This is a genomic window from Shewanella sp. SM69, from assembly GCF_025653985.1.
Lineage (GTDB): Bacteria > Pseudomonadota > Gammaproteobacteria > Enterobacterales > Shewanellaceae > Shewanella > Shewanella oncorhynchi.
In genome coordinates this window covers 1-57,671 of record NZ_JAKKRV010000017.1, presented here as the reverse complement: position 1 = coordinate 57,671, position 57,671 = coordinate 1, and the positions used below count along the sequence as shown (strand labels likewise).

The 57,671-nt window shown below is 45.5% G+C and carries 50 protein-coding genes and 1 pseudogene (1 of these 51 running past the window's edge); 38 read left to right on the top strand and 13 right to left on the bottom strand.

Annotated elements, in window-relative coordinates:
- On the bottom strand, positions 1-1,586 hold the start of the coding sequence (avs3a, locus tag L5M37_RS19265; RefSeq protein ID WP_263201646.1) for an AVAST type 3 anti-phage nuclease/ATPase Avs3a. 4,696 nt of this gene lie to the left of the window's left edge; 1,586 of the gene's 6,282 nt are visible here — the first part of the coding sequence; the start codon lies at positions 1,584-1,586; its stop codon lies beyond the left edge, outside the window.
- A gap of 683 nt (positions 1,587-2,269) precedes the next feature.
- Here avs3a and L5M37_RS19260 point away from each other — a divergent pair.
- Positions 2,270-2,410, top strand: a complete 141-nt coding sequence (locus L5M37_RS19260) for a hypothetical protein (protein WP_258547664.1) — start codon at positions 2,270-2,272, stop codon at positions 2,408-2,410.
- A 456-nt stretch (positions 2,411-2,866) separates the two neighbouring features.
- On the opposite strand, the gene L5M37_RS19255 is transcribed toward L5M37_RS19260, so the two are convergent.
- From L5M37_RS19255 to yjjG, 3 genes are all read right to left on the bottom strand, one after another.
- Positions 2,867-4,174, bottom strand: a complete 1,308-nt coding sequence (locus L5M37_RS19255) for a type II toxin-antitoxin system HipA family toxin (RefSeq protein WP_263197147.1) — start codon at positions 4,172-4,174, stop codon at positions 2,867-2,869.
- The gene (locus L5M37_RS19250; RefSeq protein WP_006079858.1) at positions 4,174-4,455 is read right to left on the bottom strand and encodes a helix-turn-helix domain-containing protein; all 282 of its coding nucleotides are present in this window, start codon (positions 4,453-4,455) and stop codon (positions 4,174-4,176) included. Before L5M37_RS19250 ends, L5M37_RS19255 begins: the two co-directional genes overlap by 1 nt.
- 504 nt (positions 4,456-4,959) lie before the next feature.
- Positions 4,960-5,640 (bottom strand): pyrimidine 5'-nucleotidase, encoded by a 681-nt coding sequence (gene yjjG, locus L5M37_RS19245; protein WP_131523988.1) that lies wholly within the window; start codon positions 5,638-5,640, stop codon positions 4,960-4,962.
- Positions 5,641-5,935: 295 nt separating this feature from the next.
- On the opposite strand from yjjG, the gene L5M37_RS19240 reads away from it, so the two are divergent.
- The 5 genes from L5M37_RS19240 to L5M37_RS19220 all read left to right on the top strand — a co-directional run bounded on the left by L5M37_RS19240 (position 5,936) and on the right by L5M37_RS19220 (position 10,291).
- Positions 5,936-6,832: a LysR family transcriptional regulator gene (locus tag L5M37_RS19240; RefSeq protein WP_263201644.1), complete on the top strand. Its 897-nt coding sequence runs from the start codon at positions 5,936-5,938 to the stop codon at positions 6,830-6,832.
- A gap of 293 nt (positions 6,833-7,125) precedes the next feature.
- A complete protein-coding gene (locus L5M37_RS19235) occupies positions 7,126-7,392 on the top strand; it encodes a helix-turn-helix domain-containing protein (protein WP_168826547.1) in 267 nt (88 codons plus the stop codon).
- 329 nt (positions 7,393-7,721) lie between these two features.
- Entirely contained in the window at positions 7,722-8,078 is a 357-nt protein-coding gene (locus L5M37_RS19230) for a hypothetical protein (RefSeq protein ID WP_263201643.1), read from the top strand.
- Between the two features lie 370 nt (positions 8,079-8,448).
- Positions 8,449-8,679 (top strand): hypothetical protein, encoded by a 231-nt coding sequence (locus L5M37_RS19225; RefSeq protein WP_263201641.1) that lies wholly within the window; start codon positions 8,449-8,451, stop codon positions 8,677-8,679.
- A 73-nt stretch (positions 8,680-8,752) separates the two neighbouring features.
- Positions 8,753-10,291: a DNA cytosine methyltransferase gene (locus L5M37_RS19220; protein ID WP_263201639.1), complete on the top strand. Its 1,539-nt coding sequence runs from the start codon at positions 8,753-8,755 to the stop codon at positions 10,289-10,291.
- A 285-nt stretch (positions 10,292-10,576) separates the two neighbouring features.
- Here the strand turns inward: L5M37_RS19220 and L5M37_RS19215 are convergent, their stop codons facing one another.
- From L5M37_RS19215 to L5M37_RS19195, 6 genes are all read right to left on the bottom strand, one after another.
- On the bottom strand, positions 10,577-12,430 hold the full coding sequence (locus L5M37_RS19215) for an AIPR family protein (protein WP_263201637.1): 1,854 nt from the start codon (positions 12,428-12,430) through the stop codon (positions 10,577-10,579).
- Positions 12,431-13,390: a PD-(D/E)XK motif protein gene (locus L5M37_RS19210; protein WP_263201636.1), complete on the bottom strand. Its 960-nt coding sequence runs from the start codon at positions 13,388-13,390 to the stop codon at positions 12,431-12,433. It abuts the gene before it with no gap.
- The gene (locus L5M37_RS19205) at positions 13,390-16,518 is read right to left on the bottom strand and encodes a Z1 domain-containing protein (protein ID WP_263201634.1); all 3,129 of its coding nucleotides are present in this window, start codon (positions 16,516-16,518) and stop codon (positions 13,390-13,392) included. The genes L5M37_RS19210 and L5M37_RS19205 overlap by 1 nt, the downstream gene beginning before the upstream one ends.
- Positions 16,519-16,523: 5 nt before the next feature.
- Positions 16,524-18,035: an ATP-binding protein gene (locus L5M37_RS19200; RefSeq protein WP_263201632.1), complete on the bottom strand. Its 1,512-nt coding sequence runs from the start codon at positions 18,033-18,035 to the stop codon at positions 16,524-16,526.
- 195 nt (positions 18,036-18,230) lie between these two features.
- Entirely contained in the window at positions 18,231-18,290 is a 60-nt protein-coding gene (locus L5M37_RS24180; RefSeq protein WP_372832173.1) for a hypothetical protein, read from the bottom strand.
- Between the two features lie 617 nt (positions 18,291-18,907).
- Positions 18,908-20,029, bottom strand: a complete 1,122-nt coding sequence (locus L5M37_RS19195) for a Fic family protein (protein ID WP_263201630.1) — start codon at positions 20,027-20,029, stop codon at positions 18,908-18,910.
- Between the two features lie 622 nt (positions 20,030-20,651).
- Here L5M37_RS19195 and L5M37_RS19190 point away from each other — a divergent pair.
- Positions 20,652-21,485 (top strand): sulfotransferase, encoded by an 834-nt coding sequence (locus L5M37_RS19190; protein WP_263201628.1) that lies wholly within the window; start codon positions 20,652-20,654, stop codon positions 21,483-21,485.
- A 53-nt stretch (positions 21,486-21,538) separates the two neighbouring features.
- Here L5M37_RS19190 and L5M37_RS19185 read toward each other — a convergent pair whose 3' ends face one another.
- The 3 genes from L5M37_RS19185 to L5M37_RS19175 all read right to left on the bottom strand — a co-directional run bounded on the left by L5M37_RS19185 (position 21,539) and on the right by L5M37_RS19175 (position 25,346).
- Positions 21,539-22,603, bottom strand: coding sequence for a phosphotransferase enzyme family protein (locus L5M37_RS19185; RefSeq protein WP_168826533.1), 1,065 nt, complete (start codon positions 22,601-22,603; stop codon positions 21,539-21,541).
- A complete protein-coding gene (locus tag L5M37_RS19180; protein ID WP_263201627.1) occupies positions 22,596-23,468 on the bottom strand; it encodes an NDP-sugar synthase in 873 nt (290 codons plus the stop codon). The genes L5M37_RS19185 and L5M37_RS19180 overlap by 8 nt, the downstream gene beginning before the upstream one ends.
- Before the next feature lie 165 nt (positions 23,469-23,633).
- The gene (locus tag L5M37_RS19175; protein WP_263201625.1) at positions 23,634-25,346 is read right to left on the bottom strand and encodes a hypothetical protein; all 1,713 of its coding nucleotides are present in this window, start codon (positions 25,344-25,346) and stop codon (positions 23,634-23,636) included.
- 252 nt (positions 25,347-25,598) lie between these two features.
- Between L5M37_RS19175 and gmk the strand changes: the two genes are divergently transcribed.
- The 31 genes and pseudogenes from gmk to L5M37_RS19020 all read left to right on the top strand — a co-directional run.
- Positions 25,599-26,222: a guanylate kinase gene (gene gmk, locus L5M37_RS19170; RefSeq protein WP_105251162.1), complete on the top strand. Its 624-nt coding sequence runs from the start codon at positions 25,599-25,601 to the stop codon at positions 26,220-26,222.
- 58 nt (positions 26,223-26,280) lie between these two features.
- Positions 26,281-26,559: a DNA-directed RNA polymerase subunit omega gene (gene rpoZ / locus L5M37_RS19165; RefSeq protein ID WP_007651394.1), complete on the top strand. Its 279-nt coding sequence runs from the start codon at positions 26,281-26,283 to the stop codon at positions 26,557-26,559.
- A gap of 42 nt (positions 26,560-26,601) precedes the next feature.
- The gene (gene spoT / locus L5M37_RS19160) at positions 26,602-28,707 is read left to right on the top strand and encodes a bifunctional GTP diphosphokinase/guanosine-3',5'-bis pyrophosphate 3'-pyrophosphohydrolase (RefSeq protein ID WP_105251161.1); all 2,106 of its coding nucleotides are present in this window, start codon (positions 26,602-26,604) and stop codon (positions 28,705-28,707) included.
- Between the two features lie 25 nt (positions 28,708-28,732).
- The gene (locus L5M37_RS19155; protein WP_006079838.1) at positions 28,733-29,116 is read left to right on the top strand and encodes a RidA family protein; all 384 of its coding nucleotides are present in this window, start codon (positions 28,733-28,735) and stop codon (positions 29,114-29,116) included.
- Positions 29,117-29,624: 508 nt separating this feature from the next.
- Entirely contained in the window at positions 29,625-31,289 is a 1,665-nt protein-coding gene (locus L5M37_RS19150; protein ID WP_212600293.1) for an AMP-binding protein, read from the top strand.
- Positions 31,290-31,470: 181 nt separating this feature from the next.
- Positions 31,471-32,415, top strand: coding sequence for a calcium/sodium antiporter (locus L5M37_RS19145; RefSeq protein WP_105251158.1), 945 nt, complete (start codon positions 31,471-31,473; stop codon positions 32,413-32,415).
- A gap of 248 nt (positions 32,416-32,663) precedes the next feature.
- Positions 32,664-33,368, top strand: coding sequence for a hypothetical protein (locus L5M37_RS19140; protein ID WP_263201624.1), 705 nt, complete (start codon positions 32,664-32,666; stop codon positions 33,366-33,368).
- 118 nt (positions 33,369-33,486) lie between these two features.
- Complete coding sequence (locus L5M37_RS19135) at positions 33,487-34,566, top strand: sensor histidine kinase (protein ID WP_168826523.1); 1,080 nt, start codon at positions 33,487-33,489, stop codon at positions 34,564-34,566.
- Positions 34,566-35,162, top strand: a complete 597-nt coding sequence (locus L5M37_RS19130) for a response regulator transcription factor (RefSeq protein WP_198572537.1) — start codon at positions 34,566-34,568, stop codon at positions 35,160-35,162. Before L5M37_RS19135 ends, L5M37_RS19130 begins: the two co-directional genes overlap by 1 nt.
- A gap of 191 nt (positions 35,163-35,353) precedes the next feature.
- Positions 35,354-37,429: an ATP-dependent DNA helicase RecG gene (recG, locus tag L5M37_RS19125; RefSeq protein WP_263201622.1), complete on the top strand. Its 2,076-nt coding sequence runs from the start codon at positions 35,354-35,356 to the stop codon at positions 37,427-37,429.
- A gap of 203 nt (positions 37,430-37,632) precedes the next feature.
- Entirely contained in the window at positions 37,633-38,529 is an 897-nt protein-coding gene (locus L5M37_RS19120) for a DUF3014 domain-containing protein (protein WP_219251363.1), read from the top strand.
- A 337-nt stretch (positions 38,530-38,866) separates the two neighbouring features.
- Positions 38,867-39,604, top strand: coding sequence for a beta-ketoacyl synthase chain length factor (locus L5M37_RS19115; protein WP_219251362.1), 738 nt, complete (start codon positions 38,867-38,869; stop codon positions 39,602-39,604).
- A complete protein-coding gene (locus L5M37_RS19110) occupies positions 39,597-40,472 on the top strand; it encodes a lysophospholipid acyltransferase family protein (RefSeq protein WP_173242769.1) in 876 nt (291 codons plus the stop codon). The genes L5M37_RS19115 and L5M37_RS19110 overlap by 8 nt, the downstream gene beginning before the upstream one ends.
- The gene (locus L5M37_RS19105; RefSeq protein ID WP_011787697.1) at positions 40,456-40,710 is read left to right on the top strand and encodes a phosphopantetheine-binding protein; all 255 of its coding nucleotides are present in this window, start codon (positions 40,456-40,458) and stop codon (positions 40,708-40,710) included. Before L5M37_RS19110 ends, L5M37_RS19105 begins: the two co-directional genes overlap by 17 nt.
- Before the next feature lie 9 nt (positions 40,711-40,719).
- Entirely contained in the window at positions 40,720-40,968 is a 249-nt protein-coding gene (locus tag L5M37_RS19100) for an acyl carrier protein (protein WP_011787696.1), read from the top strand.
- Positions 40,968-41,516 (top strand): hypothetical protein, encoded by a 549-nt coding sequence (locus L5M37_RS19095; protein ID WP_263140735.1) that lies wholly within the window; start codon positions 40,968-40,970, stop codon positions 41,514-41,516. Before L5M37_RS19100 ends, L5M37_RS19095 begins: the two co-directional genes overlap by 1 nt.
- Positions 41,513-42,877 (top strand): AMP-binding protein, encoded by a 1,365-nt coding sequence (locus L5M37_RS19090; protein WP_113941116.1) that lies wholly within the window; start codon positions 41,513-41,515, stop codon positions 42,875-42,877. Before L5M37_RS19095 ends, L5M37_RS19090 begins: the two co-directional genes overlap by 4 nt.
- The gene (locus tag L5M37_RS19085) at positions 42,870-43,277 is read left to right on the top strand and encodes a thioester dehydrase (protein WP_263201621.1); all 408 of its coding nucleotides are present in this window, start codon (positions 42,870-42,872) and stop codon (positions 43,275-43,277) included. The genes L5M37_RS19090 and L5M37_RS19085 overlap by 8 nt, the downstream gene beginning before the upstream one ends.
- The gene (locus L5M37_RS19080) at positions 43,271-45,148 is read left to right on the top strand and encodes a glycosyltransferase family 2 protein (protein ID WP_263201620.1); all 1,878 of its coding nucleotides are present in this window, start codon (positions 43,271-43,273) and stop codon (positions 45,146-45,148) included. Before L5M37_RS19085 ends, L5M37_RS19080 begins: the two co-directional genes overlap by 7 nt.
- The gene (gene hutH, locus L5M37_RS19075; protein ID WP_263201618.1) at positions 45,145-46,719 is read left to right on the top strand and encodes a histidine ammonia-lyase; all 1,575 of its coding nucleotides are present in this window, start codon (positions 45,145-45,147) and stop codon (positions 46,717-46,719) included. The genes L5M37_RS19080 and hutH overlap by 4 nt, the downstream gene beginning before the upstream one ends.
- On the top strand, positions 46,716-47,147 hold the full coding sequence (locus tag L5M37_RS19070; protein WP_263201616.1) for an acyl-CoA thioesterase: 432 nt from the start codon (positions 46,716-46,718) through the stop codon (positions 47,145-47,147). Before hutH ends, L5M37_RS19070 begins: the two co-directional genes overlap by 4 nt.
- Positions 47,147-47,947: an outer membrane lipoprotein carrier protein LolA gene (locus tag L5M37_RS19065; protein ID WP_263201615.1), complete on the top strand. Its 801-nt coding sequence runs from the start codon at positions 47,147-47,149 to the stop codon at positions 47,945-47,947. The genes L5M37_RS19070 and L5M37_RS19065 overlap by 1 nt, the downstream gene beginning before the upstream one ends.
- A gap of 2 nt (positions 47,948-47,949) precedes the next feature.
- Positions 47,950-50,427 carry an MMPL family transporter gene (locus tag L5M37_RS19060; RefSeq protein ID WP_263201614.1) on the top strand — a complete coding sequence of 826 codons (2,478 nt, stop codon included), beginning with the start codon at positions 47,950-47,952 and terminating at the stop codon, positions 50,425-50,427.
- Positions 50,428-50,450: 23 nt separating this feature from the next.
- Positions 50,451-51,740: an NAD(P)/FAD-dependent oxidoreductase gene (locus L5M37_RS19055; RefSeq protein WP_263201613.1), complete on the top strand. Its 1,290-nt coding sequence runs from the start codon at positions 50,451-50,453 to the stop codon at positions 51,738-51,740.
- A 4-nt stretch (positions 51,741-51,744) separates the two neighbouring features.
- A complete protein-coding gene (locus L5M37_RS19050; RefSeq protein WP_263201610.1) occupies positions 51,745-52,509 on the top strand; it encodes a DUF3261 domain-containing protein in 765 nt (254 codons plus the stop codon).
- Positions 52,510-52,555: 46 nt separating this feature from the next.
- Positions 52,556-53,755, top strand: coding sequence for a beta-ketoacyl-[acyl-carrier-protein] synthase family protein (locus tag L5M37_RS19045; RefSeq protein ID WP_263201609.1), 1,200 nt, complete (start codon positions 52,556-52,558; stop codon positions 53,753-53,755).
- A 4-nt stretch (positions 53,756-53,759) separates the two neighbouring features.
- The gene (locus L5M37_RS19040) at positions 53,760-54,293 is read left to right on the top strand and encodes a hotdog family protein (protein ID WP_263201608.1); all 534 of its coding nucleotides are present in this window, start codon (positions 53,760-53,762) and stop codon (positions 54,291-54,293) included.
- A gap of 111 nt (positions 54,294-54,404) precedes the next feature.
- Positions 54,405-55,130 (top strand): 3-ketoacyl-ACP reductase FabG2, encoded by a 726-nt coding sequence (locus L5M37_RS19035; RefSeq protein WP_263201607.1) that lies wholly within the window; start codon positions 54,405-54,407, stop codon positions 55,128-55,130.
- A complete protein-coding gene (locus tag L5M37_RS19030) occupies positions 55,131-56,390 on the top strand; it encodes a beta-ketoacyl-ACP synthase (protein ID WP_263201605.1) in 1,260 nt (419 codons plus the stop codon).
- A 31-nt stretch (positions 56,391-56,421) separates the two neighbouring features.
- Positions 56,422-57,165 carry a hypothetical protein gene (locus L5M37_RS19025; RefSeq protein ID WP_263201604.1) on the top strand — a complete coding sequence of 248 codons (744 nt, stop codon included), beginning with the start codon at positions 56,422-56,424 and terminating at the stop codon, positions 57,163-57,165.
- 355 nt (positions 57,166-57,520) lie between these two features.
- Positions 57,521-57,671, top strand: a pseudogene (locus tag L5M37_RS19020) (IS110 family transposase); the annotation flags it as partial.

The window sequence follows — 57,671 nt, the reverse complement described above, 5'->3', positions numbered from 1 at the left end:
ACACCAGACGAGTCCTTTAGTTTCACAATTGCGCTATCCAATAACGTCGATATTGTGTCTTCTACGCTTGTCGGATTGGGGCCGAGTAATCGTAATATGTCAGGCAATGGCAATGCCCTTGACAATGCTAACGCCTGCACGCGTGGGTTTTGCGAACTCAGACGATGGAACTCATCGATATCACGTTCTTCTGCATCGGGAAATTTTTTGAATAAGAAACCAGCAGTCTCATTTCGGCTAAACGCCTGCAACTCAATTGACAAAACGTCGACGGGAGGATCAAGTAAATCTTGTCGATGAGAGCGGCACAAAAAAATAATACGCAGTCCTTCTGGGAGGCTTATACGAATAAGATCTTGAACGAAAGAACGAGCCTCGCCAATCTCCGCCGCTGCCATCTGAGCATTATCAGCCGCATCCACGACTAAACATAACATGGCTTCAGAATTAGACGATTGTAGGACTTTTACTGCTTGCTTCAAGCGATAGACAAAAGCTCTAACATATGCAGCTGTATCTGCATGAGAGGTTGGAATTAAAGGGTGGCAAAGGCTTTTAGCAGCCAACTCGTTTGCAATCTGAACGAGAGCATCTTTGTGTCTATGACGGTAACCAGTCGCACTTCGATATTGCCCATTCCCGAAGCAATCATAGGTAATACAAACAGATCCGTCTGGAAGACATCTACCTATCTGGGTTGCAAATACTGATTTTCCAACACCACCAGGAGCATGAATGATGACAGGTCCCGTAGCTTTGTGGATTTGGTCGATAATTTCAGATTCTTGCTCCCGTGAAACGGCTTCTCTATTAATGTCAATGAGACATCTAGCAGGAAACAGAAGGCTTTCATCAGTTTTCAGCGCGCGCAATATATCAATCTTTGAGATTGTTGGATGTTGTTCACCTTCAGAAAGTGCTCGCCGAGTAACAAGTTCTTTCAGCTGCATTGGCGCATCAACATCCCCATCAGGTAGATACCCACTGACTTCTTGAAACAGAATATTGCGTTGTTCCCAATAATCATCTTCGCAGTCTTCGAAATGAAGCAGTCCACAAAACTCTGCAAGTTCTCCTCCCTTCAATCCGGTAACTCTTTGTAACTTAGCCAATTCACCCCTATGCCGAGGCTTTGAGCCTCTAGACGCATCGGTAATAGCTTCAACCACTTTCGAGCTAATAGGTCTATTCGTAACGAACCAAAACTCCAGTTTGTTTGCCAAGCCTATATCAGTATGTGCATTTTTCAGTTCGACGTATCGCTGGGCGAAACCCTTAATAGTTTTTTCTAAACCGCTAGCTGTCCAGGGTTCCGTTGCATGCAATGTAGAGTGTTTAAGCTGCATGTATCGCACTAACCGTGAGAGACCAATATCCTCACTACCAAAATATTCGGCAATATCAATCAGCTCTTCACCAGCTCCAAGTGGATCAGCATCAGGAAATTCACCTAATGAGGGACCCTCAATACTGACTGCAACCAAATCGCTGTCAGCTGAGAGTAACTTCAGACAGCGTCGCGCGGCCCATAGGTAATGAAACTGATCGCCATCACGGCTTGGACGGACTAGATTTGTTTTTGTCATAGATACTGTCGAAATTTGGTTAATTGAAATTTTATGTATGGACTATACACTCAATCGAACCCTTTGAATGCCATTCGTTTTCTATATAACTTCCTAGACCTCAGCAATACATTATCTCTTCCTCGCTAACACGATGTGCTTCTATCACGTTACTTGGATAAGGTTAAATATCGATAGGTTTTCATTAACTGAGGGAATAAAAATGAGACAGCAACGACCCTCGATAAGCATGAGTGGAAAAATTATCATGCAGATAAATAATTCAAGTTATGTTTGGTGTTTTCTTAAAGCTATCATTTGGAACTACTCAGCGAAGTGATACCCCACTTTCCCAGCTTTCCCAGCTTTCCCACCTCTGTAAGTCTGGGGTAAGTAAACTGGCAGAATGTTCTTTCAGCACAAACTAAGTAAGCATTTTTATTGTGGGTAGTAAAGTGGGTAGCTGCAGGTTTAATTGTACAATAAATACATCATAAGATTATGATATTAAACACTTAATTAATTTTAACTAATGAGCAGATCCAAAACGTTGAGTAATGATAGTTAACGCGTTTTAGATACCAAAAAGCCCTTAATTTAAGGGCTTTTTGTATTTTATGGCACTGAGAAAAAACCTGTTAAAAGTGCTTTTGAAATGCTCAAAATCGGACGCTATGCAGTGCATTAATACACAAGGATTTGTAATGGAACTAAATACCATACCTACGATTGAATCGCTTTTAGAGCAAAATGCCATCCACTTTATCGGCAATCCTGAATGGACTTACCGTTTTATTGGTTTAGTCATCCCTAACAATGTCGAGTCACTTTTTTGCTATGGTTGACCGCATGTCCCGAGATTCAAACCTTTTGGCTTATTGGACTCTGTAGATCTATGTGCGAATACGCCACTCATCGAGTTGGTGACTGAAAAAACGATTTTTAACACCTGAAGAGCTCAAACAGTATCAATCAGTGAAGAAAATCCATACATTGCAAAAAATGAAGAATATTGGCCACATGTTTAATAGCGATACATGCCATACCTGTGCATCCAACTTATATGGTGTCGTGTATTAATTTAACACCTAGTCCAAGCCACTGTGTTTGCCTCAACAAGATGAAAATGGGTATAGAAAATTAGCATAATTAAGTTGTGGCTGATGTCGATTCAATCGACATGTATTGCAAACATGTTTACAAAGCAGCAATTAATCGACACATACAACTGATTTAAAACTAGAGTAAAAATTGAAACAGCTTGACTCAATACGATTAATGTCACCTAACCATTACCGTTTCTAAGCTATGCGCTTAATTCTGTCAGTTAAACCGTTCAATATTGAATCCTGTATGTGTGGTGGAAAATCATCTGGCAGCTGCGCTTTAACCTTAACAACCACAGCCTCTACCTTGTCAGCAATGTCGCGCATCATCTCCATCATAATCCCAGTATCAAAGCCCACAGCTTTAGCAGTTTGGATAAAGTGCCGTGGAAAAATTTGATTGATTTGATACTTCTTACCCTTAGCCGCCTTGAGGCCCATAGCGAGCTTGGCATCACGAATATTTAAGCCTTTACCACCAATAACAGGGTACATGGATAAAATATCGTAAAAAGGCGTTAGTCGATATCCGCCATCGACCTCAATGAAGAGTGAGAAGTTTTTAGCATGACCATCGGTTGCGGCTAAAAGCCAAAACAAAACCTGAGACTTGATGAAGTTATATCTGTCGCGCTCCGAGTTCATCGAACCCAATAGATAAGGCATAATTTGTTCAATACCCGGGCCACCATGGCTCTCATATTTCTTCGCTGGTGGAATATTTAATGTCTGACAAAAGTCCTCTTGGGGCAGCCGCATAATCCATGTGCCATCTGAAGAGAGCCTGCGATCGAATCGCTCCACAGCAAGCGCTTTAATATCACCCACTTTGATTATTGAGCACCGGGGTGCATCTAAGCCAAACTCTCTGACTATCATCATGCACAGGTATTCATTCTCGACGCTGTCAGACATATCTATACTGTGAGAGTGGCTGTTTATTTCACCTATAGGTAGCTTAATAATATGGGTAGTGGGTGTCGATTTGATAGGTAATCGCCACTCTCCATTGAGTTTAAGTAATGCCGTCTTTTCTTGGGCACCGGCAATAGAAATCCTAAAGTCATCGTCATCGGCTAGCATGCCTAAGGGGATATTGGACTGATAACCCTTGAGTACATTTTCCAACTGCTTATCGGATAGCGGTTTAGACTCAATCTTTTTGGTATCAAAGGGGGGCTGACCATGGGGGACAAGCTGTAATGCACCCACACTGTCTTGACCAATTTTAGCGAGTAAGTCAAACGCTTGTGTCGAATCAGCATTATGACGAGCAACGACCCTGTTTCTCACTTCGAGATTATCAGGTAGCAAATTATCGAAGAAGTTATAAACTTCATCACCTTTATAGGCTTGCTTGCGTAGCGGCATAGACAAAGAAATTGGGCGACTACCGGGTATCGCTAGCCACTGCTGGGCATACGCAAACTGATGAGAGCCTGTGGATGATTTGGTCAATTCACCCACAAGGTAGCCATTCATATAAACATCAAGCACTGCCATTACCACTCCTCCTTCCATTCTTGCTCAGGCACGGTGGCGTTATCATGGCGGCGCTCATCCACCAGCTGTGGATTCCGAACCTTTATATCTAGCTCTAGGTTTAATGCAGAAAGGATCTTAAACAGCGTTTCTAATTTGGTCGAATCCGGGTTCAACTCAAAGCTTGAAACGGTATCCTGGCGAATACCTACCTTGCTAGCCACCTTGCTTTGCGAGAGCTGCGCGTTCAGTCGCGCATCTTTTAGATACGTACTCAACTGTTTTGCGTTGGTCACCTTCATGATAGCTTTACCTTTAAACTGTTCTTAACTCTTACTGTACACGCTAAAGCAGGTAAATCAAGGTTTACACGCTTAAGCCGTTAAAAAACACATTCACACGCTATAGGCGTTAAATATAGTTCAACCCGCTATGGCGGGTAGCCTGGCCATAAAAGACAAAAGAAATGGGGGAGTCATTGCCAAGGAGTGCTGAATTTAATTGAAATGCAGAACCGACACAACTAACCACTTCACACTTAACAAAGTGGGACTAAAGTGGTGACTAATATCACTTAAAAATAAAGAAATTAAATTCAGCACATTGATTTATATAGCAACAATAAGAAACCAACATTCAGTTCCAAAACGTTGAGTAATGATAGTTAACGCGTTTTAGATACCAAAAAGCCCTTAATGTAAGGGCTGTTTGTATTTTATGGCACTGAGGAAATATCAGTTAAAGCACTCACTCTTAGCCAAAAATATCGAGTGCGAAGTGCTGAGCTAGGCTCAGTGAACAATTATTTACGGTAACAGGATTTTTTGCAGCTCTTGGTGCGAGCTCACTTGATAGTGTGGGGCGATACCGGCGGGTACATCGTGGCCGTGGACGTTATACCAACAAGTATGAATACCTGCGTTGATACCGCCTTGGATATCTGAATGCGGGTTATCACCGACCATGAGCACAGCATCGCGCTCAGGATGACCCATGAGTTCGAAGGCATGTTCGAAGATGCCCACATCAGGTTTGGCTATGCCGACTTTTTCTGAAATCACTAAAATATCAAAATGATGCTGTAAGCCTGTACGCTCTAATCGCACGGTTTGTAGCTCAGTGAAACCGTTAGTGATGATGCCTAATTTTGCCTTACCTTGGAGCGCGGCTAATAACTCGCGGGCACCGGGTAGCGGCGAACAAATTTCGGCCATTGCCGATAAAAAGGCACTATTAAGCGTCATCGCCGTGACAGATAATTTGGCTGCCCAAGGCTCGAAACGTATGGTCTGCAACTCAGCAGCAGTTATCTTGCCATCTTGATAATCGACCCAAAGTGGTTTGTTAACTAACTGATACTCATCAAAATCGGCTTGGGTAAAATCGACCCCAAACTCACTAAACATCAATTTAAGCCCTTTTAAGGCATCGAAATAAAATAGGGTTTCATCGGCATCGAACAAAATCCATTGGTAAGGCAAGGACATAGGAACTCTCTTTCTGACAAAATAGCTAAGACCCATCCCATGCCGTTCAGTGGCATAGAGAATGGTACATCGGCGATTGCGGCAACACTGTGGCTAACTACCTAGCAGTAATCAAGATAAGCGATAAACATGAGCGATGAGAGTGAAAATAACTAGGCTTCACAGTCGACACCCGCAATCAGCAAGTGCATTAGTCTACCTTGCATCAAGGGCGATGATAACCACGATAATAAAAACTGACTGTTGAGGTATCATCAACAATAATGGCAGGGGAACGCGATAATCTAAGGACACCATGGAGCACTTTTCAGCACTACCTATCTTTGTCACTGTAGTGGAATGCGGTAGCTTTTCGCTGGCCAGTCAAAAGCTTGGACTAAGTAAATCGGCTGTGAGTAAACACATTACCCTATTAGAACAAAGTCTGGGTATTCAACTTTTGCACCGTACCACTCGCAGCTTAAGTCTTACCGAAGCGGGCGCCCGCTATTTTGACTATGTTCGCCCTGCCGTTAAACTCGCAGAGGAAGGGTTAGACGCCATTTCTGAGCTACAACAAGCGCCTCAGGGCAATTTACGCATCGCCGTCCCTATGGTATTTGGCCGCTTGCATATCGCCCCTTTGATCCCCGAGTTTCTGCGCCGCTATCCAAAAATACAGCTGCAAATGCAGATGGATGATAAGACAACCGATTTAATTGCTGGCGGATTCGATCTGGCGATTCGCATCGGCGATCTACCAGATTCAAGTCTTATTGCCCGTAAAATCGCCCCTTGTTTAAGTGTCATTTGCGCCTCACCCGAGTATCTTGCTCGCCACGCTGTGCCACAAACGCCGCAGCAACTCAGCCAACATAACTGTTTGTTCTACTCATATTTTCGTGATGGTGTTGAATGGACCTTCTTAAGCCCGCAGGGCCCCACTCGTATCCAGCCGAACGGTAACTATCAAGTCAACAATAGTGATGCCATCCACCAAGCCACACTCGATGGTCTAGGCATAGCCAACCTGCCGCGTTTCATGGTCGACGCCGACTTACAAGCTGGCCGCCTACAAGCCTTGCTCGCAGACCATCCCCTCCCCGAACATGGCATTTACGCGGTTTATCCGCAGCGGAAATATTTGCCGACTAAGGTGAGTGTATTGATTGAATTTTTGATGGAGAAGCTGGCGAGTGGCAAGTTAGGGTAAATTTTCACTTGTCAGTAATGAGGAAGGACAACTCTCTTTCACCCCCTATGAAAAATAAACAATAGACCAGAGACCATCAGACTGACTCTCTCGAGCGGCTGAAAGCGGATCATTTGAACAATCCGATTTATGTTTTTAATCAAGACTACACTTGCATTTTTAGCCACTATTTATACGCTACAACGTATATAAACAAATTATACGCTGTAACGTCTTAAACATTAACTATACGCTATAGCGTGTTAAGTTATGTTTATACTTTAAAACGTATTGGGAAATAATGGGAATTCAAGATGAAGATCACCACAACCAAACAGCTTAGCGCTTATATACAAGATGTTCGCCAATCACAGGGACTCTCTCAGGCTAAAATTGGTGAGAAAATTGGCTTACGCCAAGGCACAATTTCCAACTTCGAACAGAATCCCGACAGCACTAAACTTGATACATTTTTCAAACTCTTATCAGCCCTCGAACTCGAAATAGAACTCAAACCTCGCAACGCGAGTGACAGTGATACAGGCCCATCTAACAATAAGCAATGGGCTCAGGAGTGGTAATGGCAGCACTTGACGTTTATATGAATGGCTTTCTAGTCGGTACTTTCTCTAAAGAAGATACTGGCGCTCACAGACTATCCGCAACGAAAATACCTCCCAACCAAAGTGACAGTATTGATTGAATTTTTGATTGAGTTCTTAGCAAAGAGATTAAGCAATTATTAGATAGGGTTAAGGATAAATACGGCTTTACATAATGGTTATAACGAACATAACCACACAGCCAAAACAGACTAATGAAAACACATTTAAACCAGATAAAACAGTTCGTTAAGCAAATACTTTAACTATACTTAACATCACTTAATGCGATGATTAAAGGCAGAAATATGAGCGTTTATCATCAAGCTTTTGGCTATGAGTTTGACCTTGGTTTCGACCTGAGCCAATACCCATTTCTTATCGACAAAAGCTACCAAAATGATATGTGTCCAAGCTTTTATTTCAAACGGAAAAGCGACTACTTTATTCTTTGGGTAGACTATGCCGATCCCATCTGTCGCGAAGAAGATTATCCCCGCTACACCATCATTTCAGCCGTAAATGACGGCGACAACATACACCCAGAAATTCGTACCGCTTCTCAGCCAACACTACAGCTTGAATTTGAACAACCCAGTGAACTGATTGATTATCTAGAGCAGATAAAACAGCAACTGAGCGCCAAGGTCGTTTCAATACGGTAACCATGATATTAAACCGTAGCGATAATGCGGCGATGCACCCAAAGCTGAAAAACCAAGCTTGAAACTAATTAGCCGCCAGTAACAGTGCTACGCAACTGGCCCAGCACACAGACACGCCGTGAACCCATCCATGGGGGCTCCACCGCGCTGTCCCTAGCGCGGAGGGTCTGCTTAGCGGACCCCAGTTGCAGCCGCGCTACCATTCGGAACTGTTACTTAGTTTGCAGCATCTCACATTGATTACCTAATAACCCAAACAACATAAATGCTCAACTAACAAAATAAAACTGTTCGATGTGACTCATAGTCCGTGGAGCATACAACAGCAATGCCTGAGAATATAAGCCCACCAATACACTAGGTTTACATCATGGAATACCAATTCGTTAGCCAGTTTGAAGAGGCTTATTTTGTACCTTATGAAGAAGAATGGTGTGGATACGTAATCTACATCGAACGAAACCCAGATCGGTTCAGGGGAGGCTTTGAATGGTCCGTATGCTTTGATAATGAAGAAATTCAATCAGGGCTAGCGTTTCATTTTGATTTTGCACTGACAGAAGCATTGACTTACATCAAGTGCCTAGAAAGCAACCAATAACTCAATCTATTGATTGCTAGCTTGATCATTCCTGGTATGATTGCTCAAAATTTTTTGACAGTTATTGCAGCGAATGAAATCAGGCGAAGTTCTTGTAATTGATCTTTTCGCAGGCCCAGGCGGCCTTGGCGAGGGTATCTCATCAACTACACATGCAAACGGAAATAAACCATTTCAAATAGGTGTATCGGTTGAAAAAGAGCCTTCTGCACATAAAACTCTTACTACAAGAGCTTTATTCAGAAAACTTGCTAAAGAGCCTACTGCAAAACAGCATTACTACGATTATGTTCAAGGAAAAATCACCCGTGAACAGTTGTTTAAATTTTATCCTAATGAGGCTCTAGCCGCACAAGAAGAAACACTAGAAGCACCTCGAGCACTAGGCAGAGATAACGATTTAATTCACGACCGCATAAAAGAGCTAGTCAATAAGCATCAAGGTCCAAAAATTGTTATTGGAGGTCCACCATGCCAAGCTTATTCGCTAGCAGGTCGTTCTAGAAATGCGGGTAATAAAGACTATAAAGCAGAAAATGATGAGCGCCATTTTCTTTATATGGAGTATTTAAAAGTACTCACTATTGCACAACCTGACGTTTTTATTATGGAAAACGTGCGAGGCATTTTATCAGCAAAATTAAATGGTAAAGTGATGTTTCCACAGATACTTAAAGATCTGAGAAACCCTGGGCGTGTTACAAAAATTAAAGATACAACTAGCTATAGAATTTATTCTTTAGTCATAAATGCCGACAATCTCAATAACCCACAATATTCTGACTCTGCGGATTTTTTAATACGCTCAGAACAATATGGCATTCCACAAGCTAGGCACAGAGTTATTCTGCTTGGGGTACGCGATGACATTAAAAAAACACCACAAATACTAACTCGGGCAGCTGAATCCATAACCGTTAAAGAAACGCTAAGTGACCTACCAGCTTTAAGGAGCGGCTTTTCAAAGCAATCAGATACCACAATAGCTTGGGAAAAAACGATCACAAAACACTCAAAGCAGCTAATCAAGGCATTTAAAAAGATTTACCCTGAAGAAGCTATCAACAATTTAGATTTAACCCCATTATTAGATCTACCGCGTACATCATCCATTCATACAAATCGAGTTAACAACCAAGTCCCCGAGCCTTTAAAGGGTTGGCTACTTGATGATTCATTAGGATGCGTACTGAACCATGAAACACGTGGTCATATTGAAGCAGATTTATTGCGATACGCCTTCTGCGCAGCTTATGCACAGTTGAATGATGGAGTCTCACCAAAGTCCCGCGACTTTCCTGAAGAACTTGCACCTGAACATAAGAATTGGACAACTGGCACGCATGCAGATCGCTTCAGAGTTCAATCAGCTAACAAATATGCCACTACAGTGACGAGCCATATCTCGAAAGATGGCCATTATTTTGTTCACTATGACCCTAGGCAATGTCGAAGTTTGACAGTACGCGAAGCTGCTAGACTGCAAACCTTTCCAGATAATTATTTGTTTGAGGGCAATAGAACTCAACAATATGTGCAAGTGGGCAATGCTGTACCACCATATTTGGCACAGCAGATTGGTCAAGTTGTTTTACAATTGCTATCCATTTGATATTTTTTAATAAATGCAGATATATTTCTTTAAAGCTTACCGTTAATCTTTATTACATCATTGACTTTTAAAAGCTGTAAAACCTTCTACCTGCAACTTTTTAAGAGCATCAATCGCAATTTCACATTGCTTTGTAGGCAGTTTAGGTATTACAGCACAGGTCTCTATAAGATAATTTCCTTTAAAGGTCTGTGACGGCTTGTGCACTATTACAATCAACTAAAGTGCGGAAATATCGACCATATCAAATCAACAAATTTAAATCAGATAGTTAATAAGATAACCCTATAAGCTTAGCGCAAATTTTGAACTAGATGAATCCATGAATTTATTTAATTCTGATGATCTTTTTATTGCTACCCATAATTCTTGATTTTTAGAATACTCTCCATAATCTTCACTTAAAGAATACTTTTTAATAAGTTCATTCATTAGGAATAGTAGCTCTTTAAGATACTCTATGAGTCCATCACTTAAGCTTTCCTGTTTCCATATTTTTTCCAGAATCAATGTGCCATCATTAGTAGTATTAGTCCACTTGTAAATAGCAGAGATAGCATATGGAACGGCCGCTGAACGAAGCTGTCCGATAGCATTCTTTCCTTGCCCATATACTTCTTCCATCGTCCTGAATAATATTATTTTGGCAATAAGTTTTTCATAGAATTCACGATTTATAGCAATACCGTCACCGTTTTCAGGCTCAATATCTTCAATAAACATGCGAAAAACTTTCTCTCCACCTTTTTTTACTAGGTGCGGTGCATCTCCCCAAGCACAATAATATTTGGCTAGTAACTCTTTAGTGAAGCGTTTTTTGGGTGGAAATTCATTCTTTAATTTTTGACCATTTGTACTTTTTCTAACTTGAGTATTGAAGTCACCTTTTGCTCGCTCAAAAAACCACTTATTTCCTGATGGAGGTAGAACACTTTCACTGAGTGATTTTAACTGTACTAATTTAGGACTACGAGATCGAAGATCTACTTTAGATACTCTAGATTGACTATTTGAGAACTCGCTTATTTTAGAAATTAGGTCATCTAAATCCTTAGATTTACTCGTCTTAGCGATGTTAATCTTAGCCACTACTTTTACATTACTAATATCCAACCCTTCTTTACGAGAAAAGTAAATTGAAGCTGTTGTCTGCCCACCATTTACGATTTGAAAGTCGTCTAGGCTTTCTAAGTATAGTGATTTTTTATAGTAAGATGTTTTTGCTTCTGTAGCAGTAATAGTTAAACCATTATTAAAGGCTATGAACTTTTCAGGCTCATCTTTAATAGTTTTTTTTATCCCCTGGTTAACACCTTTGAATTGTAAAAATGAACGAACATTCTTTTCCAATAACTGACTTGAATATCTTTTATAAAGATCGGCTAAAATAGGTGCATCTAAAACACATAAGTAAGATTCAAAATCCTCTTCATCAGCAGCTTTAATAACCTCAATATTCTTGCCAATGACATCTTTAAAAACGACTTTAAGTGGCTCAGCCCTACCTTGTGAGGCATATATATTCGCCAAATAATTTAGATCGACAACTCTTTTGATGAAAAGAAGTTCTTTTGATTGAGTTTTTTCACCTAAAAATTTATGTGAGAAACTTTTAATTTCATCTTTATAATGAATAGTACGTAACTGAGTATCTTCTCCCCTAAAAGAAACGGTAGCAGATAAGGTTACCAAAATAAATTCAATAACATCAAACTGAGTCAATCCGTCTTCACTCCCTAATTTAGCAAGTAGTGGCTTAATAGGCTCAGATTCTTGGACATTTTCGAGTTTATTTTGAATTGCAGAAGAAATGAATCGGATAGCTCTATTAAACTGTTCATCATAGACATTTCGTAGAGACACATAGAATTCATCATTGCTTTCAGATAAGTAATTATCATCAACTATAAATATTTGTAGCCGCTCGCCGGTGCTATTTACAGTATAACCATTGATTTTTATTTTATCGTCGTTAGAAAGATAATAAGTATGATTAATATCCTCTGAGTCAACCACCTTAGTTTCTAATAGCAGTGGCATTACTTCATCAATTAGCAAACTTTGTTGTAAAAAGCCATCATCATTCTTGCTAGAATTTAATAAGTCTTCTCTAGTATTTAAAACTGCACTTATTTCCACCTAATAGCTCTCCTGTGAAACTCTAAACTCTTGTAGTTCTCTAACATCTAAATTGTATTTAACTGTCGAAATTGCCTTATGCAACCCAAAGGCTTTAATTTTGGGAAAGTATTCAATATCACAGTCAAAGGTTTCTGTCATCTTTCTAGAAAACAAAAAGTTTGAATACTTTGACAGACGTTCCTCACTAAGGTTCACCTTCTCTAAAGCAGATAAAAGTATAGTGACATCTCCACTTTTCTTATTTATATGCTCCTTAATTTTCAAGAATAAATCTTTAATCGATAAACCATATTCCGATTCAATAACAGAGATGACTTCTAAATTGAGGGGTTTTTCATCAATATTCTCGAGTTGATATTCACTAGATATTCTTATCATCCAAGAGGTTAATTGTTTGGTCTTTACTTCAATTGAAGAGCTGGAAAGCTCAAAATCATGTGATGCACCAAATGGTCCTACCCACGATTTTAAAATGTTATCGATCGGAACACTTGAACATGTGAATTGAATTAGCTTAAGTAAATAACTCAATTCCCCCCAGATCCCAATTACTTTCTCTTTGCTCAGTTTCTTATCAAAAGTTTTAGTAAAGAATGTACTCCATTTTATATAGATAGTTATAAACTCTTTAGATGCATCTTCTGCATTAGCAATGTTTTTAATTGAATCAATTAACGAAATAATTAGATCATCGAACAATGATGTAAAGTCAGAGTCTAATAGTCTAATTTGGAAGTAATACCCTTGCTTAAAAAAAATAAGTTCTAAATTATCGTTACTTAGAACATCAAATTTCGGGATAAATGTGGAAGGAAGATAAATTAATATTGCATGACTCGATTTTTCGTCAACAGCTAAAAAAAATTCTAGCGGCCCATCAGACTCAAATCTGATTGTGCTTAACCCAGAATCAATTTTTTGAGATTCTAATAGTTTCCATTTATCACTTAATTCCATTATAGCACCGCGTCCGTTGGTAATAATTCATCCGAAGCTTCATCTTCATCTTCATCTAGTATCTCTAGATCATAATCACCTTTAACATACTCTCCATAAGGATCTAACTTTCTTGATATTGGAGGAAAACCCATTGCCATACCAACCAAAGGTTCATTAAGTAATTGGCCTCTTTCTTTTAATAACCTTTGGATAATGGTGTCTACTTTCCCAGGAACTTGATTGAAGACGTAGTAGGGGTCTAACAAATAAAATATAAGCACACCTTGGTTTTGATTTAGCTTTTCTCGATATATTCTTTCCGGTTTGGTTTTTCGTTGAGCTTTTATTAGAGCATCTTCTTCATTGATATTTGGGTCATTGTTTAAAATTTCAGACACTTTTTGACTGATAAATTCTTTTTCTGCTAAAAGTATTTGGTCTTCATCAAGAGCAACTTTCATATCTGTTCCTCCGCTCATTATATTCGCAGATGAACCAGTAGGTTTAAACCTCTGATCTTTTATGAACTCATCATAAAAATGATTTCCTTTCTCTTGAGCTGGCCCACTTCGAACCGCTAATTGAACATCTTTAGGTAAGCCTGTTTCATCAGAGGTGAGTATTCCTAAACCACTCTCTTTAGCCGCTGAGCCTGTCAATTTAATTGCTATAGTCCAAGATGTTAGTAAGTTTTTTTCAACACATTTATTTACATATTGTTTTATTAGATTATTTCTAGTCTCATCAAAATTGTTATTTGATTCAATAATTTTAATGAGTTCTTTAGAAGATACTGTGATAGTAAGTAATGAATCTACTTCCTTGGCCGCAGAAAACAAAGGAGAAACTATACTTTTAAAATCAGCCCATACTTTACTAATTTTTTCTTTAGTAATATCAAGCTCTGTTGTCATTACTAGAGAGTCTTGGTAAGACCATTTTGTGCTTGTTGTATTTTTCAAAATAGTTGGGCGAGTAATTTGTAAAACTCCAGGGTGCTTTCTAACCCTTAGTTCAAAATCTCTTGGTGTTCCCTTTTGCTCCATCTTTTTGAACTCTTCTTTTAGCTCGTCAATACATCTAGATGTTGAATCATATTTAGAAATTAAATCCCTAGATGTAAACAATTTGCAGCAGTCTAAATAGCCTGGTCTATAACCAAACCATCGGCCCATTTGCAGGAGAGAGTCTGAATAGTTTGTCGAACGTACAAAATAGCTAACTGTTAAACCTTCAAGAGTAAAGCCCCTAGATAATCTATTCCCCCCAATAGCGATAACTTTACGTGGTTTTTCATCTTGGTATTTAAGCTCTTTTCCAGTGTCACTGTTCAATGCCAGAACTTCAATATCTGATACCGCATCCACCAATAAAGGACTTATAGAATTAAACGAGACTGGTTGCATGTAGTCATCGACATAATTTTCAGGTAGATGACTATGAATAGAGCCAACAATTTCAGCGCAATAGTCAGACCAAACTTTTTCAAATTTTCGATAGATCGAATTTGCCCCGTTTGGCTTATCCATTTTTAACCTAGTCTCGATATCGCTATAAAATTCATGAATCAACTTACTAGATTTATTTTGCCATGAAGTGAATCTTGAAATATGCACAAGCATAGTATTATGGGGTTGATATACTTTAGAGAGAATAAGATCTTTTCGCCTAGTTTCTCTAACAGCAATGCCCAGAACAAAGCACATCACAGAATTTTTGATACTGTTAGGTAAATCAATTGGGAAATTATCGACAGATTTAGAAGCTCGAGTGCCTTTTTTGTATTCACTAAATGAGGAAAAGTTTAAATAGTAACCAAACTTGCCTACTTTATTTTCCCAGTCTTGTTTATTATCAAACCGTTCAACACCAATTATGTCATCACCATCTTCCATTACTCGACTTGGAAAGTTGGCTGTATAGTCATCAATATCAAATACAATCGGAAGTTTTTTGCAGGGCTGTAATGTTTCAAAAATCCGATGTGCCCCAATATAATTTGTAGGCGTATCTAACAGAAATATAAAGTCATCAGGAAATAGATTATCGACTTGCTCAAATAAAGACTCTGTTATTCCTTTATTTGATTTGTCGGGAATACTCCACATTTCTTCTGATGCTGCATTTCTATCCTGAATGACATTAGCGAATGGAGTGGCTGTGTAACCCAAATAAGACTTTTTATGAAAGATACCTAATATTGCTCTAATATGACCATTAATTTTAGATGCATAGTTTTGACCTTTATAGCCTTCATTGTTTAGAGAAGCATTGTCTGCTTCATCATCAATAATCAATAAAGGTAGGCTGTGTTTAGTTGCACCTTTAGGCAAGTTGTCTTTTAACCAAAGCAAGATGTTTTTCAATATGCTGACGTTTTTTTTACAAACCATGATATTGGTCTGATTTAAGGAGAAGTTAGCATCAGCTAAAGGTCTATTAAAATCAGCGTCTTCAGAAGTAATTGAAACAACTTGGAAAACACTTTCATCACCTTGATGGCCAAAAGCTTGCCTGAGTCCAACACCTTTACCATCACCAATTACGTCTTTGTCTATCCGCGCTTGCGTTTGTGACCTGAGATCATCCATGATTCCAGATAAAACTATAATCAGCTTATAACCAGAATCGAGTGCTCTATTGATTACAGCATTAAAATTACCTGTTTTACCTGACTGCACATCTCCATCGACAAGGCCTTTAATAAAAGTAGAAGATTGACTCTTAGGGTCCGCCAATTTACTTAAAATTTTATAGCTCGAGTTTTTAATTTCTTCTACTACAGATTCTGAACGCCCTTGCCCCCGCAAATACTCTAAGTACCTTTCAGTGTAATTCCATTTGATTTCATTTTCTCTAGAATCATTTAGCCAAGTTGATTTATTCTTTGATAAAAGATTGGGGGCTTTGATTGTTGTTACATGATTTGATTGAACCTCTTTTCTAACAACTTCAAAGTAACTTTCAAAGGTTTCTCTATCTATATTCGGCCAGTTTAAATGCTCTGCAACGATTGCTAAACTAGAAAAGATTCTATCTGCTAACTCTGAACGTACTTCGTCTAAAGATTCAAAACTAGCTGTTTTTAAGTGCTCTTTAATTTTATCTTTGATTGCATCTTGGTATTTAAAGCGATAGTTATCCATATCTATTACTCCAGTATTTCAAGAATATCAGTAGGTAACGTCGTTAAGTCTATACCTAGTTCACTGATGAGATTTTTCTTAATAAAATCATTGCTATAGCCATTTTCCCTAAGGTTCAAGATGGCTTCACCAAAATTAATGTTTTTAGTTTCTTCGCATTTATAAAAAGGTACGTCTTCATGCGTATCTCTAATTTTATTGATAGTGGTATTGATCATTCTAACTAACAAATTTAACTTGGTTTTTTGTTCTGAGTTACATGAACCTACCAAATCATTCAGTAACGGAAATTCGTAATTCATCTCTAGTAACGGGCCTTTGTTAGAATGAATTTTTCGAAGAAACTTGGCTTCTTTATCACTTGGGCTATGATCAAATTTCTTTATCCCCCTATTGTAAAACTCCTTTTCAGCTTCAGCCGTTAGTTCTTCAACATACCCTTTAAAAGCTTTAATTAGGTCATGAGGGATCATGACTTGAGATTTAGCTACATTTAAGTGGAGTAAATGATCAGCTTTATTTCCGATATCGACTCTTAACCTAGCCAGTTGAAGTCTAGGAGCCTTTCTGATTAAGCCATTCCAACCACCATAAATTATCAACCGATTTGCGCGATAGATATATACACCTTCCATATCTAACAGGCTTTTATTAGAGGGTGTCCAAGTGTTACCTGGTTGTTGTGAGTCTTTAATACTGGATGAGGGTAAAATAAACCCTTCTAATTTTATGTTGTCTTTACCGAAGTCTTTTTGCCTAAACTCAAGTTTTCTAAGGCTTTGTTTACTTTCAGGGAATGGGTTGAACGACCTAATATGTGAATTATTAACCCTAATAGTTAATGGGTTTTCAGGGTTTTCTAAAAATCTATGGAAAATAACCCCCAAATGTTCTGTGGTATTTTGAACGATTTCTCTATGTAATGCCTTTTTCCTATTATGCTCTTTAAGATATTTTTCAAACTTATAAAGCCCTGACCAAATAACTATTGTATTTGGAGAAAACTCTGAAACTTGACTGTTAAACTCATTGTTTAACTTATTAAAATCACTTAAAAGTTGATTAATTTCAGCTTGGTTATTAACTACTATCTCCCACGACTTGGTTTTTACTAAGTGATCGACATCCCAAGTTAGGCCATGGTAATCCTCTTCTCCTCGTTTTCTCGACAATACAGTAAATTTCCGAGTCTGAGAGAATGAAGCCGCCTTCATCCCAAGACCAAACCGCCCTAAATCAAACTGAGCTCTCTCCCCCTCTGGATTCGAACTTGGAAATTGCATGTTATGGATCAGCTCATCAATCGACATGCCATCGCCATTGTCAGCTAAAAACAACTGAAATGGCTCGATGTCTGAATCTATCAATACTTGGATTACATTAGAGTTAGCAGTAACTGAGTTATCGATTAAGTCAGCAATTGCAGCTTCAAGGGTATATCCCTGCTCAGCAATAGACTTAATTAGAAAGTCAGCCTTAGGTGTCGCATCAATTACATTCGTACAGTTAGGCAACATAGCTCCAAAATTGCACCATAAATTATAGGGTTACTACGCATTCTTACCATTAAACGACTAAATATCCATACTTTTATTCATCAATTTTTAATTCTTTTCGAATGATTTACTGTTTTTTGGCGATTTGATCGGTAATCCGTTCTAAAAGCCAGTCCTTCAGGCCTCTTTCAACCCATATAAAGGCTGTTACAGCCCTCATTTAGCCAATAACACATAGCTGTAGATAGTTGAACGGTCCAGCCCTATACAATCCATTACTTCTTTCTGTTTAATTAATCTCATAGTGAATACCTCAACTTAAATCACAACATGGGCTTCGCCTAAAAAAATTATTGATCAATTACATACAAACAGGACGCACTAATTCTCACATATATCATCTCTTTGCTGTAACTAATTTATGGCACAGCTAAGCAGCAAGTGGCATTGAGTCCACCAGCTGTTTTTTGAAATAAGGAAGCATTATGCCTATTACATAAACTAATCGATTACTTACGACATAGGCCGTCATTACACACGGGAAAGATGTTCGGCAAGTGATCACGGAGCCCCACCAAGGTAAACATACCTATATTTCCCACTCGGCAATAAGTATCTGGTACTTCGGCCGCTGACGTCGGCTTTAGACCAGTATCTATCTCAAATATTAGTTCTACTGGCTAACAGATATGCGCGAAGGCTAACAGGATCAGGCACTAGCATGGAAGTGACCATCCGTGACAGGACGTAACGGTTGAGCATCCAGGGACTTGAACAACTTCCCTATTTAACTGCCAGTTCGCCTTCCATGGCTCTCGTTCATAAACTTAGAAACCCTAGGTTTCTATTCTCCGAGTCACTGGAATGCAAGTGCTTGATAGCATGCCTAACCCTTATCGTTTCAAACTGAGTGGCAATAAGTATCTCGTACTTCGTCCGCCGGCGTCGGCTTTAACTAAAAAGCCTTGCTCGACCATTTGCGCAAGGTGACGGGTGGCGGTGGCGCGGCTCACCTTAGCGACCTTTTGATACTGGCTACTATTCATCCCTAATTCAAAATCGCCATCTAACATCCGATTGAGCACTTTGGCTTGCTCCTGACTCAATAAAGATTGGTCGACACTTTGCCAATACTGAGTTTTAGACAGCGTTCTGCTCACATCTGCCATCGCATTGAGTAAGCAATCATTGAGGGTTTCAAAAAACCATACTAACCAAGGAGTAATATCTACATCACCCCTTTGAGTGGACTCTAAAATGTCATAGTAGGTTTGGCGACGGGCAAGAATACTGACCGACATAGCGTAAAAACGAATCGAGCGTTTCTCCGCTTGCGCCAGAGCTAAATCAGTCAATAAGCGCGTGATGCGCCCATTACCATCATCAAGTGGATGAAGAGTAACAAACCAAAGATGTGTTATCGCCGCACGGATAAGCGGATCTAAAACCTGTGCTTGCCGTGAAGCATTAAACCATTCGATAAACTGCGAGAGTTCAGCATCCAATGCCGCTCTAGAGGGTGCCTCAAAATGTACTGTTGGTTTATCAATGCGGCCAGAGACAACCTGCATAGGTGTATCGCCACGCAGCGCTCCGCCAATAACAGGGTTAAACAGCGTATAACCCTGGGGAAATAACTGTTTATGCCAACCTAATATCCGCTCAAGGGTTAATTCAGTCTCTAAATTTTTTAAGGCATCGAGCATAATGTCAGCCAAACCATCGGTTTGTGCTGTTGTCGGATACGGTTTATCTTCAGTCACGCCAAGTTTTTTAGCTAAGGATGAGCGTACCGAAGCAGCATTGAGCTTTTCACCTTCGATCGCACTGGAATGGATAATGTTAGCGAGTAAGGTGTCGAGTGCAGCGTCTGAAGTTAATAAGCTATCGTCGTGACTTAGCATTTGCTTGCCAAGCAACTGGCCCTGATTGAAATAGACCTGACGCAGCAAGGCATCAATGCTGCTGGTGTTCCAATGAAACTTAGGCCAATCGGCTTGCTGCCAAATCCACATATCTACCCCATGAGTCGAATAACAAGCCTATTCTACTCACATAATGAGGCGATTAACAAACCTATTCGACTCATTAATACCAACATGGCTATCCAATGCAGAGAAATGAGCCTTGTTGGTAATCCGGGATCTCGTTTCTAAGCCTTGCGGTCATCCACTTACTATTATTGTGCAGCTACAGTGCAGCTATCATACAATTTGGTGGCGCATTGCCGTTGTTCGTGACTTTTATGTATATACCCAAGCTACCTGAATATACGAGTTTCAGAGCGTCTAGGGTGATTCAATTCAAGGCGCATCAATGACAGAATGTCGGCCACCTTTTGAATTGATGCAACACGGAAGTGGAGTACCCTAGGCGCTCCGTCCCGGCGGGTTTTAACGCACTTTATGCTGTGTTGGTTATTTTTAACTTAGCCCGCTAGGTCTGCAAATAACCGCCTTGCCTAAAGTGCGTTAAACTCCCGCTGAATCCTGCATCTTCAGGTTGTTTGGGTATACTACCGACAAAACCTTCGCGCTGAGATATACTGCCGCCGCTGATTTGACACGCCAATATGAAACGCCGAGGTGATAACTTACGGCTTTACCGCACCGCTGACACACATTCTGAGCCTAACCTATGCCTGATAACACCAACAATTCACCAACCTCTACTCACGTACAATGTACTGCTAATACACAGCGTATCGGCAATGTTCAACCTACTGGTCATTCACCGATTGCGACGCAAGATGCAATGCATCCAGTCCAGTCGAATGCGCTCAGTGACGAACAGATAAAGGTGAAAAAGCAGAAGGTCTTTATCATAGGTTTGCCACGCACGGGCACCACGAGTGTGAGTGTTGCGCTATTGGAGCAAGGGCTAAAAGTGGCGCACATGGCCTTTACTAAACAGGCATTTATGCTGGCCGATGCAGTGTCTGACACGCCTTGTTTCAGCGATTATCAGCAGTTAGATTTATTATTTCCCGAGGCTGTGTTTGTCTATCTCGACCGCGATATCAATACTTGGTTGCCTTCAATGCAGATGTTACTTGGTAAAATGGCACCCCATTTGGATGAAAAAACGGGCCGATTCCATCCAATATTAAAGCGCAGTTTTAGGCATACTTTCGCCATAGATAAAGTGGCGGAACCTGCCAGCAGTGAGCACTTAATTGCTTGTTATCAAAAGCATCAGCAAGAAGTGTTCGCTTACTTTAGTGGGCGGGAAGACTTTATTTCAATCGATGTTAGCCATGCGGGAAGCTTGAGTCAGTTACTGCAATTTTTGGGAATGGAAGCAAACGCGGAGAATAGCGATGTCGCATTAAGTTTAAGCGAGCCACTGAGTTTCCCTAAACTTAACGTGGGCCGCAACGTAGCAAGTTGGGGCGAATATAAACACCCCAACAAGGTCAACACCAATAGCGCAGGCCCACAAAGCCGTAAGTTTTTCGACTACACGCTTTAACAATGCATTGGATCAGTACACAGATACCAATGCACAGATATCCAAGCGCTGAATTAGAAATTAGCTTTAAGCACAGCCTCTTGATCGAGCAAGCTTTGGTACAAGGTAAACTGGTTGGCGGCGCGGTCTAAATTATGGCCTTCGCGGTGGATATGGAAATACACATCACCGTTAAGATAATCCGTTAAAAAACGCACACCTATCATCAAACAAATCACCCGAGCACCGAGCCACAGACTGCGCTTTTCGTCTTCCGTTAAAACGTCACCCAACTCGCTCAAGTAGCCACGGCAAATCGCGGCGAAGATGTCTTGGCGCACTTGGACTTTATCCAAGGCCGTAGAGTCTTCCTCTTCTGGCGAGCAGAAAGTGCGTACCATGTCGCCAAAGTCATACATAAGATGACCTTTCATACAGGTATCTAAATCGATAATCGCCATGCTGGACATGTCGCGTTTATCGAAAAGCATGTTATTGATTTTAGTGTCGTTATGACAAATTCGTAGCGGCAGCTTTGGCGATATTTCTGCAAGTTCATCCAGCAAAGCCTGCTGAGATAACGCGTAATCAACCCAATGACGGCAGAGCGCTAAGCGATGTTGACTATCGAGTTCAGCGGCCTGCTTTAGTAAGGCCATGCGTCCCGGTAGATGGTGAAATTGGGGGATCACATCTTCAAGCTCTGTCGCATCAAAATCACTCAAGGCAGAGGCAAAATGCCCAAAGGCCTTGGCCGCCATTTCCGCTTCTTGTTCCGACTTAACCACTTCAATGCTAAGACTATGGGGCAAGTAACTGATCGCACGCCAAAATCCTTGCTCGCCTAAATCGATAGCCAGCTCACCCTCTTGGGTTAAACATGGGCTAACGACTTTAAGGCCGTATTGTTGCTGTAATGACTTAGCGCATAAATGATGGCTAATTTTATCGGCATTGCAGACCAAAGCGTTGGGTGTTTTAAATACCTCAGTGTTAATTCGCTGCAATACCAATTCGCCCGCAGGCCAACGCACTAAAAGGGTGTCATTGATATGGCCATTACCGAGGGCAGAAATTTTCGCCTCGGCAGATTCAATACCAAAATGAGGCAACACTGACTGCCTGATGAGTTTAATCACTCAATAACTCCGTTAATTTTTGTTTTACCCAGACAGTGTCCTGCGGATAAGTCACGCCAAGCCATGGCTCACAGGCAACATCGACATACACAGGCAAACCTTGCACAATTCCCGCTTGTACTATGGCGGGTAAATAGCATTCAGACTTAGGTTGTTGCCCCTGTTGCCCGATAAATTCGGTTAATTCACGTTTAATAACATCAAATATGTTTGGGGAGAAGCCCCAGCATGTCATAGAGACCAAGGACTGCGCCGGCAAATTAGCATGACCCTGCGGGCCATCACCCATTAAGTGGCCAGCTTGCTCGGCGATATTGAGCCATTCGGCGACCGATTTAAGCTGACCATTTTCAACCTGACACAGACCACGGTTAACACCACCGTGTTCCGACAATGTGAGTTCTATGGGATAGGCCACCATCATCCACTCGGTTGGCCTAGTGCTTAAGCCTTTGGCTAAGGAAGCAAAAGCGCTATCACCATAAAAATCATCTGCATTGATAACGGCCATTGGCCCTTTAACGAGATGGCGCGCACTCCAGAGTGCATGGGCCGTACCCCAAGGTTTAAGCCTATGGCTAAGATCCGCCAACTGCGCCGCTTCGGGTAAATCCGTTAAGACTTGATAGCAAAAATGATATTCAAAATCGACTGGCAAAAATCGTGTCAGGATCTCAGTTAATTCACTTTCTAACTCTGGGCGGATCACCAGCACAGCACGCTGAAAACCACTGCGAATGGCCGACATGATTGATAGCACCAACATGGGTTCACCCGCGGGGCCGAGTGCCGCCAATTGCTTATCGCCGCCGAAACGACTACCTAGCCCCGCAGCCATAATGACTAAGGTCAATTCTGTATTCATGCTGGATTGATATATTCAGTTCAAATTTAAAGGTGTTTCCCCAAACCGCAGCGACCTAAACAACCTAAAGTACGGTTTGAGAAAAAGAGGAGCAAAAGTGTAATCTACCCCTCTAATTGTGACTAGCATTTAAGCAGAATTTTTATCGACTTAGCTGCAGACTTTTTAACGAGCAATATAATCGCCAAAGGTGCGATTTTGTTCCAATATCGCTTGGCTGCCCTTAAGACTGAACTTATAACCACACAGGCTAATATTACCTCGGCGGGCGAGGTCAATAATGATGGCCTGAGTATCGAGTGGTGAGAATCGCGCCTCTGAAGCGGAATCCGCTTTCAGATCCACAGTCACAGGACGATAGTCAGTGCCATTGTTAAAGGATAAGACGCTGCAAGTTTTATCTCCCTTTGCCGTCGCTAAGGACCACAGGTTTTGTGCTTTACCTTTCTCACCGAGCCAACGCATGATCAAGATGTCATCCTCCAGCGCCACAGAAAAACCGTCCGGTAACGCGAGTGTCACCCGCTCACCCGCATAGGGCGCAATCGCGTTAACCGTGACAACCTCTGCACCATCACCTGTCTCAGAGTCGCCATTTGGCCAAAGGCCCCACACCAAGGCAATCAAGAGCACCACGCCACAGCCAATTCCTGCTGGGCGCCAATAACGGCGTTCCACTTTCGGCAGTTTAATCTTAGGCAACACAAAGAAACGCTTTAGTGGCGCCAAAAACTCAAATAAACCACGAAATAGCTCGGTCATCGAACCAGAATCTTTTGCTTCGGCGCGGCGCTGACGCACTTCTTCGGCATGATCTCTATCGTTAAAGCTGTCAGGCTCGTCATCTTCTTCGGCGGTAAAACGCCAACCGGGTTCAGCACTTCGCTCGGCAGGATCTAATTGCGCCGCAGTAAAGTCGACATGTTTCAAATCAACATTGTCCACATCGACATCGACCAACTCAATGTGGGTCTGTTCAACGCGGCTAGTATTAGCAGGACGAAAATCCGCATGGCTGTCTGGTATCACAAAATCGGCAGGATTCTGCGTCATTCGAGTTAACGCATCAAAGCGCAGCTCATCTTGACGCAACGCCTCTCGCTCTGCCTCCGCCGCGCTAACACTCGGCTCAACCCTCGGCGATGTTAAAACAGATTCAACATGGGTCGATAAATCGACCTCTGGCTCAGACACAGTCTCAGCGCTAATGGTTTGGGCATGAAGCTGATCAACATGCGGCTCATGCCTTTCAGCTTGAGGTTGTGCTTGAATATGAGAGGTAGATTTTGCCGATTGTCTTACGGCAACGTCTTGAGCAACAATAGGTTTAGGGTCAATGATGTTAGGATCTATGGCAGTTTTAGATGCCATGGCTTTAGGGTCTATAGTTTTAGGATCTACGATTTTAGGATCTATGGTTTTAGGTGCGATGGTTTTAGGAACGATAGTCGGTTCCACACGGCGCCTAGGCATTGCCTGTGATGTTGGTGCATCCAGCTCAGGACCGAAATAACCGTAGCGATAATCCACTATCGTTGGTGCAGGAAAGCGCCAGCCCCAAAATGTCAGTCCCGCGGCTAACACTAAACTCAATCCAATTAAGGCAATATGCACACCGGCCGCTAACAGGCCGATAAAAATTATTAACGGCAATAGAAATACGCCAATCAAGCCTTTTGACTTATCGGCATCGGCCAAACGACGCAAACTGGTGAGCCCTAATAAAGGTAGACCCAACAATGCCAGCAAATACATCAGAAAATTAGCCCCAAAAGCAGCGGCTGCAAATGCAATACAGACGTAAACGCCAACACTGATTGCGACAAAACGGGGACGAGAATCACGCCCGTGAAGGCAGAAAAGAGATTTTAACAGCACGACCCTTCCTTTATTGTTGTAAAAACGAGATACAAAAAGACACTCATTGCCTTATTCGCACGAGCGTAACCAATTTACCCGCAATTGTCAGTGCCTACGACCCAAGTCGGATAAAAATGCACATAATATCGAAGTAAATCTAAAATAGGCTTAAATTGCCAGCCAACAAGCCCTAGTATTTCTATGGTCAAAATCGGTATAATACTCGGCTTTCTGGGCCCTTCTTGCGTTAACCCATTGGATATTTAGCTCATGACCGCACGCGGAAATTTATTTATTGTGTCGGCGCCAAGTGGCGCAGGTAAATCCTCGTTGATTTCAGCCTTGCTTAAAGACAAGCCAGCCGACATGCAGGTTTCGGTATCTCATACCACCCGCGCACCACGCCCAGGTGAAGTTGATGGTCAACACTATCACTTCGTTAATGTTGAGCAATTCAAAGCCTTAATTGCTGAAAATGCCTTTTTTGAATGGGCAGAAGTGTTTGGCAATTACTATGGTACCTCGCGCCATGTGATCGAGCATACGCTCACCCAAGGTATCGATGTTTTCCTCGATATCGACTGGCAAGGTGCCGAACAAGTTAAAGCCGTGATGCCAGAGGCCGTTGGTGTGTTTATTCTACCACCCTCTAAAGCCGAGCTAGAGCGCCGCCTCACAGGTCGCGGACAAGACAGTAGCGATGTTATCGCCAGCCGTATGGCACAAGCCGTATCGGAAATGTCCCACTATAAAGAATATGATTTTATTATCGTCAACGACGATTTTGACACTGCCTTAGCCGATTTGCGTGCCATCATTCGCAGTCAGCGCTTAACAGGTGCTAGTCAGATCCACGCGCAAAATGATATGCTTCACGATCTGTTGGCAGGATAGCTGTCATAGTGTACAATTTTGCGTCATTTTTTCCCTAGATAAACTGGAGTTTCAACACATGGCTCGCGTAACTGTAGAAGACGCCGTAGAACAAATCGGCAACCGTTTTGATATGATCTTGGTTGCGGCGCGTCGTGCTCGCCAAATCGCCGTGCAGGGTAAAGACCCTATGGTTGAAGAGATGAACGACAAACCCACGGTTATCGCCCTGCGTGAAATCGAACTAGGTTTAGTTAATGCTCACACCTTAGATGCCGATGAGCGTCAAACGGTACGTGAACGTGAAGCCGCTGAAATTGCAGCGGTTGCAGCCATTGCTGAAGGTCGTTCATTATAGTTTTTGAGTAAAAACCTATTTAGGTAAAAGGAGAGCTGCCACTTGTATCTGTTTGAAGGTCTAAAGGAGTCTGCTTCCGGTTACTTAGAACCTGAACAGGTAGAATTGCTCAAGCAGGCGTACCAGATTGCGCGCGATGCCCACGAAGGGCAAATGCGCACGAGTGGCGAACCTTATATTACTCATCCGGTTGCGGTTGCCCGCATCCTTGCTGACATGCGTCTTGATCATGAGACGCTGATGGCAGCACTGCTCCATGACACCATCGAAGATACCCATGTCACCAAAGACGATTTAGCCGAACTATTCGGTGTCGCGGTGGCTGAACTCGTCGAAGGCGTATCAAAACTCGATAAGCTTAAATTTCGCGACAAGAAAGAAGCTCAGGCTGAAAACTTCCGTAAAATGATGATGGCGATGACGCAGGATATCCGCGTTATCCTCATCAAGCTTGCCGATAGAACCCACAACATGCGTACCTTAGGTGCACTGCGTCCCGACAAACGTCGCCGTATCGCCCGCGAAACCTTAGAAATCTACGCGCCCATCGCTAACCGTCTTGGTATCCATAACATCAAGACAGAGTTAGAAGACTTAGGTTTCCAAGCTTATTATCCCATGCGATATCGAGTGCTTAAAGAAGTCGTTAAAGCCGCCCGTGGCAATCGCAAAGAATTGATCCAAGGCATCGAAGCCGCTGTGTATACGCGCTTAAACGATGCGGGTATTCCAGGAAAAGTCAAAGGTCGCGAGAAAAACCTCTACTCCATCTATAACAAGATGCAGAGTAAAGAGCTGCAATTCCAAGAAGTGATGGATATCTACGCCTTTAGGGTGATAGTCGATTCCATCGACACTTGTTATCGCGTACTCGGCGCCATGCATGGACTGTACAAGCCTCGTCCCGGTCGTTTCAAAGATTATATCGCTATCCCTAAAGCCAACGGTTATCAGTCACTCCATACCTCTTTATTTGGTCCACACGGCGTGCCCGTTGAGATCCAAATTCGTACCGAAGATATGGATCAGATGGCTGACAAAGGGGTCGCCGCACACTGGGCCTACAAAGGCGGTGCGCAAACAGGCCAAGGCACGACGACTCAAGTGCGTGCCCGTAAGTGGATGCAAAGCTTGTTGGAGTTACAACAAAGCGCTAGCACCTCATTCGAATTCGTTGAAAACGTGAAGACGGAACTCTTCCCTGAAGAGATTTATGTGTTCACCCCTGAAGGTCGCATTCTGGAATTGCCCGTGAATGCCACCGCGGTAGACTTTGCCTACGAAGTGCATACTGATGTGGGTAATACCTGCGTCGGTGCCCGCGTTAACCGCCAAGCGTATCCGCTCAGCCAGCCATTAATTTCAGGCCAAACCGTTGAAATCATTACCGCTAAAGGCGCGCGTCCGAATGCCGCTTGGCTGAACTTTGTGGTAACCGGTAAAGCCCGCGCTAAAATCCGCCAAGTGCTGAAAAGCCTTAAAGGTGATGATGCGATTGCACTCGGTCGCCGCCTGCTCAACCATGCGCTCGGCAAAACTAAACTCGACAGCATTGCGCCTGAGCAGATTGAAAAAGTGATCCGCGATACTAAACATACCACGCTCGATTCGCTGCTCGCCGATATCGGTCTTGGCAATGCCATGAGTATTGTTATCGCCCAGCGTTTGATTGGCGATAATCTTGAGAATCAAGAAAGTCGCGACGGCCACATGATGCCAATTCGTGGCGCCGAAGGCATGCTCGTTACCTTCGCTAACTGTTGCCGCCCCATCCCAGGTGATGCCGTGATAGCGCACGTGAGCCAAGGTAAGGGCTTAGTGGTACACATGGAAAACTGCGCCAATATTCGTGGTTATCAAGGCGAGCCAGACAAGTATATTCCCGTACAATGGGATAATGTTGAAGGCGTTGATTACCAAGCCAATCTGCGGGTGGAAATTGTTAACCACCAAGGTGCACTGGCGAAGATCACCTCGATCATTGCCGCCGAAGGTTCAAACATTCACAACCTCAGTACTGAAGAACGTGATGGTCGCGTGTATTTGATCAACCTGCGGATTTCAGTGAAAGACAGGATCCATTTAGCCAACGTGATGCGCCGAATTAGGGTACTGCCCGAAGTACTGCGCACATCCCGTAATCGTTAATTAACTCAACACTAAAGAGAGCGTCATGGCAGAAAAAATCATCATAGCGACCGAAAACGCCCCAGCGGCCATAGGCACGTATTCACAAGCGGTTAAAGTCGGCAGCACAGTGTATTTATCTGGCCAGATCCCGCTCGTGCCAAGCACAATGCAAATTGTCAGCGATGATTTTGAAGCGCAAGTCGTGCAAGTATTTGAAAACCTGACGGCAGTTTGTACTGCTGCGGGTGGTTCAATCAACGATATCGTTAAGCTCAACATCTTCCTGATTGATTTAAGCCACTTCGCTAAAGTGAATGAAATCATGAGCCGTTACTTCAGCCAGCCATACCCAGCCCGTGCTGCTATCGGCGTGAAGCAATTGCCGAAGGATTCTCAAGTTGAAATGGACGGCGTGATGGAGCTGTAAGCGCTAGCATTTCACCTTCTATAAACGAAAAGGCGCTACGGCGCTTTTTTTGTTGCCAACACGATCCTACACCCCGCTCGCCACTCTCTTCATCTTGCTTTCATACCAATCACATTAAATATCTAATCAGTTCAGAGCCTCACAGGCATTTCAATCCAAGGCGCATTGACGCAGAAATGGTTATTCCCTTTTAAGTCAATGCAACACCGGAGTGGGATGCCTGTGTGGCTCCCGAAGGGCGGCTGATGTTCACTACATGGCAACGTGCTTTATACTGCGTTTAAGGCTTTCGACAGAGCACCACTATGCCTTCAAGCCTTCGCCTTGTCTAAAGCGCGTTGAACTCCCGCTGAATGAACAGATATTTAATACGATTGGTATAACACTCAACTTGTAGGCTTTGCGCTCCATTCTCATATTTTACAATCTTGTAAACTATTTGCGCGAGCTCACAAAACTCGCCATACTGGGTACAGCCAAAAGAACAATAAATAACAGGGAATTGCCAATGGATACAGCGATTAAGACGCCAATTGAAATGCTGGCGCACTGGGCTAATACTCAGGGGGACCAAGTCTATTTACGCCAACCGATCAAGGGTCAATTCCTTGATTTTACTTGGGCTGAAGTTCAAGAAAAAGTTCAACAACTTGCCGGAGCCTTACATCACTTAGGCTTAGAGCGTGGTGATAAAATTGCCGTTCTCTCTAAAAACTGTGCCGAATGGTTTATCACCGACCTCGCGTTGATGCACGGCGGTTATGTCAGCGTACCTATTTATCCTACCGCCAACACAGACACGATTCGCTATGTACTGCAACACAGTGGCGCAAAAGCCATTTTTCTCGGCAAGCTTGACCATTGGGCAGACCAAGAGGCTGGTGTCGGCGGCGAGCTACTACGCCTTGCCATGCCTTATGATACGATGCCAGCACAATATCAATGGGAACAATTGCTTAAGCTAGGCTATCCCTTAGTTAACGCCCCGCTGCCTACTCCAGATCAAGTGATGACACTCATCTATACCTCTGGCTCGACTGGCCAACCTAAGGGCGCGATTCAAACCTTCGCCAGCTATGGCTGGACTTGCCAAGCGGTAGTCCGTGACCTGCGCACCGATGGCGACGATAGACTTTTATCCTATTTACCCTTAGCCCACATCACTGAGCGCGTTGCGATTGAAGGATCATCCTTCTACTCAGGTAGTGTGGTGGCTTTCGTTGAAAGTCTCGACTCCTTCGTTGTCGATGTTCAACGGGCAAAACCAACGGTATTCTTCTCGGTACCACGGTTATGGAGCCTGTTTCAGAAAAACATTATCGACAAAATTGGGGTCAGTAAACTTAATCTATTGCTGAAAATCCCACTGCTTAGCAGCTTTGTGAAATACAAAATCCATAAGGGTTTAGGCTTGAACCATTGTCGTCTACTCGGCTCTGGCTCGGCGCCAATTCCGCCATCACTGATCCACTGGTATCACAGTATTGGTCTTAATATCTGCGAAGCTTGGGGTATGACAGAAAACTGTGCCTATTCGATCATCAACTATCCTTTTGATGCGCGTAAAATTGGTACTGTTGGCCGCCCAGTAGAGGATTGCCAGATCCGCCAAGGCGAGGATGGTGAGCTACTGCTTAAGAGTCCGGGATTAATGACTGCTTATTATCTTCAGCCAGAAGCTACCGCAGCGGCATTCGATGCTGATGGTTTCTTCCACACAGGCGATCTGTGCTCAATTGATGCCGATGGTTGTGTCACTATTACTGGCCGAGTGAAAGACAACTTTAAAACCGCCAAGGGCAAATATGTAGCGCCCGTGCCTATCGAACGTAAACTGGCACAGGATCCCCATGTTGAACTGATCTGCGTGATTGGCTCTGGTCTGCCACATCCCGTCGCACTAGTGCAGTTATCCGAAGGGGCAAATCTACAAGCCCGCGAAGAAGTCCGCACCTCACTCAAAGCGACACTCGATAGCGTTAATCCGCACTTAGAGTCACACGAACATGTCGATGCGATTGTCGTGGTCAGTGATCCTTGGACGATTGAGAATGATGCGCTCACACCTACCCTCAAAATCAAACGCCATGTGCTTGAAAAAGCCTTTAGCGAACGAGTTGACGGCATTCGTGGCGCCCAAGTCCGCTGGGAAGATGAATTAACTCAAAAATAACTAGGCCAAACAATCAGTTGGCGAGTATGGTCATCAGCTAAAACTAAGCACGCCTAGGGTGTGCTTTTTTATGACATATTCTGTCAAAATCCGATAAAACCACGTATCATGTGCGCCAGTCGGCCAAGGGGCAATTCCCTTGTACTTTTCCATTCAATATTAGGTTTAACAGAGTCTAACGATGCTAATTACACTATCGATTATTGGCGGTTTTATTATTTTAACCTTAGGCGCAGAAGCCCTAGTGCGTGGCGCGAGTTCTATCGCTCTACGTTTAGGTATTACGCCACTTATCATAGGCTTAACTATTGTAGCCTTTGGTACTAGCGCACCAGAACTGGCTGTGAGTGTAAAATCTGCTCTAGCAGGAAACAGCGGTATCGCCTTAGGTAACGTTATTGGCTCTAACATTGCTAACATAGGTTTGATTTTAGCCATCACGGCACTTATCCGCCCTATTCAAGTGCAATCTCAAGTCGTAAAGCGTGATATCCCTTTGATGATATTGGCTTCCATGTTGTTCTGGGCACTCTTGTTAGATGGCGAGCTCAGCCTAATTGACGGTGTGATATTGCTGTCACTACTGTTCGGTTATTTAGCCTTTAGTTACATCAGCTCGAAAAATGGTAATGAAGAGGAAGAGATTGAAGCAGGTCCAAATAATCCGCTACTTTCAGCCCTATTTATCTTAGTCGGTATTGGTATGTTAGTCGGTGGCGGTATTTTGTTTGTCAACGGCGCAGTAGATTTAGCCAAGACCTTCGGTATCAGTGAAGTCATTATCGGCTTAACGATCGTGGCGATTGGTACCAGTATGCCAGAGTTAGTAACTTCTGTTCTAGCGGCACTGAAAGGTCAGAGTGACATAGCCATAGGTAACGTTGTCGGTTCTAACATATTCAATATTTTGGGTATTTTAGGTATTACTGCAATAGTACAGCCGGTATCATCACTTGGCTTCCAACCCTTTGATTTCATCGTGATGTTGGCATTTGCCATCATGATTTTACCTTTCGCTTGGACAGGATTTCGTATTGGCCGCCGCGAAGGTTCAGTATTACTACTGTGCTACTTAGGTTACTTGGGCTACCTAATAAACCAAGCGAGCACTCAAGCTGTGGTATAACACTTAGCTGCTCATTTACGATAAAAAACACCGGAGCCTCTCCGGTGTTTTGCTCTCTAGGTATTGCTGTCCTTTATTCATCACGCACTTTCTTTAAAGCACACCTCATAAAAAATATAAGCACACAACTCAGCTGATGACATTTGTCATGCCAAAGCCATGACCTTTGTGTCTGCACTTCTTCTATCGAATTTCTGATAATGAGCCCGTACCCAAACATTGGGAAACTCACTCAATAAGGAAATACCATGAAAACATTACTCCTCGCCTCCAGCTTTATACTTATCAGTACTCACACGTTTGCAGCAACGCCATCAAACACTAACATCACCAACGTAGATGCAGCCTCGAATGCGATTAATCTAAATCAATTACAACAACTTAGCGGAAGCACTCAAGATTATGATAAAGCCTATGCGAACTATCGCTTAGCCATCAGTGCCAATGTAATGGGGCAGAAAACGCTCGCTAGCAGCGCACTGACTACAGCGCAAACCACATTAGAAGCACTCGAAACCAGCCAAGCGAATGCAGAATCCCTCGCGCTGTTATCGTCGGTTTATGGCATGCAAATCGCCTTAGACAATAGCAAAGGTGCAACGCTCGGTATGAAATCCGCCAAGGCGATTGCCAGTGCCGAACAATTAGAACCACAAAATCCACGGGTAGCGCTTGTTAAAGCCATCGCCGCCTATAACACGCCAGCCATATTTGGCGGCAGCATGCAAAATGCTAAGACCTTAGCCACTACAGCAATAGAAAGATTCGCCCAGCCTTGCGACAATATTTGCTGGGGTGAAGCCGAAGCTTACACGTGGCGCGGGCTCGCTAAACAGGAATTAGGCGATAGCCAAGGCGCGATTGAAGATTGGCAACAAGCGATCAAAGTACAAGCAGATTATGGTTGGGCAAAATTTTTGCTTCAACAAAATCAGCAATTAAGTGCAAAATAGACAAAGTTGTTAACGGGGATCTATGGCGCTGACGATAGCGCCAATCCCTAAAAAGAATAAATTAAAACAGATGCCATCGGTGGGCATTCAACAACCAACTCAGTGACACAGAGGCATCATGATAAGCACTCCCCTTCAGCTCGAACGAAAACTTGCTTGGGTGTATTTGATAAACTTAGTGTTTTATCTGATCCCACTTGCCATTAATCCCTATCCAAGCTGGAAAATCGCCCTCAGTTTTGCCGTGTTAATCCCTTTTATTGCCAGTTATTTTTGGACCTATAAGTGCAATAGCCGTAGCGCCTATCTGCCCATTCTCATTATGGTGGCCATAGCAATAGCGATCACACCAATCAACCCAGGCTCTATCTCGCTATTTACCTTTGCCGCTTTCTTCATTGGCTTTTTTTATCCTCTCCGGACCTGTCTGTTGGCTATTGCAGCCCTCATCGGCCTGCTGTTTGCCCTCAATGAGATTTACCACTTTAACAGTTACTACTTTCCGCTTTACGGCTCGGGATTAGTGCTCGGCGTGGGCATGTTTGGTGTCGCCGAACGCAGACGTTATCGGCATAAATTGAAAGAACAGCAAAGTGCCCAAGAAATTACCACCTTGGCCACTATGCTTGAGCGTGAACGTATCGCGCGGGATCTACACGACATTATGGGGCATAGCCTATCTTCCATCGCCCTTAAGGCTGAGCTAGCCGAAAAGCTAATCGCAAAACAAGAATATGAACTCGCATCAACCCAATTGACTGAGCTAGGACAAATTGCGAGGGAAAGTTTAAGCCAGATCCGCCACACAGTGTCAGACTACAAACACAAGGGCCTAGAGAGTTGCGTGACGCAGCTTTGTAAATCCTTAAGGGATAAAGGCTTAAGTGTCGAGCTCAGTGGTGAGCTACCCAAGCTAGGTGCAAGCACAGAAAGCCAACTGAGTTTGATCCTCACCGAACTCATTAATAATATTCTTCGCCATAGCGGTGCAAGTGAATGCTCTATCCACTTTTCTAAGCAATCAGACCGCCTGCTGCTAGAAGTCAAAGACAATGCCGCGGCCAAACCTTTTATAGAAGGTAATGGCCTCACTGGTATACGCGAGCGTCTCGACAGTTTAGGCGGCAGCTTGAGCTATAATCTCGAACAGGGATATACCTTTACCGTCAGTTTACCTTTGCAGGGAGCAACACATTAATGAAGATTTTATTGGCGGAAGATCAAGCTATGGTGCGAGGAGCACTCGCCGCACTCCTTACGCTTGCAGGGGGTTTTAGTATCACCCAAGCGAGTGACGGTGACGAAGCTCTAAGCTTACTCAAACAGCAAAGCTTTGATCTCTTGCTAACGGATATCGAAATGCCCGGCCGCACAGGCTTAGAGCTGGCCACATGGTTAAAGGAGCAACATAGCCAAACTAAGGTTGTGGTCATTACCACCTTCGGCCGTGCGGGCTATATTAAACGTGCCATCGAAGCGGGTGTGGGCGGCTTTCTGCTTAAAGATGCGCCCTCGGAAACCTTAGTCAACGCGATTCAACAAGTGATGGCGGGAAAACGAGTGATCGATCCTGAACTTGCCATGATGGCGATTGGCGATGTCGACCCGCTCAACGACAAAGAACGCCGCGCTCTTCGTCTCGCTAGCGAAGGCAAATCCACCTCCGACATCGCCGAAACTCTTTTTATCGCCGAAGGGACTGTTCGCAACTACCTCTCAGAAGCCATAGCCAAACTCAATGCCAGTAATCGAATCGATGCAGCCCGCATTGCCAAGCAAAAAGGCTGGTTGTAATAACACTCACAGTTAACCACGCTTTCAGCCTAACGATATCTTATCAACAATTTTGTGGTCTTAAGGCCACAGAAGGATATTAGCTATGCTTCCAAACAAAATTTGATAACACCCTAATTCCCCTTGAGATTGCCTTACGCTTATTCTCTGTTAATATATGTATAAATTCACAGTGATTGAGTGCTAACGACTTGCAGCAATTGGATCTTGTTCCGATCACCGACCTCAAAGGCGTCGCCAAAAAGGTCGCGGAGAAACTCGCAAAGCTCGGCATCACAACAGTACAAGATCTGCTGTTTCACTTACCCCTGCGCTACGAAGACAGAACCCAAATCTATCCCATTGCCGCCCTCAGCCTAGGCGGTTACGGCACTATAGAAGCTGAAATCCAATCGACACAAATCATCCAAGGCCGCAAGCGCATGCTGGTCTGCAATGTGCGCGACGATACGGGCAGCTTAAGCCTGCGCTTCTTTAACTTTTCCGTTGCTCAGCGTAATGCCATGCAAAATGGTTTGATGATCCGCGCCTATGGTGAAGTGCGCCGTGGTAGTCATCAAGCTGAGATAGTGCATCCAGAATATAAAGTGGTGTATCCCGGTGAAGATGTTCACCTGAGTGATACCCTAACGCCGATTTATCCCACGACTGAGGGCTTAAAACAGGCGAGTTGGTTAAAGCTGACGGAGCAAGCCTTGGTATTGCTGGAAGAGGGTGGCTTAACTGAGCTGCTGCCACCACAATTGCAACCTAACAACATCAGCCTTAAACAAGCGCTGCAGACGCTACATCGCCCGCCTGCGGGGATCTCTCAGTTCGATTTAGAGCTAGGTCAACACCCTGCCCAGCAACGACTCGTGCAGGAAGAATTACTCGCCCACAATCTCAGCATGTTACGCCTAAGGCAGCGCAGTAATTTAGATGCCGCTGTCACCATGCAGGCCACGGGACAGTTGCTCAATCCCTTCCTCGCGGCTTTGCCCTTTAAGCCGACTGGCGCCCAGCAAAGAGTCGTGGCTGATATAGGCAAAGATTTAGAAAAACCGCACCCTATGATGCGCTTAGTGCAAGGGGATGTTGGCTCGGGCAAAACCTTAGTCGCGGCGATGGCGGCATTACAAGCGATTGAAAACGGTTATCAAGTTGCCATGATGGCACCGACCGAGTTATTGGCCGAGCAACATGCAACTAACTTTGCCGCTTGGTTTGAGCCACTCGGACTTAAGGTAGGTTGGCTGGCGGGAAAACTTAAAGGCAAGGCCAGAACCCAATCCCTTGCGGATATTGAATCTGGCGCAGCCCAGATGGTGATTGGGACCCATGCCATCTTCCAGCAGCATGTGGTCTTTAGCAAACTCGCGTTAATTATTATCGATGAGCAACACAGATTCGGCGTACACCAACGCTTAGGCCTGCGGGAAAAGGGCGTGAGCCAAGGTTTCCACCCGCATCAATTGATCATGACAGCCACACCCATTCCCCGCACGCTGGCGATGACGGCCTATGCAGATCTCGACACGTCCATTATCGATGAGCTGCCGCCGGGGCGAACTCCAGTGACCACTGTGGCGATTGCTGATTTACGCCGTAACGAAGTGCTTGAACGGGTCCGCAACGCTGTCATTAGCGACCAACGTCAGGCCTATTGGGTATGTACTCTGATTGAAGAATCCGAAGTACTCGAATGCCAAGCCGCCGAAGACACAGCCGAAGAACTGCGCCTCGCCCTGCCCGAGCTCAATATTGGCCTAGTGCATGGCAGATTAAAGAGCGCCGAGAAACAGCAAATCATGGCCGACTTTAAGGCAGGCATTATTCATCTACTGGTAGCGACAACCGTGATTGAAGTGGGCGTCGACGTGCCCAATGCCAGCCTGATGATCATTGAAAACCCTGAACGTTTAGGTCTAGCACAACTACATCAACTGCGCGGACGAGTCGGTCGAGGCGCCATCGCAAGCCATTGTGTGTTACTCTACAAGGCGCCGTTGAGCCATACCGCCACCCAAAGACTGAGTGTACTCAGACAAAGCAATGATGGTTTCATCATAGCGCAGAAAGATTTAGAAATTCGTGGTCCGGGTGAAGTGCTTGGCACTAAGCAGACGGGACTGGCTGAGCTCAAAATTGCCGATCTGGTGCGCGATCAAGCTTTGATCCCACACATTCAGAAATTAGCGAGCCATGTAATGGCGCAAGCTCCCGAAAAAGTCGATGCAATTATTTTACGTTGGCTCGGGCACAGACAGCACTATGTGCAGGCTTAAGCCGTAAATATTAAAGGGTAAAGAACGAGGCGTAACATCTGCCTTTACTCGAAATAAATTGTTTATGTTCAGCTAAGCGCTATAGACAAGCGCATGGAAACTTGCAAAATGAACCTGCGGCCTTCAAATAGCCCGCTCTTGCACTTTAATGTTAGCTGCATGTATTCACCAAGTTACCTTGACACTCAAGCGAAGGATGTAAAATGCAAGTTAATCAAGATGATAGAATAACACCTCAAGAGACTTCTTCTAGCAGCAATCGCTTTGCGCTTTTTGCGATAGTGCTCGTCGTGCTACTTTCTGCCGGAGGATATTATTACTACAGCGGTGATTCTGACTCACCTAAACTCATTCCTAACGCCCCTATTGTATTGCCTGAAACACCGCCATCTGAACCTATGACGCTCGAAAGTACGCCAGAGCCTGAAACCACAGAGACGACGCCTGCCGTTACAGAAACGAACACCAATAGCACTGAAACCACTGCAGTGGCAGAGCCTGAAGTTGTCGTAGAACCTGTGCCTGTGCTGGCTGAAAGTGATGCATTTGTGCAACAAAAAGCCCTCGCCATGATCAATAACAATGTGCTGAGTTCTTCGTTAGTGCAGCAAGATCTCGTCCGCCAATTTGTGGTATTCGTGGATAACCTAGCTCAGGGTGAATTAACCCGTAAAGTTAGCCCACTTAAAGGACCAGAGAAGCTGTTCTCAGTCTCAGAAATCACCAACAAAGTGTATTTAAATCCTGAGGGTTTCCACAGATACGATGCCTATGTTGACTCGATTGCCAAAATGGACGAACAGGGCTTAATCACAACTTACAAGCAACTGACGCCGCTCCTAGAGGAAGCCTTTACCGAACTCGGCTACAGCAACGCCAAATTTAACGACAGAATGCTGCAAGCGATTAAAATGTTACTCGCAGCACCTATTATTGAAGATCCGATTGAGCTGAATTCAATTAGCGTTAACTATCAATTCGTTGACCCTAACTTAGAGGCACTACCCAGTGCACAAAAACTGTTGATCCGTATGGGTCCAGAAAATACTCGCAAGTTGAAAGTAGCGCTGCGTAAAATCGAGAATCAATTGTCGCAATAGGTTATCAAGCTCATGCCAAAAGGCGCTCAGTGCGCCTTTTTTCATTTTAACCTGTAAGTTAAAGTGTCTGCGAAATCAGATAGCCACTGCGATATTTGTTACTCAATGTCGAATAAGTGCTGTAAATCACAGCACTTGATCCCATTCCGTTAACCCGCACAATGCAAATGGCTTCATAAAAAGAAGGGGCATAGTGTAGAATGACCACGCTGTAGAGGGCATTTCGAGCGTCATTCTTCTAACGCGTATACTCCTCACTATGGTATGACAATCCATTAATGTTCTAACTTAGTTAGGGATAACTAAGACAGCTTAAATTTAGTGTCGAGGCAAAGTAGTGCAACTAACATTCAGCATTCTCTCTTGGGGCGCTTGGGCCCCCCAATATCAGCACCATCAAAGTTGGCAAACTTGGTGCGAGAGTTCGGCTGAGCTCAATCTCGATACGCCACCACAGTCGGATACCACCGCTCCCGCACTCAAACAAATTCCCGCCATGCAGCGCCGCCGTTTTAGTCGCTTGACTAAGATGATGTTAGAGGTGAGTTTTCAGTGCGAAATGCCTGCAAATTGTCGCTCTATTTTTGCCTCGCGCCATGGAGAGTTGCAGCGCACCATTGGCCTACTCGAAGACATTATCGCCAAACAGCCCTTATCGCCCTTAGGTTTTAGTCAGTCAGTGCACAACACCGCCAGCGGCATTTTTGGCATAGTGGCGGCCAATACCGCGCCTTCAACCTCAGTTGCGGCGGGCACAGAAACCCTGTCCCAAGCTATGGCCGAAGCCTTCGCCCAATTACATCAATCGCCAGAACCATTGTTATTGGTCTTCGGTGATGATCCAGTGCCTCCTGTGTACGATGAGTTTACCCAAGAATTTGAATTACCTTTGGCCCTAGGCCTACAGCTCGCGCCCTTCGATACACCCGCTTCGGCCAAGCTCACAGTGAGCCGTATTTCTAAGGCAACAGCTTTAAATCCGCTGACCTATGGTGCATTTATCCACGCCCTAGCAACGGCGCAAAATATTTCAGGCTGCTTATCCCAATGGCATTGGAGACTTGAGCATGTTTGATGCAGCCCACAGCCATGACGCCGCTAAGGGCCATGAAGATTCAATGCTCAATGCCGCATATACCTTGCCAGAAACTCGCCGCGAAGGGCTGAATTATGTGCCACGTTGGCTAGGTGGCGTAAGTTGTTATATCGCCTTTGGCTTAGGCGGCTTATTAAGCTCCTTGACCATTCTGCCGCTACTGCGTTTTTGGCCAGGCACACCAGAGGCGCGGATTATTCGAGTCCAAAAAGCCGTGCATTTAATGTTCAAAGGCTTTGTCGCCATGCTCACTTGGGCAGGTGTGATTAAGGTCAGCAGCCACGATGCCCAAAAATTACATGATGCCAGAGGCGTTATCGTCATAGCCAATCACCCCAGTTTAGTCGATGTGGTGGTATTGATAAGTCTCATGCCCAATGCGGGCTGCATAGTCAAACAAGCTTTGTGGCGTAATCCATTTTTGCGGGGTGTGGTGTCCTGCGCGGGTTATATTCCCAATCGCGGCGCCGAACTCATGCTAGAGGATTGCCGCGAAGTGCTCGCAAGAGGCACCAATTTAATCATCTTCCCCGAGGGCACGCGTACGGTGGTCGGTGCGACCATTAACCACTTTGCCCGCGGCGCTGCCAATATCGCCTTAAGGGCCGAAGCGGATATTTTACCTGTGGTGCTACGTACCAATGTGCGTGGTTTGACAAAGGAGCAACCTTGGTATGAAATCCCAAGGCAAACCATGGGAATGGCCGTTGAAATCGGCACAATCGTTTCTTACCAGAAGTACCAAGCGGCTTTAGGTGAGCATGCAAAAATGGCCCGGCAGCTGACGCGGGATCTTGAACATTACTATAAACAACAACTCGAAAATAATTATGAACTTAAACAATGAAATAAAGCAGTTAATCATCGACTGTCTCGATCTAGAAGACGTCAGCATTGATGATATTGAAACCGATGCGCCGCTATTTGGCGAAGGTTTAGGCTTAGATTCTATCGACGCCCTCGAGCTCGGCTTAGCCATCAAGAAAAAATTTGATGTCAAAATCGAAGCCAATTCGGATGCCACTAAGGCCCATTTTCACAGTGTTGCCAGCTTAGCTCGCTTTATCGAATCACAGCGTCCATAGGAGAGGAATATGCAAAATCGTGAACAAATCCTCGCTATGCTGACCACTATTTTAGTGGACGAATTCGAAATTGATGCCGAGGCGATTACGCCTGAGGCCAACCTGTATGAAGAGCTCGATCTCGACAGCATTGATGCAGTCGACTTAGTGATAAAACTGCAGCAACTGACAGGTAAAAAGATCCAACCCGATGAATTTAAATCAGTTCGCACAATCAACGATGTGATTAATGCTATCGAAGGTTTAGTTAAAACCTAATGCGAGCCTTGCTACAGGTCTTAACCGCCCTAACTTTGCTGGCCTACCCCGTTGCCGTGTATTTAGGGCTCAGTTACTTGCCTGCTGGCACCATAGCGCTCGTGCTGTGTTTATTGCTGATAATGCGGCTAATGCTACAAAAGCAAAGGGTTAAGACATTAGTTTTACCACTATTGGTGGGGATTGTGCTCACGGCAGGCAGTTATCTTGCCAAGCGCAGTGATTGGCTGCTGTATTACCCAGTAGTGATAAATCTCACTATGCTGGCGCTGTTCAGTTATTCACTGCACACTGGCCCTAGCATGATCGAACGTTTAGCCCGTTTGAAAGAACCCGATTTACCGGATGAAGCCACTGGGTATCTTAAAAAAGTCACGCTACTTTGGTGCGGCTTATTTATCTTCAATGGCACTATGGCGGCTTACACCGCTGGCTTTACTAGCTTAGCAACCTGGACCTTGTATAACGGTTTGATTGCATACGTACTCATGGGACTGCTCCTCGGTGGGGAATGGTTATATCGCAGCTTTTGGTTGAAGAAAACATGACACAGCTACTCAAAAACTGGTTAACCCAAGGGCCCTTTGCCCAACAATTGATCAGCTTTAATCACCACGACATAGTCACAGGTGCATTATTTACCAATCAGGTGGCGTATTTTTACGAGCAACTGCTGGCCGCGCCAGAGAAAAAATGGCTGCTCGCGAGTGATACCAGCGATCTGTTTGCTGTGGGTTTATGTGCGGCGCTGTTAGCCGGCAAGGAAATTATCTTACCAGCCAACACCCAAACGGGCACGCTGAGCGAGTTAACCCACCAGTTTGAAGGCATATTGTCGGACAAGCCATTGTGTGAAAGTCAGGCCTTTATTCTACTGAGAAAAGAGCTGAGCCTACCGAGCAAACCTTGGCCAGCGAGCGAGGCTATCGGCGAACTTGTGCTATTTACCTCCGGCAGCAGTGGCGAACCTAAGGCGATCCGTAAAACACTTCAGCAATTAGACGTTGAAGTCTCAGTGCTCGAACATACCTTTGCCGAACATTTACCCCATTGTAGTGTGGTTTCAACGGTTTCCCACCAGCATATCTATGGCCTGTTATTCAAGATTTTGTGGCCACTCGCCGCCAGTCGGCCGTTTTTAAGTGAGCAGATTGAATACCCAGAAACCTTAAGCTATTACACTGCCTTACTGCCAAACCTGTGTTTGATCAGTAGCCCTGCCCAGTTATCGCGTTTACCTAAGGCCTTAGAGCACGAGCGGCAGCTGCGCTCACCTAGCTTAGTGTTTAGCTCCGGCGGGCCATTAAGTTTTGCGGCGGCTCAGGGGATCAGCCAATGCTATGGTCACTTGCCCATCGAAATTTTTGGTAGCACAGAAACGGGCGGCATCGCCTATCGCCGTCAGCATGAGGCCGATGAACCTTGGCAAGTGTTTGACAGAATATCGATAGATCAAGATCCTAGCGACGGAGCCTTACTACTTAAATCGCCCTATTTGGCCGACGATGAATGGCTGCGCTGCGAAGATAAAATCGAACCGACCGAAAATGGCCAGTTTAGACTCAAGGGCCGACTCGATCGCATCGTTAAGATTGAAGAAAAACGTCTATCACTGGCACAAATGGAAACGCTGTTAGGCAGCCATGCCTATGTTGAGCAAGCCGCACTTGTCGTATTGCCGCAGTTTAAATCCCAACTGGGCGCGGTCGTGACCCTCTCCGCACTTGGCCGCAGCGTGCATCAAGAGCAGGGAAAACTCAGTATCAACAATGCGTTAAAAGCACATTTACTGACGCAATTTGAGCGAGTCACCCTGCCACGCCGCTGGCGTTATCCCGATATTTTACCGCTTAACACTCAGGGTAAGCGTGTCACGGCCCAGTTAGTCGAGTTATTTGATCATGATTAAATCGAGTTTACCGCCGATCCTGCATTCCAATATCGGCATGGATAATATTGAATTACGTTTGTTAGTGGCGGCCGACCTTGAATCTTTTAAGGGACATTTTCCCGAGCAAGCCGTGCTACCGGGCGTGACACAATTAGATTGGGTGGTGCGTTTAGGCTGCCAATATTTCGGCTATTGCGAAGCCGTAGCCAACTTAGAAGTGCTTAAGTTTCAGCAACTCATACTGCCGGGGCAAGAAGTCACCTTAAGCATTAGCAACAATGCGGCTAAGGGAAAACTCACCTTCGCCTATAGCGATGGTGAAAACCGCTACGCGTCAGGTCGTATCGCCTTCGATATCTCGCCCGTTAACAGCAAGCCTTCTGAGACCAACAGCAGCGATGGGGCGAGCCAGTGCTAACGCCTCCCAGCGACCTCGTTGAGTCGGCGCCCATTAAGCTCGCCTTAGTGATCCCCAATTACAATCACAGCGCCGCGATTACCCAGACCTTGGCCGATCTTGCCCAGTTTAATCTGCCCTGTTATTTAATTGATGATGGCAGCAATGACGAAACCCGTTATTTGCTGCAATCCTTAGCCCAAACCTATCCTTGGGTGACTTTGCTGCTGCATCCGTACAATCGTGGTAAAGGCGCCGCTGTGATGACAGGGCTGCGCCGTGCCTACCGCGATGGCTTTAGTCATGCACTGCAGGTCGATGCCGATGGTCAACACAATCTGGCCGATATTCCAGCTATGGTAGCAAGGGCGCAGGCTAAACCCGATGCGCTGATTTCAGGCAAACCCGAGTACGATGAATCCGTGCCTAAGGGCAGGCTTTATGGCCGTTATATCACCCATTTTTGGGTGTGGGTCGAAACCTTAAGCTTTGATATTCAAGATTCTATGTGTGGCTTTCGCGTTTATCCGCTGGCCGCTACTGAGCGATTACTGCGCCAGCAAGCCTTAACGGAGCGAATGGATTTTGATATTGAAATCCTCGTCAAACTCTACTGGCAAGGGGTGGAAATTTTATTCCAGCCGACTAAGGTGATTTATCCCGAAGGTGGTGTTAGTCACTTTCAAGGTGTGGCCGACAATGTGCGCATCACTAAACTGCATACCAAGTTATTTTTCGGCATGCTCAAACGCCTGCCTTGGCTATTGAAGCGTAAATCACAGCAACAAGCCGCGCAAAACTCCCATTGCTCGTCAGCAACACAATCGACTTCAGCAACATCATCAACTTCAGCCACCCATTGGTCGGGCATGAAGGAGCGCGGCAGTTACTGGGGCATCAAACTGTTAGCCGAGAGCTATCGTATTGGCGGCCATTGGTTGTGCCGCGCCATTATGTATCCTGTGATTTGCTATTTCTTTCTCACGGGCAAAGTCACCCGTAACGCCTCGTTAGACTTCCTGCGCCGCGTACAAGTACTTGAGCCGCAACATCCTAAGCTCAATCAGCCCATAGGCTGGCGCGATAGCCTGAATCACTTTTTAGCCTTTGGCAATGCCGCACTCGATAGAATCGATGCCTGGTGCGATCGCATCCAATTGAGCCAAGTGGATTTCCCCGATCGCCAAGTGCTGGCCGACCAACTCGAAAGCGGTAAAGGCGCCGTGTTATTGGTGTCTCACCTTGGCAATTTAGAACTTTGCCGCGCCATTTCAATCCACCAGCGCAAAGTCAAAGTGAATGTCATGGTGTTAACGAGCCATGCGGAAAATTTCAATAAGGTACTCAAACAGTTAAATCCAGATAGCACGCTTAATCTTATTCAAGTGACCGAGCTTAACCCCGCGACGTCTATGCTGTTGCAGCAAAAAATAGAAGCCGGTGAACTGGTGGTGATCGCGGGCGATAGAACCTCGCCGAATACCCAAGGTCGCGTCATGTACGCGCCGTTTATGGGTCAAGATGCCGCGTTTCCCCAAGGGCCGTTTATTTTGGCTGGCTTACTCGATTGCCCCGTGTTTTTAATGTTTTGCCTACGGGAACAGGGCCGTTATCGGGTGTATTTAGAGCACTTCGCCGAAACACTTAAAGGCCCAAGGGCGGGCAGAATGGACAGATTACAGCAGGCAGTAAATCGCTACAGCGAACGCTTAGAATACTTTGCCAGACGCGAGCCTTTGCAATGGTTTAACTTCTTCGATTTTTGGCGTAAAGACAGCGAATTAGAACGCGCATCAACCAATTCAGTACAAGCCGATGCTGTAACAGCAGAGTCAACATCACCGCAGATCCCAGAGCAGGATCATAAGACAGACAGGACTAGTCATTCATGAGCCACACCCAAGCCGCCGACTCAAAGAATCAATCAGACTTAAAGACTGTTGAGTTCGGCCGTCAATTTCTTACCTTAGAACAAGTGGTTGCCGTCGCCAAGGGCGCACCAGTCAAGCTCTGTGATGATGCGGATTATCAAGAATATATTCAAAAAGGTGCGCGCTTTATCGATAGCCTGCTGCACGAAGAAGGCGTGGTTTATGGTGTAACAACTGGTTATGGCGACTCTTGCACAGTCAATGTGAGCTTAGATCTGGTCCACGAATTGCCACTGCATTTAACCCGCTTCCACGGCTGCGGTTTAGGCGAGACCTTAAGCATAATGCAGGCCCGCGCTGTGATGGCTTGCCGTTTAAACTCCTTAGCCATTGGCAAATCTGGCGTGACCTATGAGCTATTAAAGCGCATCGAAACTTTGCTCAATCTCAACATAGTCCCTGTAATCCCAGAAGAAGGTTCGGTCGGCGCCAGCGGTGATTTAACGCCGCTGTCGTATTTGGCCGCCGTGTTAGTCGGCGAGCGCGAAGTGATTTACCAAGGTGAGCGCCAAGCGACTCAAGCTGTGTACGTTAAGCTCAACATCACCCCGCACGTACTGCGGCCAAAAGAAGGCTTAGCCCTGATGAACGGCACGGCTGTAATGACGGCCTTGGCCTGTTTAGCCTTCGATCGCGCCCAATATCTTGCCCGCTTAAGTAGCCGCATTACCGCTATGGCTTCGTTAACGTTAAAAGGCAACTCGAACCATTTTGATGAAATCTTATTTGCCGCTAAACCGCATCCGGGACAAAACCAAATCGCCACTTGGATACGGGAAGATTTAAATCACCACGAACATCCGCGCAATTCGGACAGGCTGCAGGACAGATATTCCATCCGCTGCGCACCGCACATTATCGGCGTGTTGCAGGATACGCTGCCGTTTATGCGTCAGTTTATCGAAACCGAAGTCAACAGCGCCAACGACAACCCGATTGTCGACGGCGAAGGCGAGCACATTCTCCACGGTGGCCATTTTTACGGCGGCCATATCGCCTTTGCGATGGATTCACTGAAAAATACTGTGGCTAACTTGGCCGATCTTATCGATCGCCAAATGGCACTGGTAATGGACCCTAAGTTTAATAATGGCTTACCCGCTAACTTATCCGGCTCAACCGGCCCGCGCCGCGCAATTAATCATGGCTTTAAAGCGGTGCAAATTGGCGTATCGGCGTGGACAGCAGAAGCGCTCAAGCACACTATGCCCGCCAGCGTGTTCTCACGCTCGACCGAATGCCACAACCAAGACAAAGTCAGCATGGGCACCATTGCCGCCCGCGACTGTATGCGCGTGCTGCAATTGACCGAACAAGTCGCGGCGGCAGCCCTGCTCGCCATGACCCAAGGTATTGGTTTACGTATCGCCCAAAATGAACTGGACGAAGCCTCACTCACCCCTTCATTGGCGAAAACCCTCGCCCAAGTGCGCGGTGATTTTGAGACCTTAATTGAAGATAGACCGCTTGAAGCCGTGCTGCGCCAAACCATAGCGAAAATCCAAGCGGGTGAATGGGAAGTGTGCCGATGAAATCATTGCTCACTATCGATATGGAAATGCAAATCCCCTTCCACGATGTGGATTCCATGGGGATCACTTGGCATGGCAATTACCTGCGTTATTTCGAGATTGCTCGCTGCAAACTGCTCGATGAGTTGGGCTACAACTACCGCCAAATGCAAGCATCTAACTATGCGTGGCCTATTATCGATTTGCAGATTAAATACGTCAAAGCCAGCACCTTCGAGCAAAAAATCATAGTCCGCGCCGAGTTAGTCGAGTGGGAAAACCGCTTAAAAATCAATTATCAAATCCGCGACGTTGAAACGGGTGCGCGCATCACTAAGGGTTATACCATTCAAGCGGCGGTCGATATGTGCACCCAAGAATTGTGTTTTGTCACCCCAGAGGTGTTCCGTGACAAAATCGCCACCCTGCTCGCTAAGGTTGAAGACTAATGAACTCAGTACTAGCCAAGAGCTCTGCGTTGATGAAGAATCCTGTGCTGGCGAAGTGTGCATTACTCCTCTGCCTTGCTTGCGGCTTGGCTTGTGCTTTGATAACCCTGCCACTCAAAGCAGAAACCTTAGCTGAGCCCGGTGTTTATCAAGCGCTCTTTAGCCAAAATGCGGATACCGCGCAGCTTGTCGCCCTGAGCCAAAAGCTTAACTTGGGCGAAACGGTGCGAGGCAACTTTGTGCAGTCTCGGCAGTTGAAGGTGCTCAAAAAGCCGTTAATCAGCCAAGGTCAGTTTATCTTCGATCAGACCCAAGGGCTGATATGGCAGCAGATAAAGCCCTTCGAATCCCTGCTGATTTTAAAAGATAAGCAGCTTATTCAGCGCAATAGTCAAGGTCGAGTCCAAGTCAGCAAGGCCGATGCCTCGGCGAGCGCTGCCGCTATGGGCGATTTATTGCCCAGCCTAGTGCGCACTATGCTCGGCGGTGATATTTCCGGTTTAAGCGAAAACTTCGAGCTGCACTTTCTCATTACAGACAAGTTAAACACAGAAAAGTTAAGCCCAGACGGCCAATGGCAATTAGGCCTAACGCCCAAAGATCCCTTAATGAAAAAAGCCATCACCAATATGGTGTTAGAGGGGAGCGATGTGTTGCAATCCTTAGTGCTGCTGAGCGCAGCGCCGAGTGTGAGCCCACAGGATATGACCCGCATCGACTTTAGTGCGCTTTCCCAAGGCAAACTCAGCGAAACCGAATTGGCGCAGTATGCTGTGGCGATAGAGGCGAATAAACCTTAACCATGGCCGCCAACTTCACCGCGCGCGCCAATCAAGCGCTAATACAATCATCCCCTAAATGGCGCCTCGCCATTTGGTTGCTATTGATGCTGTCTGCCAGTCTGTGGACTTTGCAACTCTGGCAAAACGGCGCAAGGGTGCAGAGCGATATTCTTGCTATGCTGCCGCATTTACAGCAGGACAAACTCACAGAGCGCGCCCTTAACCAAGTTGAAGCGACGCTCGCCGATCAAGTCTATATTGCGCTCGTCGCCAAGGATGAAACCACGGCAATCTCTGCGGCTAAGCTGTTGATGCAAAAGCTTGAAACTGACCTTGTTGCTACTGGAAAAAATGCTGCACTCACAGATATTCGCAGCGCCGATATGCAGCTCGGTGAAGCGTTGGGGCAATACTATTTCCCCCACAGATTTAAATTGCTGACAGCGCCACAAGCTGAGGCGTTAGCAACGAAAGACATTGGAAATCTGATTGAAGCGGCCACAGCGCAGCTTTACAACGCCTTTAGCTACGCCAATAGCAACTTGCTTGCCCAAGATCCGCTGCTGTTATTCCCCGCCAATTTACTCGCCCTCGCGCCGAGTTCCAAAGTCAGAGCCAGCCAAGGCATTCTGCTGGCGAATCAAGGCGATAATGTCGCTGCGGTTGTTATGGCAAAGGGGCGAGAAAGCGCTTTTAATCCCAATGCGCAATTGGCGCAGATGACGGCATTAACCCTAGGATTGGATGCGGTTAAACAAAGCTATCCCGATATTACACTGCTTAAGGCTGGTGCCCTGTTTCACGCGATTGCGGCGACCCAAACGGCTAAGAGTGAAATCTCGATCCTTGGTCTTGCATCCTTACTTGGGGTAATAGCTTTAGTCTGGCTGGCGTTTCGTTCTGTAATGCCGCTACTGCTGGCAATCGTCACCATTTCCAGCGGGCTGTTGCTGGCAGTGACTTTTACCTTAAGCGTGTTTGGCGAGCTGCATTTACTCACCTTAGTGTTTGGTACTAGCTTGATTGGCATTGCCATCGACTACAGCTTTCATTTTTACTGCGAGCGCTTAAGCGATACCGAGCGGAGCGCTCAGGCGACGGTCGCGTATATATTTCCCACAGTGACACTTGCCTTTATCACCAGTGCCTTAGCTTATGTGGGCATAGGATTAGCGCCGTTTCCTGGGATGCAGCAAGTAGCGATTTTCTGCGCCGCGGGGCTGCTCGGGGCTTATCTCACCCTCATTCTCGCCTACCCACTGTTAGCGGGAAGTCGTTTGCCATCGGGCTCCCACCCATTAGCGTTAGCGGGGAAGTACCTTACCAACCTCACTCAGTTATCCAACAAATTGACCACGCCTTTAGGCATGAGCATGTTTGCTTTAGTGATAGTGGTGTGGTGTCTGGTTGGCGTAACCAAGTTAACCGTCGATGACGATATTCGCCATTTGCAGCAAAGCCCCGCGAGCGTGACTGAACCTGAAAATCAGCTCAGGCAGCTACTCAGCGGCGGCACAGATAATCAATTCTTACTGGTACGCGCCGCGAGTGAAGAAGCACTGCTGCAACAGCTTGAGCGAGTGTCGCCACTGCTCGATGCCGCTATTGCGAACCAAGAGTTAGGCAACTATGTCAGCCTCAGCCGATATCTTCCCAGCCATCAAAGGCAAGACACGGCTTATCGCTTACAGGGTGAAATCTATCAAACTCAGATAGATACTGTGCTCACAAGCCTTGGGTTGGATGAGAACTTAAAGCCAGAGCTGCAAGCAAGCTACTTAGCGGCTAAAGAGCAATATATCAGTCCAGCAGATTTCTTTAAGCTAGAGGCAGGTAAGCAACTCGCACCGCTGTGGCTAGCGCCAAATGGCAAGGCCACCGACTATGACGCGCTAAATGATAGCGGCGCGAGCGCTGAGTATGGTGCCATTGTCTTGCTTGGCGGTATTCAGCAAATCGATGCCCTTAAGGCGCGTTTTGCCCAGGATGAAAGCGTGCAGCTTATCGACAAGGTGGCGGACATTTCAGCCGTCATGGGACATTATCGATTGTTAACCCTAAAGCTGTTAGCCCTTGCACTTGGCATCGCACTCTTGTTGTTTAGCCTGAATTTCGGCTTTAAAAAAGCGGCGGTTGTGGTTGCCGTGCCAGCCCTTGCGGCCTTGCTCACGCTCGCAACCTTAGGCTTAACGGGCTCACCACTGAGTCTGTTCCATGCACTCGCGCTCATTTTAGTTTTCGGGATTGGGATAGACTACAGCTTGTTTTTTGCTTCAGCCCAGAACCACGGCAAGGCAGTGATGATGGCGGTGTTTATGTCCGCCTGCTCGACCCTATTGGCCTTTGGTTTACTTGCCTTTAGCCAGACCCAAGCGATTCACTACTTTGGCTTAACCCTATCACTGGGCATAGGGTTTACCTTTTTACTTTCGCCGTTGATTTTGACCACAACACTGGCTTTAACCACCAATCAGCTTCTAACGACAAAAAAGTCCTGATGACTACAAGGAACGTATTTTACATGTCTACACAGGTTCACGATTTATCAGCTATACCAAATTCACTTGATGTCGATGTGGCCATTATCGGCGCAGGGCCTTCGGGCGCCATCGCTGCCAGCCTGCTACACCAGCAAGGCAAGCGCGTGCTTGTGTTAGAAAAACAGCATTTTCCTCGCTTCTCCATCGGCGAAAGTTTACTGCCCTGCTGCATGCAGTTTATTGAAGAAGCAGGTATGTTAGATGCGCTCAATGCCGCTGGATTCCAACATAAAAATGGCGCCGCCTTTCGTCGTAATGGCACTTACACTACCTTCGATTTTACCGATAAATTTACTCCTGGGCCGGGCACCACGTTTCAAGTGCAGCGCGCCAGTTTTGATAAACTGTTAGCCGATACCGCCCAAAGCCAAGGGGTCGACATCCGCTACGGCGAAACGGTCGAGGCGATCGATTTAACCGAGAACCCACGCTTAACGGTGCGCAATGAACAGGGCGAGCTTTATCAAATCAATGCCCAATATGTGCTCGACGCCAGCGGTTTTGGTCGCGTATTACCCCGCTTGCTCAACTTAGAAAGTCCATCTTGCCTGCCTCCGCGCAGCGCCATCTTTACGCATGTGGAAGACAACATCAGCAATGCTAGCTTCGATCGTAATAAGATTTTGATCAGCGTCCACCCTGAACATAAAGATATTTGGTATTGGCTCATTCCCTTTAGCAATGGCCGCTGTTCACTCGGCGTGGTGGCTGAGCCGCAGTTACTTGAGCGTTTACAAGGTTCGCTTGAGCAACAATTGATGAGCATAGTCAATGAAGAACCAGGGCTAAAAGCCCTGCTGGCAAACGCTAAAGTGGTGCAGGAATGCGCCACGCTCAAAGGTTATTCCGCCAATGTGTCACGCCTTGCGACCGACAAGTTCGCGCTATTGGGTAATGCGGGCGAGTTCCTCGATCCGGTGTTTTCCTCCGGTGTGACTATCGCCATGCAATCGGCGTCTATGGCAGCAAAATGCCTGACGAAACAACTCAATGGCGAAACGGTTGACTGGCAAGCCGATTACTCAACGCCTTTGATGCAGGGCGTGAATGCCTTTCGTACCTATGTGCAAGCTTGGTATGATGGCCGCTTTCAGGACGTGATCTTCTATGAAGAACCGAATGAGCGTATCAAGCAGATGATTTGTTCTATTCTGGCGGGCTATGCTTGGGATCTCAATAATCCCTTCGTCAAAGACTCGGAGCGCCGCCTGAACATGATAGTCGAACTGTGCCAACAACAGGCGCCAATCCCAGAGTTCGACGAGGAATAACCCTATGTCGCTAAACATTAACGCAAAATGGCGAGTCATCCCCGCGCTACTGATCGCAAGCCTTGGGCTGACAGGCTGTAGCGAACTGCTATTTAGGCAGACCTGTGTCGCGCTCGCTAAGGACACGCGTTATTGTTTGGCGCCACTGCCCCATAACTTTGCCCCCGTAACCGATGAGCCTCTGACTAAGCCGACGACCAAACCCGCCGACATTAGCAGTCCGCAAACCGAGAGCAAAATGGGCGTATCTTCACCCCAATCCTTTAGCCAAAAAGTCAGCATTAAGGTGGGTGATGAGTCCCACGAACTGCTCACCCAATTGGAGTTAGAGGGTGAGCGCATGACGCTCGTTGGCTTAGCGCCACTCGGACAGGCGCTGTTTACCTTAGTTTATGATGGTAATACACTCAGCAGTGAGCAAAGCGTACTGCTGGGGGACAGTTTTAAAGCCGAGTATTTAATGGCGATGATGCAACTCATCTATTGGCCCGAGCAGAGTATTCGCGCCCATTTAGAAGGTGGTCATTTAGTCACAGGCCTTTGCGATACGGTTGGGGGAAATCAGGGCGATACGCTTATAGGCACCCGAGTGAATACAATCCCCTGTCGCCAGATCTATAGTCAAGATACCTTGATCAGTAAAAGCGGCCAGCAAACCCATGTGGTGCAAATCCGTTATCAACAAAATATCGGCGATGCTCTTTGGCAAGCCCACATCAGCTTAACTATGCCACAAGCTAAATTTGAGCTAGAAATCGAACCTATTTAATCTGTTAGCATCCGCACTTAACTGTGCCATGGTAAAAAGACACACAATGATGAACAGAGTAGCTATTACACAGATTGGATTGTGTACCCCGCTAGGGCAAGATCCCCAGCAGGTTTTAGACCGCCTGATCGCCGGTGATACCAGTGCGATGCTACGCAGTGACACTCTCCTGTTCGAGCACCCAACCTTAGTTGCCCCCGTGACGGCAGCACTACCAACCATTCCCGAAAAACTCATTCAGTTCGATTGCCGTAACAACCAATTACTGCTGTGCGCCGCACTGCAAATTGCGACCACAGTTGAACAAGCGAAACGGGATTTTGGTCATGCCCGTATTGGTGTTGTGCTAGGCACAAGCACGTCAGGGATTTCAAAAGGTGAAGCCGCGCTGAGCTACCGCAATCAATACGGATACTTTCCCGCGGATTACCACTATTTCCAGCAGGAGCTCGGCAGCACCAGCGACTTTTTGCGCCAATATTTTGAGCTAGACGGCCCTTGCTACACAATTTCGACCGCCTGCTCATCCAGCGCTAAAGTGTTTGCCAGTGCCAAACGCCTATTACAGGCTAACCTCTGCGATATGGTGATTGTCGGCGGTGTCGACAGTTTATGCCAACTCACAGTCAATGGTTTTCATGCCTTAGAATCTGTCTCGAAAGGCCACTGTAATCCTTTTAGTATCAACCGTGATGGCATCAACATCGGCGAAGGCGCGGCGCTTTTCGTCCTGACGTTGGGCGAGTCAGAGGTCATGCTAGCGGGTATTGGCGAGTCGAGCGATGCGCACCATATGTCGGCGCCACACCCCGAAGGCGAAGGCGCGATCAAAGCCATGCACGCAGCGTTGCAAGATGCACACATTGCAGCAAAAGACATTGGTTACATTAACTTGCACGGTACAGCCACGCCTAAAAATGATGCGATGGAAAGCCGCGCCGTGGTTGAAGTGTTTGGTGTAAACGTACCGCCCTGCAGCTCGACCAAGCCCTTAGTCGGCCATACCTTAGGTGCCGCTGGCGCCATTGAAGCCGCCTTCTGTTATTTATTACTTTCAGCACATAATCACAGCCAAGCCCTGCCGCCCCATCAATGGGACGGACAAGTCGATCCACAGGATCCGCCCATTGCATTGGTCGAGCGCCATCAAGTCGCCGCTAAGGGCGCGCTTAATTATGTGATGAGCAATTCCTTCGCCTTTGGCGGCAGTAATGCCAGCCTGATTTTCTGCCGTAACGAGGCCTAGTACCATGCAGTTACTTAAGATTAACCAACCCTTTGCCGAACAGGATATTGCCGATTTTATTCCCCATAGGGCACCGATGATTTTGCTCGATAAAATCATTGGTTATCGGCGCGATAACCTAGAGACCGAAGTCACTATCACGGCGCAAAGCCCTTATTTCAATGATAAATATCAAGCCGTACCCAATTATGTGGGTATCGAATATATGGCTCAAAGTATTGCCGCCCTTGCTGGGGTTGAGGCAAAGCTTCGCAATGATAAAATCCGCGTGGGCTTTCTATTGGGTTCGCGCAAATTAACCTTGTATGCCAAGCAATATGAGCTCGGGTGCACCTATCGCACCCAAGTCAGCCGCCTCTATCAAGAGGAATCGGGATTAGCGGTATTCGATTGCCAAATTTATCTGCTGCCCGAAGCCGGCTCTAACCTAGAAAAGAGCTTAGTGGCCCAAGCCAATGTGAATGTGTTCCAACCTCAGGACACACAAGCCTACCTTGCCGGCAATCAAGACGCGGCAAATAGAAGCCTTGGGCACTAAAGCTATGGTGTAGATAAAAAGCGTTAAAGCGCCTTAGTAAGCAGCCTTTTTACCATAAATACATGAAACCCCATACCGATACATAACGATAAAATGGGGTGGAGAAAACAGATGAATAACAGAGTATTAGTTACCGGTTCGAGCCGTGGCATTGGTAAAGCCATCGCCCTAAAACTCGCCGCTGCGGGTTTCGATATCGCCCTGCATTACCACAGTAACCAAGCAGCTGCCGATGACACTGCCGCGCAAATCCGCGTGCTTGGGGTGAATGTGAGCCTGCTGAAATTTGATGTCGCCGACCGCGCCACCGTCAGAGCCGCCATTGAAGCCGACATCGAGGCCAATGGTGCCTATTATGGCGTGATCCTCAATGCTGGCATCAACCGCGATACCGCCTTTCCTGCTATGACAGAAAGTGAGTGGGACAGCGTCATCCACACTAACTTGGACGGTTTTTATAATGTCATCCACCCCTGCGTCATGCCTATGGTACAAGGTAGAAAGGGCGGGCGTATTATCACCTTAGCCTCAGTTTCTGGGATTGCGGGCAACCGTGGCCAAGTCAATTACAGCGCCTCAAAAGCGGGTATTATCGGTGCGACTAAGGCATTGTCATTAGAGCTGGCAAAACGCAAAATCACCGTCAACTGTATCGCCCCCGGCTTGATTGAAACCGACATGGTGGCCGATATTCCTAAGGATATGGTCGAGCAATTAGTGCCGATGCGCCGCATGGGTAAACCCAGTGAAATCGCCGCCTTAGCCGCATTTTTAATGTCTGACGATGCCGCCTATATCACTCGCCAAGTGATATCAGTCAATGGAGGCATGATCTAAATGAGCGAGCCGACAAATCAAACCCGCTTAGGGAAACGAGTGGTTGTCACTGGCATTGGCGGCATTACCGCCCTAGGCCATGATTGGGAGGCGATAGCGGCGAGCCTTAAGGCACAGAAAAACTGTGTTGTCACTATGGGCGAATGGGATAAATACGATGGCCTCAATACCCGCTTAGCCGCGCCCATTACTGACTTTGAAGTGCCAAGCCATTATTCGCGCAAGAAAATTCGTTCTATGGGTCGGGTTTCTATCATGGCGACCCGCGCCAGTGAACTTGCTCTTATCGATGCGGGATTGTTAGACGATCCTATCGTGTCCTCGGGTGAAATGGGTATCGCCTACGGTTCATCCACGGGCAGTACCGATGCCATCATCGCCTTTGGCGATATGTTGAAAACCGGTGATATGTCGGGCGTCACCGCCACGAGTTATATCCGCATGATGGCACACACCACAGCGGTAAATGTCGGGGTATTTTTTGGCTTAAAAGGCCGAATTCACACCACCAGTAGCGCCTGTACCTCGGGGAGCCAAGGCATAGGTTACGCCTATGAAGCCATCAAATACGGTCATCAAACCTTAATGTTGGCAGGCGGCGGTGAAGAACTCTGTCCCACAGAGGCTGTTGTGTTCGATACCTTATTTGCCACCAGCACTAAAAACAGCACTCCCGAACTCACGCCACGCCCCTTCGATGCAAGCCGCGATGGTCTAGTGATTGGCGAAGGTGCTTGTACGCTGGTGCTCGAAGAGCTAGAACACGCCAAGGCGCGCGGCGCCAAGATTTACGCTGAGTTAGTCGGTTTTGGCACGAATTCAGATGGCCAACACGTCACCCAACCGAATGCGCAGACCATGGAAATCGCCATCAGGTTGGCGCTCAAAGATGCACAGCTTGAGCCTAGCGCCATAGGTTATGTGAACGCCCACGGCACGGCAACGGATCGCGGTGACATCGCCGAAAGCCACGCAACCCACGCAGTATTTGGTGCTGGTATGCCGATTTCATCCCTTAAAAGCTACACGGGCCACACCTTAGGCGCATGCGGCGCGTTAGAGGCTTGGGTGAGTATTGAGATGATGAATGCGGGCTGGTTTGCGCCGACACTCAATCTTGAAAGTATCGACCCACAATGCGCCGATTTGGACTATATCCGCAACGAACTGCGCCAAATCGACACAGATTATGTCATGAGTAATAATTTCGCCTTTGGCGGCATTAATACCTCGCTGATTTTTAAACGCTGGGCCCAATAACAACATATAAAAACCACATAAGGACATCACCATGAAACCACTGTTTGCAGGTATGCTGCTTAGCATCAGTTTATTAAGCTCGCCTTTATTGGCTCAGGAATATACAGTTGAAACCTATCAAGAAATCTTTAAGGGTGATAACCAATTCAAGCAAAAAGAAGCCATTGAATCACTCACCATCGCTGGTTTATCCGATCCTGCCATTTTTGATGCGCTCGAAGCAAAGCTACTCGCATCTTTGCCCCAAGCCACTGAAAAAAATGCCATTGACTACAGTGCTTGGTTAGTCAAAGGCTTAGCTTATTCAGGCAATGATAAGTACAGCGAAACCATCAACATGATTGTTAATGGTGATTATCCTAAAAAACTCAAAAAATACGCAGGTCAAGCTTTAGAAAACATAACAATATATAAAAAATGGAATGCGATTCTTGCGGATAAAAGCCAATATACTGCCGATCAAAGTCAGCAAAATAATGCCTTTGCCAATGCCCTACGCAGCAATGATTTAGAATTAATGCGTCTCGCGGCTAAACGCATCATGGATGACCGCCAGTACGATGATTTTATCCTAGCCGTACTCAGTAACGAATTGAAAACACCACGCTTAATGGCCGATGACAAACTCGCCATCGATACCTATGCCAACATGGCAAAAGCGCTAGCTAGTTCGGGGAATACCGCTTACCGCGATGTGATTGAAAATATGGCAACCACGAGCTCAAACAAAAAACTCAAAAACTACGCCGAGAGTTATTTGAAGAAATACTACTAAACCTACCCGTTTAAGCTTAATAGAACAAATCATGGCCGAGCTTATACTCGGCCATTTTTATATTCGCCTATACAGGCTTGCCATGGTAATCACTCACTACACTGTGAAAGAACCTAGAGGCTCTAAGTTGATAAACGAGAGTTACCGAAGGCGAAGAGGCAATGAAACATAGATATTGTTCAGAGTGAAGCTAACCATAGTACAGGCTCGACGACACGGTGAATAGAAACCTAAGGTTTCTAAGCTTATGAACGAGAGCCATGGATAATGGAATGGACCCATCCACTTTAAATCGGCCTCGCAATGGGCCACGATGTAGTCGCTAAAACTCATCAGAAAGAGGACGGGTCCACCTATGAAGATTACTACAATCGGTTTAGATATCGCAAAGTCTGTTTTTCATGCTGTTGGCGTCGATAAAGCGGGCAAGTTAATCAAAAAGAAAATGCTTAGACGCAAAGACTTGCTGCCCTTTGTCGCGAAAATTGAGCCTTGCCTTATCGTTA

What these genes read in the sequence shown, in the direction of transcription:
- L5M37_RS19260 (WP_258547664.1), top strand. Translation starts at nt 2,270, where the DNA reads ATGGAACTAAATACCATACCTACGATTGAATCGCTTTTAGAGCAAAAT.
- L5M37_RS19255 (WP_263197147.1), bottom strand. Translation starts at nt 4,174, where the DNA reads ATGGCAGTGCTTGATGTTTATATGAATGGCTACCTTGTGGGTGAATTG.
- L5M37_RS19250 (WP_006079858.1), bottom strand. Translation starts at nt 4,455, where the DNA reads ATGAAGGTGACCAACGCAAAACAGTTGAGTACGTATCTAAAAGATGCG.
- yjjG (WP_131523988.1), bottom strand. Translation starts at nt 5,640, where the DNA reads ATGTCCTTGCCTTACCAATGGATTTTGTTCGATGCCGATGAAACCCTA.
- L5M37_RS19240 (WP_263201644.1), top strand. Translation starts at nt 5,936, where the DNA reads ATGGAGCACTTTTCAGCACTACCTATCTTTGTCACTGTAGTGGAATGC.
- L5M37_RS19235 (WP_168826547.1), top strand. Translation starts at nt 7,126, where the DNA reads ATGAAGATCACCACAACCAAACAGCTTAGCGCTTATATACAAGATGTT.
- L5M37_RS19230 (WP_263201643.1), top strand. Translation starts at nt 7,722, where the DNA reads ATGAGCGTTTATCATCAAGCTTTTGGCTATGAGTTTGACCTTGGTTTC.
- L5M37_RS19225 (WP_263201641.1), top strand. Translation starts at nt 8,449, where the DNA reads ATGGAATACCAATTCGTTAGCCAGTTTGAAGAGGCTTATTTTGTACCT.
- L5M37_RS19220 (WP_263201639.1), top strand. Translation starts at nt 8,753, where the DNA reads ATGAAATCAGGCGAAGTTCTTGTAATTGATCTTTTCGCAGGCCCAGGC.
- L5M37_RS19210 (WP_263201636.1), bottom strand. Translation starts at nt 13,390, where the DNA reads ATGGAATTAAGTGATAAATGGAAACTATTAGAATCTCAAAAAATTGAT.
- L5M37_RS19205 (WP_263201634.1), bottom strand. Translation starts at nt 16,518, where the DNA reads ATGGATAACTATCGCTTTAAATACCAAGATGCAATCAAAGATAAAATT.
- L5M37_RS19200 (WP_263201632.1), bottom strand. Translation starts at nt 18,035, where the DNA reads ATGTTGCCTAACTGTACGAATGTAATTGATGCGACACCTAAGGCTGAC.
- L5M37_RS19195 (WP_263201630.1), bottom strand. Translation starts at nt 20,029, where the DNA reads ATGTGGATTTGGCAGCAAGCCGATTGGCCTAAGTTTCATTGGAACACC.
- L5M37_RS19190 (WP_263201628.1), top strand. Translation starts at nt 20,652, where the DNA reads ATGCCTGATAACACCAACAATTCACCAACCTCTACTCACGTACAATGT.
- L5M37_RS19180 (WP_263201627.1), bottom strand. Translation starts at nt 23,468, where the DNA reads ATGAATACAGAATTGACCTTAGTCATTATGGCTGCGGGGCTAGGTAGT.
- gmk (WP_105251162.1), top strand. Translation starts at nt 25,599, where the DNA reads ATGACCGCACGCGGAAATTTATTTATTGTGTCGGCGCCAAGTGGCGCA.
- rpoZ (WP_007651394.1), top strand. Translation starts at nt 26,281, where the DNA reads ATGGCTCGCGTAACTGTAGAAGACGCCGTAGAACAAATCGGCAACCGT.
- L5M37_RS19155 (WP_006079838.1), top strand. Translation starts at nt 28,733, where the DNA reads ATGGCAGAAAAAATCATCATAGCGACCGAAAACGCCCCAGCGGCCATA.
- L5M37_RS19150 (WP_212600293.1), top strand. Translation starts at nt 29,625, where the DNA reads ATGGATACAGCGATTAAGACGCCAATTGAAATGCTGGCGCACTGGGCT.
- L5M37_RS19145 (WP_105251158.1), top strand. Translation starts at nt 31,471, where the DNA reads ATGCTAATTACACTATCGATTATTGGCGGTTTTATTATTTTAACCTTA.
- L5M37_RS19140 (WP_263201624.1), top strand. Translation starts at nt 32,664, where the DNA reads ATGAAAACATTACTCCTCGCCTCCAGCTTTATACTTATCAGTACTCAC.
- L5M37_RS19135 (WP_168826523.1), top strand. Translation starts at nt 33,487, where the DNA reads ATGATAAGCACTCCCCTTCAGCTCGAACGAAAACTTGCTTGGGTGTAT.
- L5M37_RS19130 (WP_198572537.1), top strand. Translation starts at nt 34,566, where the DNA reads ATGAAGATTTTATTGGCGGAAGATCAAGCTATGGTGCGAGGAGCACTC.
- L5M37_RS19120 (WP_219251363.1), top strand. Translation starts at nt 37,633, where the DNA reads ATGCAAGTTAATCAAGATGATAGAATAACACCTCAAGAGACTTCTTCT.
- L5M37_RS19110 (WP_173242769.1), top strand. Translation starts at nt 39,597, where the DNA reads ATGTTTGATGCAGCCCACAGCCATGACGCCGCTAAGGGCCATGAAGAT.
- L5M37_RS19105 (WP_011787697.1), top strand. Translation starts at nt 40,456, where the DNA reads ATGAACTTAAACAATGAAATAAAGCAGTTAATCATCGACTGTCTCGAT.
- L5M37_RS19100 (WP_011787696.1), top strand. Translation starts at nt 40,720, where the DNA reads ATGCAAAATCGTGAACAAATCCTCGCTATGCTGACCACTATTTTAGTG.
- L5M37_RS19095 (WP_263140735.1), top strand. Translation starts at nt 40,968, where the DNA reads ATGCGAGCCTTGCTACAGGTCTTAACCGCCCTAACTTTGCTGGCCTAC.
- L5M37_RS19090 (WP_113941116.1), top strand. Translation starts at nt 41,513, where the DNA reads ATGACACAGCTACTCAAAAACTGGTTAACCCAAGGGCCCTTTGCCCAA.
- L5M37_RS19085 (WP_263201621.1), top strand. Translation starts at nt 42,870, where the DNA reads ATGATTAAATCGAGTTTACCGCCGATCCTGCATTCCAATATCGGCATG.
- hutH (WP_263201618.1), top strand. Translation starts at nt 45,145, where the DNA reads ATGAGCCACACCCAAGCCGCCGACTCAAAGAATCAATCAGACTTAAAG.
- L5M37_RS19070 (WP_263201616.1), top strand. Translation starts at nt 46,716, where the DNA reads ATGAAATCATTGCTCACTATCGATATGGAAATGCAAATCCCCTTCCAC.
- L5M37_RS19065 (WP_263201615.1), top strand. Translation starts at nt 47,147, where the DNA reads ATGAACTCAGTACTAGCCAAGAGCTCTGCGTTGATGAAGAATCCTGTG.
- L5M37_RS19060 (WP_263201614.1), top strand. Translation starts at nt 47,950, where the DNA reads ATGGCCGCCAACTTCACCGCGCGCGCCAATCAAGCGCTAATACAATCA.
- L5M37_RS19055 (WP_263201613.1), top strand. Translation starts at nt 50,451, where the DNA reads ATGTCTACACAGGTTCACGATTTATCAGCTATACCAAATTCACTTGAT.
- L5M37_RS19050 (WP_263201610.1), top strand. Translation starts at nt 51,745, where the DNA reads ATGTCGCTAAACATTAACGCAAAATGGCGAGTCATCCCCGCGCTACTG.
- L5M37_RS19045 (WP_263201609.1), top strand. Translation starts at nt 52,556, where the DNA reads ATGATGAACAGAGTAGCTATTACACAGATTGGATTGTGTACCCCGCTA.
- L5M37_RS19040 (WP_263201608.1), top strand. Translation starts at nt 53,760, where the DNA reads ATGCAGTTACTTAAGATTAACCAACCCTTTGCCGAACAGGATATTGCC.
- L5M37_RS19035 (WP_263201607.1), top strand. Translation starts at nt 54,405, where the DNA reads ATGAATAACAGAGTATTAGTTACCGGTTCGAGCCGTGGCATTGGTAAA.
- L5M37_RS19030 (WP_263201605.1), top strand. Translation starts at nt 55,131, where the DNA reads ATGAGCGAGCCGACAAATCAAACCCGCTTAGGGAAACGAGTGGTTGTC.
- L5M37_RS19025 (WP_263201604.1), top strand. Translation starts at nt 56,422, where the DNA reads ATGAAACCACTGTTTGCAGGTATGCTGCTTAGCATCAGTTTATTAAGC.